The 56,992-nt window shown below is 65.2% G+C and carries 51 protein-coding genes, 1 tRNA gene and 1 pseudogene (2 of these 53 running past the window's edge); 24 read left to right on the top strand and 29 right to left on the bottom strand.

The annotated features are described in order from the left end of the window. From VIF40_RS15925 to VIF40_RS15895, 7 genes are all read right to left on the bottom strand, one after another. Nucleotides 1-1,169, bottom strand: partial view of a CtpF protein gene (locus VIF40_RS15925; protein ID WP_331938491.1) — the 5' portion only. The gene continues 67 nt to the left of window position 1, outside the view; the window shows 1,169 of its 1,236 coding nt (coding positions 1-1,169); the start codon lies at nt 1,167-1,169; its stop codon lies beyond the left edge, outside the window. A 17-nt stretch (nt 1,170-1,186) separates the two neighbouring features. Continuing rightward, nucleotides 1,187-1,912 carry a CpaD family pilus assembly protein gene (locus tag VIF40_RS15920; RefSeq protein ID WP_331938490.1) on the bottom strand — a complete coding sequence of 242 codons (726 nt, stop codon included), beginning with the start codon at nt 1,910-1,912 and terminating at the stop codon, nt 1,187-1,189. Nucleotides 1,913-1,935: 23 nt separating this feature from the next. Continuing rightward, complete coding sequence (locus VIF40_RS15915) at nt 1,936-3,387, bottom strand: type II and III secretion system protein family protein (protein WP_331938489.1); 1,452 nt, start codon at nt 3,385-3,387, stop codon at nt 1,936-1,938. 73 nt (nt 3,388-3,460) lie between these two features. Beyond that, nucleotides 3,461-4,246 carry a Flp pilus assembly protein CpaB gene (cpaB, locus tag VIF40_RS15910; protein ID WP_331938488.1) on the bottom strand — a complete coding sequence of 262 codons (786 nt, stop codon included), beginning with the start codon at nt 4,244-4,246 and terminating at the stop codon, nt 3,461-3,463. Between the two features lie 139 nt (nt 4,247-4,385). Beyond that, on the bottom strand, nt 4,386-4,892 hold the full coding sequence (locus tag VIF40_RS15905; protein WP_331938487.1) for an A24 family peptidase: 507 nt from the start codon (nt 4,890-4,892) through the stop codon (nt 4,386-4,388). Nucleotides 4,893-5,029: 137 nt separating this feature from the next. Further along, nucleotides 5,030-5,194: a Flp family type IVb pilin gene (locus tag VIF40_RS15900; protein ID WP_331938486.1), complete on the bottom strand. Its 165-nt coding sequence runs from the start codon at nt 5,192-5,194 to the stop codon at nt 5,030-5,032. A gap of 142 nt (nt 5,195-5,336) precedes the next feature. Then, nucleotides 5,337-5,501, bottom strand: coding sequence for a Flp family type IVb pilin (locus VIF40_RS15895; protein WP_024879776.1), 165 nt, complete (start codon nt 5,499-5,501; stop codon nt 5,337-5,339). A gap of 234 nt (nt 5,502-5,735) precedes the next feature. On the opposite strand from VIF40_RS15895, the gene VIF40_RS15890 reads away from it, so the two are divergent. The 3 genes from VIF40_RS15890 (at nt 5,736) to VIF40_RS15880 (ending at nt 7,680) form a co-directional block, all read left to right on the top strand. Continuing rightward, nucleotides 5,736-6,206: a pilus assembly protein N-terminal domain-containing protein gene (locus VIF40_RS15890; RefSeq protein WP_331938485.1), complete on the top strand. Its 471-nt coding sequence runs from the start codon at nt 5,736-5,738 to the stop codon at nt 6,204-6,206. A 92-nt stretch (nt 6,207-6,298) separates the two neighbouring features. Then, a complete protein-coding gene (locus VIF40_RS15885) occupies nt 6,299-6,928 on the top strand; it encodes a TadE/TadG family type IV pilus assembly protein (RefSeq protein WP_414684820.1) in 630 nt (209 codons plus the stop codon). After that, on the top strand, nt 6,925-7,680 hold the full coding sequence (locus VIF40_RS15880; RefSeq protein WP_331938483.1) for a TadE/TadG family type IV pilus assembly protein: 756 nt from the start codon (nt 6,925-6,927) through the stop codon (nt 7,678-7,680). The genes VIF40_RS15885 and VIF40_RS15880 overlap by 4 nt, the downstream gene beginning before the upstream one ends. A 4-nt stretch (nt 7,681-7,684) precedes the next feature. On the opposite strand, the gene VIF40_RS15875 is transcribed toward VIF40_RS15880, so the two are convergent. Next, entirely contained in the window at nt 7,685-9,184 is a 1,500-nt protein-coding gene (locus VIF40_RS15875) for a phosphomannomutase/phosphoglucomutase (protein ID WP_331938482.1), read from the bottom strand. Between the two features lie 564 nt (nt 9,185-9,748). On the opposite strand from VIF40_RS15875, the gene VIF40_RS15870 reads away from it, so the two are divergent. Further along, complete coding sequence (locus VIF40_RS15870; RefSeq protein WP_331938481.1) at nt 9,749-10,288, top strand: cytochrome b; 540 nt, start codon at nt 9,749-9,751, stop codon at nt 10,286-10,288. A 75-nt stretch (nt 10,289-10,363) separates the two neighbouring features. Here VIF40_RS15870 and VIF40_RS15865 read toward each other — a convergent pair whose 3' ends face one another. The 5 genes from VIF40_RS15865 to VIF40_RS15845 all read right to left on the bottom strand — a co-directional run bounded on the left by VIF40_RS15865 (nt 10,364) and on the right by VIF40_RS15845 (nt 14,573). After that, on the bottom strand, nt 10,364-11,137 hold the full coding sequence (locus tag VIF40_RS15865) for a DUF4261 domain-containing protein (RefSeq protein WP_331938480.1): 774 nt from the start codon (nt 11,135-11,137) through the stop codon (nt 10,364-10,366). Between the two features lie 174 nt (nt 11,138-11,311). Continuing rightward, nucleotides 11,312-12,148, bottom strand: a complete 837-nt coding sequence (locus VIF40_RS15860) for a class I SAM-dependent methyltransferase (RefSeq protein WP_331938479.1) — start codon at nt 12,146-12,148, stop codon at nt 11,312-11,314. After that, nucleotides 12,145-13,191, bottom strand: coding sequence for a glycosyltransferase family 4 protein (locus VIF40_RS15855; protein WP_331938478.1), 1,047 nt, complete (start codon nt 13,189-13,191; stop codon nt 12,145-12,147). The genes VIF40_RS15860 and VIF40_RS15855 overlap by 4 nt, the downstream gene beginning before the upstream one ends. Continuing rightward, nucleotides 13,188-13,586 (bottom strand): 6-carboxytetrahydropterin synthase, encoded by a 399-nt coding sequence (locus tag VIF40_RS15850; protein ID WP_331938477.1) that lies wholly within the window; start codon nt 13,584-13,586, stop codon nt 13,188-13,190. The genes VIF40_RS15855 and VIF40_RS15850 overlap by 4 nt, the downstream gene beginning before the upstream one ends. Nucleotides 13,587-13,601: 15 nt before the next feature. Beyond that, complete coding sequence (locus tag VIF40_RS15845; RefSeq protein WP_331938523.1) at nt 13,602-14,573, bottom strand: zinc-binding alcohol dehydrogenase; 972 nt, start codon at nt 14,571-14,573, stop codon at nt 13,602-13,604. 128 nt (nt 14,574-14,701) lie between these two features. Between VIF40_RS15845 and mdoH the strand changes: the two genes are divergently transcribed. Both mdoH and VIF40_RS15835 read left to right on the top strand, forming a co-directional pair. Then, entirely contained in the window at nt 14,702-16,486 is a 1,785-nt protein-coding gene (gene mdoH, locus VIF40_RS15840) for a glucans biosynthesis glucosyltransferase MdoH (RefSeq protein ID WP_331938476.1), read from the top strand. 43 nt (nt 16,487-16,529) lie between these two features. After that, nucleotides 16,530-16,910 carry a hypothetical protein gene (locus tag VIF40_RS15835; RefSeq protein WP_331938475.1) on the top strand — a complete coding sequence of 127 codons (381 nt, stop codon included), beginning with the start codon at nt 16,530-16,532 and terminating at the stop codon, nt 16,908-16,910. On the opposite strand, the gene VIF40_RS15830 is transcribed toward VIF40_RS15835, so the two are convergent. Beyond that, entirely contained in the window at nt 16,889-17,377 is a 489-nt protein-coding gene (locus VIF40_RS15830) for a cupin domain-containing protein (RefSeq protein WP_331938474.1), read from the bottom strand. The two genes, VIF40_RS15835 and VIF40_RS15830, sit on opposite strands and share 22 nt — an antisense overlap. Before the next feature lie 338 nt (nt 17,378-17,715). Here VIF40_RS15830 and VIF40_RS15825 point away from each other — a divergent pair, with 338 nt between their 5' ends. Together VIF40_RS15825 and aat are read left to right on the top strand one after the other, a co-directional pair. Further along, complete coding sequence (locus tag VIF40_RS15825; RefSeq protein ID WP_331938473.1) at nt 17,716-19,665, top strand: acyl CoA:acetate/3-ketoacid CoA transferase; 1,950 nt, start codon at nt 17,716-17,718, stop codon at nt 19,663-19,665. A 233-nt stretch (nt 19,666-19,898) separates the two neighbouring features. Then, nucleotides 19,899-20,606, top strand: coding sequence for a leucyl/phenylalanyl-tRNA--protein transferase (gene aat / locus VIF40_RS15820; RefSeq protein ID WP_331938472.1), 708 nt, complete (start codon nt 19,899-19,901; stop codon nt 20,604-20,606). Here aat and VIF40_RS15815 read toward each other — a convergent pair. Together VIF40_RS15815 and VIF40_RS15810 are read right to left on the bottom strand one after the other, a co-directional pair. Then, nucleotides 20,578-21,258 carry a DUF2155 domain-containing protein gene (locus tag VIF40_RS15815; protein ID WP_331938471.1) on the bottom strand — a complete coding sequence of 227 codons (681 nt, stop codon included), beginning with the start codon at nt 21,256-21,258 and terminating at the stop codon, nt 20,578-20,580. The two genes, aat and VIF40_RS15815, sit on opposite strands and share 29 nt — an antisense overlap. Nucleotides 21,259-21,375: 117 nt before the next feature. Next, nucleotides 21,376-21,783: an NADH:ubiquinone oxidoreductase subunit NDUFA12 gene (locus VIF40_RS15810; RefSeq protein WP_331938470.1), complete on the bottom strand. Its 408-nt coding sequence runs from the start codon at nt 21,781-21,783 to the stop codon at nt 21,376-21,378. A 253-nt stretch (nt 21,784-22,036) separates the two neighbouring features. Here VIF40_RS15810 and pstS point away from each other — a divergent pair, with 253 nt between their 5' ends. Further along, complete coding sequence (gene pstS, locus VIF40_RS15805) at nt 22,037-23,083, top strand: phosphate ABC transporter substrate-binding protein PstS (protein WP_331938469.1); 1,047 nt, start codon at nt 22,037-22,039, stop codon at nt 23,081-23,083. 51 nt (nt 23,084-23,134) lie between these two features. Continuing rightward, on the top strand, nt 23,135-24,352 hold the full coding sequence (locus tag VIF40_RS15800; RefSeq protein ID WP_331938468.1) for an FAD-dependent oxidoreductase: 1,218 nt from the start codon (nt 23,135-23,137) through the stop codon (nt 24,350-24,352). On the opposite strand, the gene VIF40_RS15795 is transcribed toward VIF40_RS15800, so the two are convergent. Further along, entirely contained in the window at nt 24,333-25,310 is a 978-nt protein-coding gene (locus VIF40_RS15795; RefSeq protein ID WP_331938467.1) for a YncE family protein, read from the bottom strand. The genes VIF40_RS15800 and VIF40_RS15795 overlap by 20 nt on opposite strands. Further along, nucleotides 25,307-25,852 carry an SRPBCC family protein gene (locus VIF40_RS15790; RefSeq protein ID WP_331938466.1) on the bottom strand — a complete coding sequence of 182 codons (546 nt, stop codon included), beginning with the start codon at nt 25,850-25,852 and terminating at the stop codon, nt 25,307-25,309. The genes VIF40_RS15795 and VIF40_RS15790 overlap by 4 nt, the downstream gene beginning before the upstream one ends. Nucleotides 25,853-26,377: 525 nt before the next feature. Between VIF40_RS15790 and VIF40_RS15785 the strand changes: the two genes are divergently transcribed. Further along, entirely contained in the window at nt 26,378-30,007 is a 3,630-nt protein-coding gene (locus tag VIF40_RS15785) for a vitamin B12-dependent ribonucleotide reductase (protein WP_331938465.1), read from the top strand. Between the two features lie 94 nt (nt 30,008-30,101). Here the strand turns inward: VIF40_RS15785 and VIF40_RS15780 are convergent, their stop codons facing one another. Continuing rightward, nucleotides 30,102-30,671, bottom strand: coding sequence for a hypothetical protein (locus VIF40_RS15780; RefSeq protein ID WP_331938464.1), 570 nt, complete (start codon nt 30,669-30,671; stop codon nt 30,102-30,104). Nucleotides 30,672-31,081: 410 nt separating this feature from the next. On the opposite strand from VIF40_RS15780, the gene VIF40_RS15775 reads away from it, so the two are divergent. Next, on the top strand, nt 31,082-31,354 hold the full coding sequence (locus VIF40_RS15775; RefSeq protein ID WP_331938463.1) for a hypothetical protein: 273 nt from the start codon (nt 31,082-31,084) through the stop codon (nt 31,352-31,354). A gap of 110 nt (nt 31,355-31,464) precedes the next feature. On the opposite strand, the pseudogene VIF40_RS15770 reads toward VIF40_RS15775, so the two are convergent. After that, nucleotides 31,465-32,664 (bottom strand): annotated as a pseudogene (locus VIF40_RS15770) (exopolysaccharide biosynthesis polyprenyl glycosylphosphotransferase). Between the two features lie 541 nt (nt 32,665-33,205). Continuing rightward, nucleotides 33,206-34,300, bottom strand: coding sequence for an NAD(P)/FAD-dependent oxidoreductase (locus VIF40_RS15765; protein WP_331938462.1), 1,095 nt, complete (start codon nt 34,298-34,300; stop codon nt 33,206-33,208). Nucleotides 34,301-34,463: 163 nt separating this feature from the next. Here VIF40_RS15765 and ilvD point away from each other — a divergent pair, with 163 nt between their 5' ends. After that, complete coding sequence (ilvD, locus tag VIF40_RS15760; protein WP_331938461.1) at nt 34,464-36,308, top strand: dihydroxy-acid dehydratase; 1,845 nt, start codon at nt 34,464-34,466, stop codon at nt 36,306-36,308. A 53-nt stretch (nt 36,309-36,361) separates the two neighbouring features. On the opposite strand, the gene pgi is transcribed toward ilvD, so the two are convergent. Continuing rightward, the gene (gene pgi, locus VIF40_RS15755) at nt 36,362-38,008 is read right to left on the bottom strand and encodes a glucose-6-phosphate isomerase (protein ID WP_331938460.1); all 1,647 of its coding nucleotides are present in this window, start codon (nt 38,006-38,008) and stop codon (nt 36,362-36,364) included. Nucleotides 38,009-38,302: 294 nt separating this feature from the next. Between pgi and VIF40_RS15750 the strand changes: the two genes are divergently transcribed. Both VIF40_RS15750 and VIF40_RS15745 read left to right on the top strand, forming a co-directional pair. Beyond that, the gene (locus VIF40_RS15750) at nt 38,303-39,127 is read left to right on the top strand and encodes a hypothetical protein (protein WP_331938459.1); all 825 of its coding nucleotides are present in this window, start codon (nt 38,303-38,305) and stop codon (nt 39,125-39,127) included. A gap of 277 nt (nt 39,128-39,404) precedes the next feature. Further along, a complete protein-coding gene (locus tag VIF40_RS15745) occupies nt 39,405-40,442 on the top strand; it encodes a hypothetical protein (RefSeq protein WP_331938458.1) in 1,038 nt (345 codons plus the stop codon). Here VIF40_RS15745 and VIF40_RS15740 read toward each other — a convergent pair whose 3' ends face one another. After that, nucleotides 40,443-41,432, bottom strand: a complete 990-nt coding sequence (locus VIF40_RS15740) for an L-threonylcarbamoyladenylate synthase (protein ID WP_331938457.1) — start codon at nt 41,430-41,432, stop codon at nt 40,443-40,445. It abuts the gene before it with no gap. Further along, nucleotides 41,429-42,175, bottom strand: coding sequence for a peptidase (locus VIF40_RS15735; protein ID WP_331938456.1), 747 nt, complete (start codon nt 42,173-42,175; stop codon nt 41,429-41,431). Before VIF40_RS15735 ends, VIF40_RS15740 begins: the two co-directional genes overlap by 4 nt. A 182-nt stretch (nt 42,176-42,357) precedes the next feature. Between VIF40_RS15735 and VIF40_RS15730 the strand changes: the two genes are divergently transcribed. Next, a tRNA-Ile gene (locus tag VIF40_RS15730) sits at nt 42,358-42,433 on the top strand. Between the two features lie 73 nt (nt 42,434-42,506). On the opposite strand, the gene VIF40_RS15725 is transcribed toward VIF40_RS15730, so the two are convergent. Together VIF40_RS15725 and VIF40_RS15720 are read right to left on the bottom strand one after the other, a co-directional pair. Further along, nucleotides 42,507-42,638: a hypothetical protein gene (locus VIF40_RS15725; RefSeq protein ID WP_331938455.1), complete on the bottom strand. Its 132-nt coding sequence runs from the start codon at nt 42,636-42,638 to the stop codon at nt 42,507-42,509. Nucleotides 42,639-43,336: 698 nt separating this feature from the next. Continuing rightward, nucleotides 43,337-44,245, bottom strand: a complete 909-nt coding sequence (locus VIF40_RS15720; protein WP_331938454.1) for a LysR family transcriptional regulator — start codon at nt 44,243-44,245, stop codon at nt 43,337-43,339. Nucleotides 44,246-44,355: 110 nt separating this feature from the next. Here VIF40_RS15720 and VIF40_RS15715 point away from each other — a divergent pair, with 110 nt between their 5' ends. The 5 genes from VIF40_RS15715 to VIF40_RS15695 all read left to right on the top strand — a co-directional run bounded on the left by VIF40_RS15715 (nt 44,356) and on the right by VIF40_RS15695 (nt 49,554). Then, nucleotides 44,356-45,156, top strand: a complete 801-nt coding sequence (locus VIF40_RS15715) for a type 1 glutamine amidotransferase domain-containing protein (RefSeq protein WP_331938453.1) — start codon at nt 44,356-44,358, stop codon at nt 45,154-45,156. 81 nt (nt 45,157-45,237) lie between these two features. Further along, nucleotides 45,238-45,528 carry a putative quinol monooxygenase gene (locus tag VIF40_RS15710; RefSeq protein ID WP_331938452.1) on the top strand — a complete coding sequence of 97 codons (291 nt, stop codon included), beginning with the start codon at nt 45,238-45,240 and terminating at the stop codon, nt 45,526-45,528. A 96-nt stretch (nt 45,529-45,624) separates the two neighbouring features. Beyond that, nucleotides 45,625-46,365 carry an SDR family oxidoreductase gene (locus VIF40_RS15705; RefSeq protein ID WP_331938451.1) on the top strand — a complete coding sequence of 247 codons (741 nt, stop codon included), beginning with the start codon at nt 45,625-45,627 and terminating at the stop codon, nt 46,363-46,365. Nucleotides 46,366-46,428: 63 nt separating this feature from the next. Continuing rightward, complete coding sequence (locus VIF40_RS15700) at nt 46,429-47,442, top strand: aldo/keto reductase (RefSeq protein WP_331938450.1); 1,014 nt, start codon at nt 46,429-46,431, stop codon at nt 47,440-47,442. Between the two features lie 1,041 nt (nt 47,443-48,483). Beyond that, nucleotides 48,484-49,554, top strand: coding sequence for an iron ABC transporter permease (locus VIF40_RS15695; protein ID WP_331938449.1), 1,071 nt, complete (start codon nt 48,484-48,486; stop codon nt 49,552-49,554). Nucleotides 49,555-49,576: 22 nt separating this feature from the next. Here VIF40_RS15695 and VIF40_RS15690 read toward each other — a convergent pair whose 3' ends face one another. The 3 genes from VIF40_RS15690 to VIF40_RS15680 form a co-directional block, all read right to left on the bottom strand. Further along, complete coding sequence (locus VIF40_RS15690; protein WP_331938448.1) at nt 49,577-50,557, bottom strand: LLM class flavin-dependent oxidoreductase; 981 nt, start codon at nt 50,555-50,557, stop codon at nt 49,577-49,579. Nucleotides 50,558-50,578: 21 nt separating this feature from the next. Beyond that, nucleotides 50,579-51,502, bottom strand: a complete 924-nt coding sequence (locus VIF40_RS15685; RefSeq protein WP_331938447.1) for an ABC transporter substrate-binding protein — start codon at nt 51,500-51,502, stop codon at nt 50,579-50,581. A gap of 166 nt (nt 51,503-51,668) precedes the next feature. Beyond that, entirely contained in the window at nt 51,669-53,927 is a 2,259-nt protein-coding gene (locus tag VIF40_RS15680) for a TonB-dependent receptor (protein WP_331938446.1), read from the bottom strand. A 410-nt stretch (nt 53,928-54,337) separates the two neighbouring features. Here VIF40_RS15680 and VIF40_RS15675 point away from each other — a divergent pair, with 410 nt between their 5' ends. The 3 genes from VIF40_RS15675 to phnD all read left to right on the top strand — a co-directional run. Further along, nucleotides 54,338-55,138, top strand: a complete 801-nt coding sequence (locus VIF40_RS15675; RefSeq protein ID WP_331938522.1) for an ABC transporter ATP-binding protein — start codon at nt 54,338-54,340, stop codon at nt 55,136-55,138. 544 nt (nt 55,139-55,682) lie between these two features. After that, nucleotides 55,683-56,441: a phosphonate ABC transporter ATP-binding protein gene (gene phnC / locus VIF40_RS15670; protein WP_331938445.1), complete on the top strand. Its 759-nt coding sequence runs from the start codon at nt 55,683-55,685 to the stop codon at nt 56,439-56,441. Between the two features lie 28 nt (nt 56,442-56,469). Further along, nucleotides 56,470-56,992: the 5' portion of a phosphate/phosphite/phosphonate ABC transporter substrate-binding protein gene (gene phnD, locus VIF40_RS15665; protein ID WP_331938444.1), read on the top strand. 347 nt of this gene lie beyond the right edge of the window; only the first 523 of its 870 coding nucleotides appear in the window; the start codon lies at nt 56,470-56,472; its stop codon lies off the right edge, out of view.

Below are 56,992 nucleotides of genomic sequence, written 5' to 3'. Positions count from 1 at the left end.
CTCACGGCGCGCCCGGTCAATTCACGGCCGAGCGCGTCGAATTGCTCGATCAGCTTCGCGCCGGGATCGACCTCGGCGATCATCTGCCCATTGTTGGACGCCGCTCCGAACAGCTTCGGCTCGAAGGGAAAGATCGCCGACGGCTCCATCTCGATCGCCTTGGCGAAATCCGCCACCGCGATTTCCGGCCGCCGCGGAACGCCGACGAAATTCAAGACGAGCTTGGGCGGCGAGTCGTTCTGGCGGGCGACGCGCAGCGCATCGATGAGCGTCTTGGCGTTGCGCAGATTGGCGAGATCGGGCGACGCGACGATCGCCACCTCGTCGGCGCCGATCAGCACACGCTTCGTCCAGGCGGACCATTGATGCGGAACGTCGAGCACGGTGCAGGGCGCGGTCGCGCGCAGCGTGTCGATGATCGCGTCGAAAGCGGTCTCCGGCAGATCATAGAGACGATCGACGGTCGCGGGCGCGGCGAGCAGGCTGAGCTGATCGCTGCATTTCGATAGCAGTCGGTCGATCAGATTGGCGTCGACGCGATCGGGCGCGAACACCGCCTCGGCGACGCCCTGCGGCGGGTCCTGATTGAAATCGAGCCCGGCGGTGCCGAACGGAAGATCGAGATCGGCGACGACGGTCTGCATCTGCAGCGCGCGCGCGATCGACCAGGCGAGATTATGCGCGATGCAGGAGGCGCCGACGCCGCCTTTCGCGCCGGCGATCGCGATGATGCGTCCGAGCGACTCGGCGCTATTGTTGTAGAGATCGGAGATGCGGGCGATGAAGCCGAGCACGTCGATCGGCGCGACGATATAGTCGCTGACGCCGCGCGCCATCAGCGCGCGATAGAGCGCGATGTCGTTGACATGGCCGAGCACGACGACCTTGGTGCCGGGATCGCAGGACTCCGACAGCGCCTCGAGCTGCGAGACGAGAGTCTGGCGCTCGCCGATCGCCTCGAGCACGATCAGATTGGGCGTCGGCGCGGAGCGAAACGCCTCGATCGCCGCAGCGACGCCGCCCATATGGACTTTGACATGCGCCTTGTCCATGCGGCGATCCACGGCGGCCGAATTCACCACCGCCACGGCGTCCGGCGTCTCGCAGAACGCCTGCACGGAAATGCGCGGCAAGGGAGCGATCTGCGTCGCCGCATCGCTCTCCGTCATTGCCGATTGCTCTTTCATCAACCGCCTCCAACCGAGCTGATATTCGTTCCCTTGACGTTCCATTGCGTCGCCGGATCGGAGCCTTTGCGCACATTGCCGATCGCGCGCATGCGGGATTCGATATCGGCCGGCGATTCGCCGCGCGGCGCGACGAGGTCGCGAGGATCGTCGATCTGCGCCGCCAATGTCGTCTGGCTCGCGCAGCCGTAATTCCAATAAGTGGTGTTGTCCCAGCCCTCGAGCGAGCTCGCCGAGGCGAGATCGGTCGGCCATTCGCCGCAGCGCCCCGCGACTTTCGCGCGCACGCCCTGGAAGGACAGCCGCACCGGAGCGGCGAGATTGGGATCGCTCACCGGATACGTGCCGACATAGACCGCGCCGGACACGCCGCTTTCGGCGAGAAGACGCTTCACCGCATCGACGCCGCCGCGCACGCCGAGCTGGTCTTTCGCGCCGGTCGGCGCGAGAAGCGTGATCTGGCCATGGCCGAAGCGCTGATATCGCACCACGAAATCGCGAATGCGTCCGCTCGTCGTATTGTCGAGACGATGCGACGGAAACAGATCGATCGAGGTCGTCGCGTCGGCGAGCACGACCGGATGACGGTCGCGGTAATCCTGCGCGACGACGCGCGGCGGCAGCGTCCTGTTCACGCCGCAGCCGGCGAGCGGCGCCATTGCGGCGAGGCAGGCGAGCCGCGCGGCGAGGCCTTTGAATTTCTCGCTGTTCAGTCGGATAGACATGGTTGACCGCTCCTCGCCCGCGCTCAGTCCTGAATGAAGCCGATGCGGCCCTTCAGGCGCGGAACCGCTTGCGGATGTTGGGGATTGGCATAGAGCCGATTGACGCGCCCGAGCAGCCAGGCCTGCGGATCGGTAGCGTCCGCGAAGCCGTCGTCTGGGCGCGCGATATCGCGCGCCTGAACCGATCGCGCGATATAGGGCGTGACGATGATGAGCAGCTCGGTCTCGTTGCGCAGATAATCGCGCGAGCGAAACAGCGCCCCGAGCACCGGAAGATTGATCAGGCCCGGCAGCCCGTTGATGGCTTGATCGGACTTCTGCTGCAAGAGACCCGCGGTGGCGATAGAGCCGCCGGAGGGGAGCTCGACGCTGGTTTCGTTCTTGCGCGTCTTGAAGCCCGGAACGGTGACGCTATTGTAGGTCTGCGCGCCTTGGTAATCGACCTCCGTCACCTCTGTGGCGAGATGCAGCAGGATGCGCCCCTCGGCGAGAACCACAGGCGTGAAGTTCAGCGACACGCCATATTGCTTGAACACGATGCCGACGTTGCAGAGAACCGCGCCATTGATGCAATTGCCATTGCCGGGCACCGCGACCTCGCCGCCGACGATGAACTTGGCCGACTCTCCGGAGACCGCCGTGACGGTGGGCTCGGCGAGGATGCGCGAGACGCCGTAGCGTTCATAGGCCTGCAGCGTCGCGGTGGTGCTGTTGGGTCCATTCAGGCTCAGCGCGCTCGAGGTGAGCGCCGAATTGATCGCGAAGGGATTTTGCTGAACGAGCTTGCCCCAGCCGCCGCTGAGGATCGCCTCGCCGCCGCTCTGCGCCGAAACGCCCAGCTGCTTGATCACACGCCGCTGCACTTCGGCGACGGTGACCTTCAGCATCACCTGATCCCGCGTGCTGATCGTGAGCGCATTGACGACGAGCCCATCGCCGCCCGCGCCATTGCCCTGGGCCGAGGCCGATCGCGCCGCGAAGCCTTTGGCGATATCGACGGCGCGTTGACCCTCGGCCGCGGATTCGACGGAGCCGGTCAGGATGATCGTGTCATTGACCGTCCGCGCCGTTATGCTCGACTTGGGAAGCGCGGCGCGCAGCAGCGGACCGAGCTCGCCGACGTCGCGGCCGATGCTGATCTCGAGATTGGCGATTTGCCGGCCGGCGCGATCGAGCGCGAAAATCGTCGTTTGCCCCGTCTCGGCGCCCATTATGTAGAGCTTGCGCGCCGAGCGAGCGATGGCGTTGGCGACTTTCGGATTGCCGACCACGATCTCCGATGCTTCCCCCGGCAGATCGACGATGATCGATTTGCCGACGCCCATCGCGATGCGCCGCGACAAGAGCGCGTCGGAGCCCGATTCGATTCCCCATTTCTCCTGGGCCGACGCCGGAGCGGCTCCGAGGCCAGCTCCCGCGACCGCGAGGATCGCGAGCGCCGCAGCGCAGGATAGACGCAGCGCAGATCTGTTCATGCCGATCGCTCCGCTTTCGATGTTCGCCACGTTTTTCGTCACAGGGCGCCGTCCTTCGATGAGCCGCATCGCCTCAACGCGTGCGCATGGTTGTCGGGACGCCGAAGCGCACGACCGTCAGGGAATCGTCCGCGGCCGACGCATGCTTGTCGTCTTCATGCGCATCCGCCATGGAGCGCAGCAGCAGCGCCAATTGTCCCGTGCGCTGCGCGAGGATGATGAGCTCGGCCTGCCGCGGCTCGAGATCGAGCGTCGCGGTCGCTCCGGTGACGACGGACTCGCCGTTCTTGGTCTCGACCATCGGGCCGATCGCCATGACGCGCACATTGGTGAGAATGACTTCCGAGGAGAGATCGACAGCCCCTTCACGGCCGCGGTCGGCGTCTCGATAGGTGCGCATCACATCCACATGGTCGTTGGGGAGGATGAAGCCGCCCGCGGTGGTGTTGGGCGAAATATCGATCGCGACCGCGCGATGGCCCGCCGGCAGCAGCGTCGACATCAGCCCCGCGGTCGGGCCCTTGACGAGGCGCTCGCGACGCACCGGCTCTCCGTTGGAGATCGGATTGCGGACATAGGAGCCGTGCAGATCCTCCTTGGCGTTCGGCGCTTCGCTCTTGCGCAGAACGCCCTGCGGCACGGCGCCGATCGGCCAATCGATCCAATTGGTGTCCGGCTCGCCGAGCGCGGTTCCATAGGAGAGATCGCGCGTCGCCACGAGCACCTTGTCGGTGGTCGGCTGCGCGGGGATCATCTGAACGAGCTTCGGCGCCTCGGGCGGCGAACCGTTCATCATCAGGAAGGCTCCGCCGCCCGCCACGACGGCGACGCCGAGAACCACGATCTGCGCCTTGTTCATTTGCTTCCAATCCGATCGCCCCGGCTAGAGCGGAGCAATCCGAATGAAAGCGGAAAAACGTCAAATTATGGTTAATCGTCGGTAAGAGATCGGCGCTTTTGCGCTCCGCGGCGAGGATTTTTTCCCGCGCCGCCCCGGATCACGCCGCGGTGAGCAGCGCCCAGAGCTGCGAATTGGGGTAAATCGCGATCCCGGCGATCGCCAGCGCAATGCCATAGGGCACGCCCTCGGTCCCGTCGCACAGATGCGCGAGGCGCGGCGAATCGGCGATGACGCGCGGCTCGTAGCGACGCAGAGCCAGTATGGCGATCGTCAGCGCGCCGCCGACCAACGAGGTGACGAGGGCGTAGTCGGCGAGTTGATCGAAGCCGAGCCACAACGCCGTGGCGGAGGCGAGCTTGGCGTCGCCGCCGCCCATCCAGCCGCGATTGAACATCAGGAAGGTGGCCGCGAGCACGCAGGCCCCACAGGCGACATGCGGTAGGACGCTGTCGAGCGGCATGCCGAGCCATGCGGCGAAAAGGGCGAAAAAGCCGATGAGCGCCAATGACACGCGGTTGGGAATGGTCATGGTCAGCAGATCGGCGAATGCCGAAAACGCCATCAGGGCCGGGAAGAGGATCAGCGCGGCGGCGGCAGCGATCATGTGGGTCGTTCCTGTCGCCGCGCCTCTCTTGTCTCCGACAATGGCGCCTCTCGTATTCACGTTGCGCGCTCGTTTGGAGCGCGCGATCCGCGCGTCGCGCGGCGAGGAGCCGACGCGCGCGCCCGTTCCGGAATCGCTCAGCTGAGGTTCTGAGCGATCTTGTTGAAGGTCTCGGACAGATTGCTGCCGACGAGCTTCACTGCGGTGATGATGATCACCGAAATCAGAGCGCCGATCAGACCATATTCGATTGCGGTGGCGCCCGAGTCATTGTCGAGAAATTTCATAATCGACGATTTCATCGTCCTCTCCTGATTTATGATGCGTCATGTCCGATGCTGGCGAACCGAGCCGGCCGGCTGTGTACGAGCCGGCCATCGGCGAGATTTCATGCAGCGGCCCTCGTCTCGACGCGGCGGCGACGAGACGGGCGCCGGTCCGCCCTCAGCTCAGATTCTGAGCGATCTTGTTGAAGGTCTGGGACAGGTTGCTGCCGACGAGCTTCACTGCGGTGATGATGATGACGGAGATCAGCGCGCCGATCAGGCCGTATTCGATGGCGGTCGCGCCGGACTCGTCCTTTACGAACCGCGAAATCAAGCTCTTCATACTCGTGCTCCTCGCTCTATTGACTGCGCCCCGGCGGGTTCGCTCGAACAGCTCGTTCGCGGGACAGGTCGAGACCCTACGTAGAACTTCTTGCAAACGCGTTAATCGCATCATCGACATACGAAATTCGGCTCGCGAGCGGCGCCTCCATCGCATTTTCAGCAATGATTCACTATTACGTGGTTTTCTTCGATCCGAAGTCTCGCAAAGGCGAGGATTGTTTAGAGGTGCGTGATGCGCTCGACGCGTTTCCATGGATTTCTCGCATTGTTTATCGGCGCGACCATCACCGCCGGCGGCGCGACGGCGCGTGACGTCGAGAGGCGCGGCGTCTTCGTGGATATCGACCGCGCCCGCGTCGTCCGCATGCCGGAAGGCGCGCAGACGCTGATCGTCGGCAATCCCCTCATCGCCGATGTGACGATGCTGAAGGCCAATCGCCTCATGGTGGTCACCGGAAAGAGCTTCGGATCGACCAATCTCATTCTGCTCGATCCGACCGGCAATCAGGTCGGCGAGGAAATCATCACCGTGACCCAGCCGATGGACAAGCTGGTCGTGCTGCGCGGCCCGCGACGCGAGTCCTATGCTTGCTCGCCCGATTGCGCGCCGGCCATCGACCTCGCCGACGACAAGGACTACACCGCGCGCGTTCTCGAGTCCGTCAAGCAGCACGAGGGGGCCTCCGCGCCGACGAAGCGCTGACCGGCGCGGCGTCTCGCGAGGTGACGATCGCGTCGCGCATGGGAGACCGCAGAGCGACGACAATACGCCCTTTCGGGCCACGGGTTCGAGACATGAGCCGAGAAGACATTTCGTCGCGACAGCCCCTTCGCCGCCTCGACGCGAACGTCCTTCGCTTTGGGCGCGATCGCAGCGCGGCGCTCGCGGTCGAATTCGCGATGGTGCTGGTTCCGATGCTCGGACTGCTCGGAGCGATTTTCGAGACCGGCATCGTCTATTTCAAGAGCCAGCAGCTGCAGGTCGTCACGCAGCGCGCGAGCCGCGCCGTGCTGACGCATAGCCTCGGCAATATGACCTATCAGAACTTCATCGACAGATATGTCTGCACATGGCAGGCATCGGGCGTCGTCGCCGCGGGCACGCTGAGCAAATCCTTCGATTGCTCGAAGATTCTCGTCGACATCGCCGACATCGGCAGCAATGCGGGCTGGTCGAGCGCCTCGACGTCCAACGCCTTCTATCTCAATCCCGCCGCGACGAGCTCGACGATCACAATGCCGGCCTCCGGCCATGTCGCGGTGGTGCGCATCGTCTATCCGCTGCCCGCCGTGACGGCCATTCTCACCGGCGGAGTCTTGAAGGGCATAACGCTCGGCAAGACCACCGGCGGAGAGGTCACCTACAATAATCTCTGGACGCATCTTCTGTTCGGCGTCGCCGCTTTTCGCGTGGAGCCGACATGAGCCGCAGCGCCGCTCCACGCCGCGGCCTGCGCGCGATGCTCGCGGAGGAGAGAGCTTTCGCGGCGGTCGAATTCGCGCTGACGCTGCCACTCGTCCTCGTCATCTACCTCGGCCTGGCGGAGCTGGCGCTCGGGCAGCGCGCGAGCCAGAAGCTCGATCTCGTCGCGCATACGCTCTCCGATCTCGCCGCGCAGCAATTGACCGGCGGCTCCAATTCCGGCCAGGCCGGAATGGACGAGACGACGATCCAGGCGATTTTCTCCGCCGCGACGACACTGCTGTCGCCGCTGCCGACGACCAATCTCAAAATGACGATCTCGGAAGTCGTGATCTCCGCCGATGCGACGCAGGCCAGCGGCTACAAGGCGAGCGTGAGCTGGACCATCGCCAAGAATTCCGGCACGCTGCGGCCCTGCAAGATCAATAATGTCGCCAAGCTCAACGCGGCGGACGTCGCGCCCGTCGATCCCAATTCCATGCCGACGAGCTATACGAGCGCGAAATCGGTGACGCTGGCCAACGCCGGCGGCGGCTCGACGACGACGAGCGTGACGCCCACCATCGGAGCGATCATCGTCGCCGATGTGATCTATTCCTATCAACCCTCCTTCAGCCGGTCGATCACCTGGCTGAAGACGGCGGCGCCGACGATGTCGCGCACCAGCTACTCGCCGGTGCGCAACACCTACAGCCCCAACCATGTTCAATATTACATGACGAGCGGAACCAATTGCACGCCCGGGACGCCGTGAGCCCTCAGATCGTCTGATTATAGGCGCCGACTTCCGGATTCTCGCGCAGCACCGCATCGACCGCGTGGAACATCTCGCGCATGCGGGCCTCCGAGACCGGGCTCTCGACGACGACGACGAGCTCCGGCTTGTTGGACGAGGCGCGCACCAGGCCCCAAGTGCCGTCGGCGGTCGTCACGCGCACGCCGTTCACCGTGACGAGATCGCGAATCGCCTGCCCGGTGAAGGGAAGGCCGTCGGCCTCCATCTTCTGGAAACGGGCGATGACCTTGTCGACGACGCCATATTTCGTCTCGTCGGCGCAATGCGGCGACATGGTCGGCGAGCCCCAGGTCTTGGGCAGCGCCGCATACAGGTCGGACATGGTCTTGCCCGGATTGCGGTCGAGCATCTGCAGCACATGCACAGCCGTCAGCAGGCCGTCGTCATAGCCGCGGCCGATCGGCGCGTTGAAGAAGAAATGTCCGGACTTCTCGAAGCCGGCGAGCGCCTTCAGCTCGGTCACGCGGCGCTTGATATAGGAGTGGCCGGTCTTCCAATAATCGGCCTTCACGTCGCGCGAGAGCAGCTCCGGATCGGTCGCGAACAATCCCGTCGATTTCACATCGACGACGAAGGTCGCGCCAGGATGGAGCTTGGAGAGATCGCGCGCCAGCATCACGCCGATCTTATCGGCGAAAATCTCCTCGCCGGTGTTGTCGACGACGCCGCAGCGATCGCCGTCGCCGTCGAAGCCGAGGCCGACATCGGCGCCGCTCTCGCGCACCTTGTCGGCCATGGCGTGCAGCATATGGAGGTCTTCGGGGTTCGGATTGTAATGCGGGAAATTATAGTCGAGCTCGGTGTCGAGCGGCACGACCTCGCAGCCGATGCGCTCCAGCAGCCGGGGCGCGAAGGCGCCGGCCGTGCCATTGCCGCAGGCGGCGACGACCTTCAGCTTGCGGGAGAGCGTCACGCCCGAGGCGAGATCGTCGAGATAACGGGCGCCGAAATTCTCGACATAGCGATAGGAGCCGCCGTCCGCCGAGCGGAAGGCGCCGGCGAGCACGATCTCCTTGAGGCGCGTCATCTCGACGGGACCGAAAGTGACAGGACGCTGCGCGCCCATCTTCACGCCGGTCCAGCCATTGTCATTATGCGACGCGGTGACCATGGCGACAGCGGGCACATCCAGCGCGAATTGCGCGAAATAGGCCATGGGCGAGAGCGCGAGGCCGATATCGTGCACGCGCACGCCCGCCGCCATCAGGCCGGAGATCAGCGCCAGCTTGATGGAGGCCGAATAGGCGCGATAGTCATGGCCCGTGGCGAGCTCCAGCGGCACGCCCATCTCATGAAGCAGCGTGCCGAGACCGAGGCCCAGCGCCTGCACCCCCATGAGGTTGAGCTCCTTCTCGAACAGCCAGCGCGCGTCATATTCGCGAAAGCCCGTCGGCTTCACGAGCGGCGTCGTCTCATAGGCGTAGGTGTTCGGGGCGAGATCGGAAACGGGGGTCGGAAACATCGCATCTCCTAAAGGGCGAACCTCGGTTGCCACGGACATAAGGGAAAAACGCCGCCGCGCCAAACCATGGGACGCGCCCTCCCCACGATCCTCCGCCGGCCGCCGCCGCGACGACGGGCGAGCGCAACGGCGTCGCGGCGCTTCTCGAGCATATATACGATGGATTTGATTTGAATCGCATATTCCGCTCGAATTCGACTCCGCGCGCATCGACGCCAATGACGTCAGATTATGCAGAGCAAGCAGCGGCCGATGGCCCGACGCGATAAAATATATAGATATTTTACAACGTTTTTATCGCGATAAAAAAGTGGCAGAGCCTGCATGTGACAGTTTTACGTCAACACCTTGGAAAATATCAAAAATATTTATGGTCCAATGTATCGCTCGCTCGCCGACAGCATCTCCCGGGACGCCGCCGCCGCGGAGGGGCCGCGGGGCGCCGAGACGCATGAATCCCGACGATGAATCGACCGCTCGGCGCTCGGCGCAGCGCCGCCGTCGATTGCGCATTCGCGACCTGTGGGCGATCATTGCGCCGCCGCGGCCAGCCGGAGGAATCGCATGACCGAGCGACAGACCTATTCGCCCCTCGCCAAGGCGCTGCATTGGATCATTGGCGCGCTGGTGCTGATTTCATTGCCGATCGGCATTGTGATGGCCGATCTCCACGAGGGGCCGTTGCAGGACAATCTCTTCGTGCTGCACGAATCCGCCGGCCTCATCGTGCTGGCGCTGATGCTTCCGCGCCTCGCCGTGCGGCTGCGTCGGCGGCCGGGGATGAGCGAGGGTCTCACGCCGATCCAGCGTCTCGTCGCGAAAGCGACGCATCGGACGCTCTATCTGCTACTGCTCGCGACGCCGATCGTCGGCTGGCTGGCTTTGTCGGCCTATGGGCTCGGGCCGAGCTTCTTCTGGCTCGGCCATCTTCCGACGCTCGCGCCGAAGGACGAGCCGCTGTCGAAACAGCTCTTCGAGGTCCATGAGCTGCTGGGCTGGGCGGTGCTGGCGCTGATCGCGCTGCATATCGCCGGCGTCATCCGCCACCGCATCGCCGGCGACGAGGCGGCTTGGCGCATGTTTCCCGAGTCGTGGCGAAAATAGCGAAACCGGCGGGCGGGGGACGGCCATGCGCCCCCGCCGCGCGCGTCAAGCATGGCCGGATCAAGCGTGGCCGGATCAAGCGTGGCCTTGCGTCGGAAAATACAGCCGATACACATTCTGCCCCGGCGCGACGACCGAGGTCTCTCGCCGCACGATGATCTTCGTGTCGGCGTCGGGGCCGATGGTGTCGCCGTCGCTCAGCACATCGCCGGATTCGATCAGAAAGCCCGCGAGATCGAGCAGAAAGCCGTTCAGCTCGCGCGGGTCCTCGCGGTAGCCACGCGTCTCGATCTCCATCAGGCCGAATGCGTTGAGCCCTTTGGTGATCGCCGAAACGCCGCCCTCCGGGTCGCGGCCGAGCGCGACGGCGACGCAGAAGGGAACCGGCGGCTCGTCGCCGCCTTTCGACACCACATCGGTGACGACCGCGGCGGGCCACAGCGCATCGGAGCCGGCGAAATGCACGGCGCAGGCGGCGGGCGTCGCCTCGATGACGGCGGCGACGGCGCGGCCGAGCAGGTGCGCGCGGCTCTTGGCGTCGGCGCCGCCGGTCGCGGCCACCACCACATGCGCCGCATGACCTTCGATCGCCGGCCACGCCTCCGGCCAATGCCAGGCGTAGGCGACGCAGGGATCGTCCTTGGCGATCGGCGCCGGCTCGCTGACGCCGCCGATCGCCGCAATCGCGCCATCGACCAGGAACACGGCCGCGCCGCCGGCGACGCTCGTCTCGGGCGACTGCGCCTGCGGCAAATGCCGCCGGATCGCGCCGCTGAGCGCCTCCCCCTCGGGAAGCAGCCCGTCCTTCGAGAGAACGAGCGCGAGCATTGTTTCATTGGGGGCGGCCATTCTGGGCTCCTGGTGAAAGGTGAGAGTGACCCGCCATTTGCTCGGCGAGAAACGCCATTGGGAACTGGCGATTTTCTAGCACAGACGGCGCCACGGCCGTAAATCGGAACGCGAATCGGCTCGAACGCCGGGAACTTTTCGTCCCGATGTCCGTAATTTTTTGCTCGAGCGCGACTAAATCGGCCGCGCGAGCAGATCCCAATGACCGATCTCGCATTCCGCCGCCGCCCGGCGGGCGCGGCGCCAATCCTCGATCGTTTGCGCGGAAACCGCCCCCGTCTCGGCGACGGCCGCCGCCGAGCCCTCGGCCAGCGCCGCGATCAGCGCCCGATCCCCTGCCCCGAGCCGCCAAGGACTCGGCGCCGTCTCCACGCGATAGCCCCGACCGTCGAGCGCGGCGCGCAGCAGCCCCGCGGCGCGCGGGCCGGCGGCGGGTCCAAAGCCCTTGTCACGCTCCTGATGGCGATGAAAGGCCGCCAGCATTTCGACGTCCGCGGGGTGCGGCGGCGTCCAGCGCTCCTCGCCCGAATAGCTCAAAATCGCATAGAGCGGCAGGCGGCGCGCCGCGATCTGCTCCGCGAAGCCCTCCAGCCACGGCGCCGAGACGAGATCGAAAAAAGCCGACGAGGTCACGAAGTCGATCTCGCCTTCGAGCGCCGCCGCCGCGCCCGAGGAGAGATCGGCCGTCCGGAACTCCACCTCGATGCGCCGCGCGCCCTTGGCGAGGAGGAGCGTCCCGCCCTCCTTCGCGGCGTCCGCCCAGGCGGCGAGGCGCACGCTCGCGGCGGCGAGCAGCGCGGGATCATGATCGACGAGGAGCCATTTCTGGCGCGCCGGCAAATATTCCGCGAGGCCGCGCAGATTGGAGCCGGAGCCGCAGGCGAGATCGACGATCGTCAGAGAGTCGCGATCCGCGCAGGCGCTGGCCGCCTGGTCACGCAGGGCGGCGTTGCGCGCGGCGTGATCGGCGCCTTCGCGCAGATCGAGCCATTCGGCGGAAAAACCACTCATGTGTGCGCTTTCGAGACATTGGCGATGATGCGAGCGGTCTCGTCCCAGCGCGGCAACGCCTGCCCCGCAAGCCAGGAGGCCTCCGCCAGCCGCGTCCGCAGAGCCGAATCCACGATGATCTCGCGCAAGGCGTTGCGCAGCGCTTCGATTTTGCCCGGCGGGACTTTCAGCGCCGTGGAATCGGGGATCGTCTCGCCCGCCGCGCCGCCTGTCGTAGCGACGATCGGCAAGCCGTGGGCGAGCGCTTCGGCGAGCGCCATTCCATAGCCCTCGTGGAGCGAGGACGAAACGAAGACATCGGCGCTTCGATAGGCCGCCTCGAGCGCCTCGCCCGAAAGCTCGCCGAGCAGCGCGATCCGCCCGCCGAGACCTTTCGCCTCGATGAGCCGGACGAGATCGGCGACGGTCTGCGGCGCATGGCCGGTCCCGCCCACTATGGCGAGGCGCCAGTCGAGATCGGCGAGGCCGGCGAGCGCCTCGACCAGCAGATCGAAGGCCTTGCGCGGAATGATCGAGCCGACCGCGAGAAGCGCCGGCGCGCCGCCGGCGCCCGAGGCCCGCGGCGCCGGATCGGTCCCCGGCGGGGCGATGGTCAGCTTACGCCGCGGCAGGCCGAAGTCGCGGACGAGCGTCTCGCCCGTATGCGCGCTGGTGGCGATCACATGGGCGGCGAGCGCCAGCGCCCGACGCTCGCTCTCGCGCAGCCCGCCCGCGCGGGCGGGAGAAAGACCCGCCTCGAGGCAGAGCGGATGGTGGCAGAGCGCGACGATGGGCGCGCGGATCGCTGCGATCGTCGTTTCGGCGAGCGCGCCATAGGCTAGGCCGTCGACGAGCGCGACGTCATCCGCCGTCACTGTGCGGTCGAAAATATCGCCGACGGCGGCGTCATCGGCCGCTGTCGGATGGGGAAAGCCCCGCGGCAGCGCCAGATGGACCGCCGCGACGCCCTGCCCGGCGAATTCCGCCAGAACGCGGCGGTCATAGCCATAGCCGCCGGTTCTCGCTTCTATGTCTCCGGGAATGGCGAAGACGATTCGCCTCACACCGGGCCCTCGAACCAGGCGCGGGCGACATGGGATTCGTGCAGCGTCACGCGAATGCGCGAAATCCCCTCGCCGCCCGGCCCCAGCGCGCCCGAGCGGGCGGCGCCGGCCATCGCGTCGAAAATATGCCGCGAGAGGAATTCGGTCGTCGTCTGCCGGCCTTTGAATGCTTCGATCTCATCGAGGTTTTGATAGTTCAGCGGCGCCAGCGTCGCCTTCAACGCGTCATGGGCGCGGCCGATGTCGACGACGACTTCGTCGACGGTCAGCGTCTCGCGGAAAAAGGCGACGTCGACGACGAAAGTCGCGCCGTGCAGGCGCTGCGCCGGGCCGAACAGCTCGCCCTTGAAACTATGGGCGATCATGATGTGGTCGCGGACTTCTACGGCGTACATTTTCTTGCTCTCCGTTCAATAGCGAAACAGTGTCGCGAGGCCTTTCGCCCCGGGCGCGAGGATGCGGGCGATCTCGCCCGGCGCGTCGGCGAAGGGAATTTCCTCGGTGATGAGGGCGTCGAGGCGCGGATCGGCGAGCAGCTCGAGCGCCTTGTCGAGCCGGCGCGCATAGCTCCAGCGCGGTCGCCGCGAGGGCGCCACCTGCCCGACCTGCGACGAGATCAGCCGCAGGCGATCGGCATGAAACGCGCCGCCAAGCGGCGCCGCCACCGGCCCCTCGCCATACCAGCTCAATTCGACGATCGCCGCCTCCGGCCCCGCGGCGGCGAGCGACAGCGCCAGCCCTTCCGAGGAGGCGCTGGCGTGAAACACGACATCGGCGCCGAACCCTTCCAGCGCCTCCGCGCCGACGAAGCGCGCGCCCAGCGTCTCCGCTATATCCGCGCGGGACGCCTCGCGATCGTGGATCAGCACTTCGGCGCCCGGCAGGCTCGCGGCCAGCGCGGCGACGAGCAGGCCGACGACGCCGGCGCCGATGATCGCGATGCGGTCACCGGGCCCCGCGCCCCCATCCCAGAGGCCGTTCAGCGCCGTCTCCATATTGGCGGCGAGCGCGGCGCGGCGCGCCGGCGTCGATGCTGGCACGGGCCGCACCATGCCGACGGGCGCGATGAAACGATCCTGATGCGGATAGAGGCAGAACACCGTGCGACCAATGAGATCGGCCGGCCCCTCCTCGACGCAGCCGACGGCGCAATAGCCATATTTCACCGGAAAGGCGAAAGACCCCTCCTGAAACGGCGCGCGCATGCGCTCCCATTGCGAGCGCGGCGCCCGGCCCTCGAAGACGAGCCGCTCGGTGCCGCGGCTGACGGCGCTCCAGAGCGTCCGGACCAGCGCCTCCTCCGGCCCCGGCGGCGCGAGCGGGGACGGGCGCAGCGCCGCCGCCCGCGGCGCCTCGATCCATAAAGCGCTCGCCTCTTTCATACCAAGAAAATAGGATTTGTGTGGCTCGCCCAATTTACAAACCTCGTGCTTCGCGCATATTGCTAGAGCACGGCGGCGATGCGCGCCAGCCGATTTTCCTGCGCCTCGCATAGGAAACAACGACGCGAATGTCCGCCGCCGCCCCCGCCGGTCTCCAGAGCCGCGCCGACCTCTTCCGGCGACGCCTGCTGGTCGCCGCGATCAACGCCGCCGTCTATGTCGCTCTGCTGATCTGGCTCGCCGATATTCTGGGGCAAGACGGGTGGAGCGTCATCGACGCCGCGATTCTCGCAGCCTTCGCCATCGCCGCGCCCTGGAGCGTGCTCGGCGTCTGCAATGCGGCGCTCGGCTTCTGGCTGCTGCATTGTCATCGCCGCCCGCTCGACAGCGTCGCGCCTTTCGCCCGCGCCGGGGAGACGCGGCGGCGGCTCGGCGCGCAAACGGCGATCGCGCTGACCATCCGCGACGAGGACCCCGCCCGCGCGCTGACGCGGCTCGCCGTCATGAAGGCCGATCTCGACGCCACCGGCGACGGCGCCCGCTTCGACTGGTTCGTGCTGAGCGATACGACCGATGCGCGCATCGCCGCGCAGGAGGAGCGCGAATTCGCCCGCTGGCGCGCGGAGGAAGGCGCGGACGCCCCGCGCCTCCATTATCGCCGACGCTCCGACAATATCGGCTACAAGGCCGGCAATATTCGCGACTTCTGCGAGCGCTTCGGCGGCGCTTTCGAATTCATGATTCCGCTCGACGCCGACAGTCTGATGGATGGCGAGACGATTTTACGGCTCGTGCGCATCGGCGAGGCCTATCCGCGCATCGGCATGATACAGAGCCTCGTGGTGGGCGCGCCGTCACGCTCGGCCTTCGCGCGCGTCTTCCAATTCGGCATGCGCGCGGGGATGCGCAGCTACACGATGGGCGCGGCCTGGTGGGGCGCCGATTGCGGCCCCTTCTGGGGCCATAATGCGCTGGTGCGAATCGCGCCTTTCGCGCAGCATTGCGATCTGCCGCGCCTCTCCGGCGGGCGCCATATTCTCTCGCATGACCAGATCGAGGCGGCGCTGATGCGACGCGCGGGCTATGAGGTGCGCGTGCTGCCGGTCGAAAGCGGCAGCTATGAGGAAAATCCGCCGACGCTGCTCGAATTCATGCGCCGCGATCTGCGCTGGTGCCGCGGCAACATGCAATATGTCGAGCTGCTCTTTCTGCCGGGGCTTTTGCCGATGAGCCGCTTTCAGCTCGTCTGGGCGATCAGCATGTTCATCGGCGCGCCGGCCTGGACAGCGATCATTCTGCTCGGCGCGCTGCTGCCGCTCGTGCAGGACGTCTCGACATTTCCGTCCGCCTCGGCGGCGACGCTCTATCTTCTCTTTCTCGGCTTCTATCTCGCGCCCAAGCTCGCCGGCTACGCCGATGTCGCGCTGACGCCGGGCGGCCTCGCGCGTTATGGCGGCGCGGCGCGCTACCTGATCGGCGCTGGACTCGAGATCGCGGCCTCCTTCGTCATCGGCCCGGTCACGACTTTCGCCGTCACCGTGTTCCTGCTGCGCCTGCCTTTCGACAATGGCGCCGCCTGGAACGCGCAGACGCGTGACGCGCATCGTCTCGACGCCTGGGAGACGGCGCGCGCGCTGTGGCCGCAATTCGTCTTCGGCGCCGCCGCGCTCGCTCTCGCCACAATCGCGTCGCCGCGGCTCGCGCTATGGTCGGCGCCCTTGACCTTCGGCTATCTGGCGGCCTTTCCTTTCGCGCTCGCGAGCGCCTCCCCGCGCCTCGGCGCCTGGCTCGCGCGGGTCCGCCTCTGCGCGGTCCCGGAGGAGCGCGACCCGCCGGCGATCATCGACGCTCTGCGCCAGCGCGAGCAGGACTCGCTGGTCGAAGTGCGCGAAAGAGTTGCGGAGCCGGCGTGACTCTGTCCCGCCCAGTGGCGTAAGAAGCTATCGCTCGAGGAGCATGATCGCGACATGGCCCGTTTCCGATCCGATCGTCGCAGGCACGCGGAGAGAGCGCGCCGCCATGCATGACCGCCGGCGTGACGCGCTCAGAGCCAGGCTTTTTGTGCTGCGGTCCGACATCCGCCATGAGAGCGGACAGACACTGCGCGAGCGCCGCGGTCTCGCTCCGCATCTCATCGTCGTCTCGCGCCGGTCGGACGAAGAAGAAGCGCTCTCCGCCCCGCAACGCGTCGCAATCTCGATCGCCCTCGCCCTGGCGCTGCTGACCGGCGTCTCGGCGCTCTCCGACGCGGCGGCCAATGCGATGGCGGCGATGGAGCCGCGCACCGTCGCCGCCCTATCGGAGCGAACGCGCGCTCACTTCGGCTTCGGCCAATAGCCCTGCGGCGCGCCCGGCGCCCCGACCTGCACCGTCTCCACCGGCCCTTCGCCAGTGATCTGGATGACGACCTCCTCATCGCCGGCGCCGTCCCAGTGCACGCCGCCGGCCGGATGCAGCACATAGGAGCCGGCCGTCACCGGCCGCGCCTTTTTGAAATCCAGCACGTCGCCGACGCCGTTCCACCAGACGCCCTCGACCACCACCGCATGGCGATCGCGCGAATGAAAATGCGGATTGGAATGGTGACCGGGCGGGAAGCGCACGCGCACGACATAGACGCCGGGCTTCGACGGATCGCCGGACAGCACCGCCTGCGCCGGGCCGATCCCGAGCGGGCTCTTGAATTGGACCTCGTCCGCAGCCGTATAGACGAAACTCTTCTCGGTCTCGGCGCCGATGCCGGAGGTCTGGCCGATGACGAGCGCCGCTGCGGCGCCCAAGAGGAGAAATCTGAGCTTGTTCATGGTTTGCTCTATCGACGCCGTCGAGAAATCTCATAGTGCGGCCGCGCCCCGCCGACCATGGCCACAGCATAATCGCTAAAGTCTATAAGATAAATATTCATTTATGGGTCTTCGGGCGCCGCAGCGCGCGCGTCGCTGCGACGCCGAGCCGCAGCCCGCTGAGGCCATTCGCACGCTCGCTCGACTGCGGCGATTTCCTGGCGCTATTGCGAAACCCTGCCGCAAACTCTAGTGTCGCCGGCGGTTCGAAACCCGGCGCCCATGCATGGCGGGACGCGGGAAGGACAAGCGCCCGAGGCCTTCGCTTTGCCGGGCGGCGGGGAGGACACCAGAGGGAAATGAACAACAAGAACAACAAGGTCATTACAGCCGACGAAGCGATTGCCCTCATCAGCGAAAATGACGTTCTGACCACCACCGGCTTCGTTCAGAGCTGCATTCCCGAGGCGCTGCACGCTGCGCTGGAGAAGCGCTTCGTCGAGACCAGCGGTCCGCGCGGCCTCACCCTCATCATGACCGCCGGCGCCGGCGACAGCAAAGGGCTCGGCACCGGCCGTCTGCATCATGAAGGCCTGCTGCGCCGGGTCATCGCCGGCAATTTCGGCCGCATGCCCAAGGTCGCCCAGGCCGCCGCCGAGAATAAGATTCTCGGCTACAATCTTCCGCAGGGCGTGATTTCCCAGCTCTATCGCGCCTGCGCCGCCGGCCAGCCCGGCCTCTTCTCCAAGGTCGGCCTCTATACTTATGTCGATCCGCGCTTCGGCGGCGGCCGCGTCAATGACGTGACGACCGAAGAGATCGTCAAGCATGTCGTCATCGACGAGGAAGAGTGGCTGTTCTACACGGCGACGAAGATCGACGTGGCCTTCATCCGCGGCACCAGCGCCGACCCTTCCGGCAATATCAGCATGGAGAAGGAGGCGCTGACGCTGGACGTGCTCGCCCAGGCGATGGCCGCGCACAACAATGGCGGCATCGTCATCGCGCAAGTCGAGCGCATCGTCGAGGCCGGCTCGATCCGCCCGAAGGATGTGAAGGTTCCCGGCATTCTGGTCGATTGCGTCGTCGTCGCCGACCAGCCCGAGATGCACCGCATGAATTACGGCGTCATCTATAATCCGGCGCTGGCGGGCGAGATTCGCGTGCCGGTCGAGAGCATGGCGAAAATGACGCTCGACGCGCGCAAGATCATCGCGCGCCGCGCCGCCTTCGAGCTGCCGCCCAATGGCGTCGTCAATCTCGGCGTCGGCGCGCCGGAGGGCATCGCCGCCGTCGCCAATGAAGAGAAGCTCACGCCCTTCATCACGCTGACGACAGAAGCCGGCGCCATCGGCGGCGTGCTCGCCTCCGGCTCCTCCTTCGGCTCCGCCACCAACGCCGATTCGATCATCGATCAAAACACGCAATTCGACTTCTACGACGGCGGCGGCCTCGACATGACCTGCCTCGGCATGGCCGAATGCGACGAGCAGGGCAATGTGAACACCAGCCGCTTCGGCGGACGCCTCAACGGCTGCGGCGGCTTCATCAACATCAGCCAGAACGCCCGCAGCGTCGTCTTCGCGGGCACATTCACGGCCGGCGGCCTCGACGTCGCGATCGAGAACGGCGAGGTGAAAATTCTCAAAGAGGGCCGCGCGCGGAAGTTTCTGAAGTTCGTCGAGCAAGTGACCTTCAGCGGCAAATATGCGCAAAAGCGCGAGCAGCCGGTGATCTATGTCACCGAGCGTTGCGTTTTCCAGCTGACGAAGGACGGTCTCGAGCTGATCGAGGTCGCGCCGGGCATAGACATAGAGCGGGATATTCTTCCGCATATGGACTTCAAGCCCATCGTCAAGCATCCGATCCTGATGGACAAGCGCATCTTCGTCGACGAGCCGATGGGATTGATCTCCGATCTGCTCAACCTCGATCTGCAGGATCGCGTGAGCTATGACGCCGACCGCAATATCCAATTCCTCAATCTCGAGGGCTGGAGCGCTCGCTCGAAGCGCGACATCGACGATCTGCGCAAGATGCTGATCGACGCCTGCCAGACGATCGGCAAGCGCGTCAATCAGGTCGTCAATCTCGACAATTTCCGCATCAGCGAGCATCTCTATGATTATTATGCGGAGATGATCCAATACATGCTCGAGAATTATTATGTGACGACGACGCGCTACACGACCAGCGCCTTTCTGCGGCTGAAGCTGAAGGAAGCGCTGAACAAGCGGGGCATCGCGCCACATGTGTTCGAGCGCAAGGAGGACGCGCACAGCTTCCTCGAGGTGATCGGCGAAGGCTGAACGAAACAGCGAGGGGGCCGGACGCCCCCTCCCCGACTCCCGCGAGGCGGGAGAGGGAGCGGACTCCGCGCTGCATCGGAGGCTCGCGTAACGTCGCCCCCCTCTCTCCCGCAGAGCGCGGGGAGGGTGAGGGAGAGGGCCGGCCCGGCGTCGCCGCTTCCGATGCGCTTCGACATTCGGCCTAGGCGTCGAACGCACTCGATTCTGGCGCGCATTGCGCTACAATCTGCGAAATGTCACGCCCCTCCTCCGCAGATTACGCCATCACGCCGCAGATCCTGCTGCGCGCCTATTCGATCGGCCTTTTTCCGATGGCCGAGAGCGCCGAAGAGGAGCAGCTCTTCTGGGTCGACCCACAAGAGCGCGCGATTTTCCCGCTCGACGCCTTCAAGGTCTCGCGATCGCTCGCCAAAACCATTCGCTCGGATCATTTCGAGGTCAGGGTCGATACGGATTTCGACGCTGTCATCGAGGCGTGCGCCGCCTCGGCGCCCAAGCGCGAGAACACCTGGATCAACATAGAGATCAAGCGCTTATATCGCGAGCTGTTCGACATGGGCTTCGCCCATACGGTCGAGTGCTGGCGGGAGGGCCGGCTCGTCGGCGGCCTCTATGGCGTCTCGATGCGGGCGGCTTTTTTCGGCGAGAGCATGTTCCATCGCGAGACCGACGCCTCCAAAGTGGCGCTGGCGCATCTCGTCGCGCGGCTCGTCAAAGGCGGCTTCCGCCTGCTCGACACGCAATTCATGACGACGCATCTCGCCTCGCTGGGCGCGGTCGAGATCGGCCGCGACGCCTATCACGGCCTGCTGGAGGAGGCGCTCACCGTCCCGGCGCGATTTGCGGCCTGGCCGGATAATGCGCCCGTCCCCGGCCGCGAGATCGTCGCGATCCTGCGTCCCGAGCCGGAGCTCAAAACGGAAATGGCGAGGAAGGCGTAGCGGCGGCCGGAGCCGGCTGAGACGGCTGCTTCTTTTTCTTTTTCTTGGGTTTTTCGACAGGGGGCGCAGCGGCGGGCTCGGCCGCGTCCGGCGCCTTGGCGGCCTCGGGAGGGACCGAATCGCGCGGGCCGATCGGCGCGGCCTCCACCGGCACGGGCGCGACCGGCTCTACCTTGCGGGAGCGCGAGCGCTTCTTCTCGGGCGGAGCAGCGGGAGCGCCTGCCGCCGCAGCGGCAGGATCGGCCGGCGCCTGAACGATCTCCTTGCCGCCGTGGCAATCGACCAGCCAGACGTCATAGACCGGATGCTCGACGCCATGCAGGCCGGGACTCGCCGCGAACATCCAGCCGGAGAAAATGCGCTTGGCGTCGTTCTTCCCGGTGTCCTGCTCGTCGACCTCGACGAAGCTCGTCGTCTGCGGGGCCTCGGTCTGCGGCCGGGTGTTGCAGACGCGCGGCGTCACCTGCAGCGAGCCGAATTGCACGGTCTCGTCGATCGCGACGTCGAAATTGATGATTCGGCCGGTCGTCTTGTCGAGACCGGCGAAAACGGCCGTCGGATTGCGAATGGGATCGGCCGAGGCCACGCCGAGACCGGCGAGGACCGCGGCTCCGGACAAAGCGAGACGGAGGCGGAAAGGGCGGGAGATCATATCGGGTCGGTTTCCGATCTCTGGGCTCGGGCCAGCCGCCCGCGCCTCATGCGCCGTCGTTGAACACAAAGAGCGTGGCGGATCGATGGTCGCGGGCGAGGCCGCGACCTGCGCTTCTCAGGCCTCGGGGGTCCAGGCCTGATAGTCCCCGCCCGCCTGGGCGCGGCGACCCTCGGCCAGGATCGAGCCCGGCGGATGATAGGCGGCGGAGGTGCCGGTCAGATTGGGGAGATAGGGAAGCTCCCATTCCTTCGGCTGGTAGCTCTCCTGCGTGGGCGGCGTGTCGACGATGTGATGCAGCCAGCCATACCAGCCGGGCGGCGTCGCCGAGCCCTCGGCATAGCCCTTGTAGATGACCCAGCGGCGCTCGAAGCCCAGCGCCTTGTCCTTCTTGCCGCCGCGACGGCGGTAATAGACGTTGCCGAACTCATCCGCCCCGACGCGCTCGCCATAGAGCAGCGTCCACAGGCCCGTGCTGAGCGTCGCCCGGTTCCACCAAGTGAAGAAGCGAATGATGTAGGACATGTCGGAGCGTCCATCCCATGTTTGCGTGGCTCCTTATTGCGTCAAGACGGCGCAATGTCCAGTCGGGCGCGCCGCTCGCCCCCTGCGTCGATGCACGAGCTTTGCTTTTGGCGACGAGTCGTGGAAAAGGTAGTGTGTGACAGATCGACGACAGCCGCCGCGCCCTCGAAGGCGCGCCGTAGAGACCTGAAACGATTTGGTTTCAGGTCACGCGGGAGAAGAGCGTCGCGTCGAACTCCAAAGGGACGGCCGCATGATTTCCAAAGGTTCGAGACTTATTCTTCACGCCGCGCTGGCGGCGATCCTTTCCGCGGGGAGCGCGCGCGCGCTCGACATTTCCGGCGCCGGAGCGACTTTTCCCCTGCCCATCTATGCCAAATGGGCGCAGAGCTATTCGAAGGAGACCGGCAACCGCGTCAATTATCAGTCGATCGGCTCGGGCGGCGGCATCCGCCAGATCAAGGCGCGGACCGTCACTTTCGGCGCCTCCGATCAGCCGCTGTCCACCAAGGAGCTCGACGCCGCCGGGCTCATCCAATGGCCGCAGGTCGTCGGCGGCGTGACGCCGGTCGTCAATATAGAAGGCGTCGCGTCGGCCGGACTCGTTCTCGACGGGACGACTCTGGCGCGCATCTTCCTCGGCGAGATCACGCTGTGGGACGATCCGGCGATCCGCGCGCTCAATCCGCAAATCGCGCTGCCGTCGACGCCGATCGTCGTCGTGCATCGGTCGGACGGCTCGGGCACCACTTTCTGCTTCACCGATTATCTGTCCCGCGTCTCGGCGGATTGGAAGGCCAAGGTCGGCGAGAACGTCGCCGTGGAATGGCCGCTCGGCCTCGGCGCCAAGGGCAATGAGGGCGTCGCCAATAATGTCGCCAACTCCAAAGGCGCGATCGGCTATGTCGAATACGCCTACGCCAAGCAGAACAAGCTCGCCGTCGTCAGCCTGGTGAACCACGACGGCAACATTGTCGCGCCCGGCAAGGAAAGCTTCGAGGCCGCCGCCGCCGCCGCCGATTGGGAGAGCGCGCCGGGCTTTTTCCGCCTGCTCACCGAGCAACCGGGCGCGCGCTCCTGGCCGATCGCCGCCGCCACTTTCATCCTGCTGCCCAAGCAGCCGCGGGACGCCACCGCGGCGCTCGAAGCGCTGAAATTCTTCGATTGGGCCTTCTCCAAAGGCGCCGCGGCGGCCGAGGAGCTCGATTTCGAGCCGATGCCGACCTCGGTCGTGGCGCTCATCCGCAAGAGCTGGGCGGCCAATGTGAAGGATGCGAATGGAAAACCGCTGCTGAATTGACCATAAAGACGGGAGGGTCGACTCTCGGCCCTTTCATCGAGGGAGAGGACGATGGCGCAGACGATCTCCGCGAGATGCTGCGTCGTCGGCGGCGGCCCGGCGGGGCTGATGGCGGGCTTTCTGCTCGCCCGCGCCGGCGTCGAGACCATCGTCCTCGAGAAGCACGCGGATTTCCTGCGCGATTTCCGCGGCGACACGATCCATCCGTCGACGCTTCAGCTGATGTTCGAGCTCGGCCTGCTCGACGCTTTTTTGAAGCTGCCGCACCGCAAGGCGTTTCAGCTCTCCGCCTGGCTGGGAAACCGCAAATTCGTCGTCGCGGATTTCCGCCGCCTGCCGACCTTGTGCAAATTCGTCGCCTTCATGCCGCAATGGGATTTTCTGGACTTCATCGCCGGCGAGGCGAAGAAGCTGCCGAATTTCCGCCTGCTGATGAAGACTGCGGCCGAAGGACTCCTGGAGGAGGACGGCCGCGTCGCCGGCCTGCGCGCTCGCGGACCGGAAGGAGAGATCGAGATTCGCGCCGATCTCACGATCGCCGCCGATGGGCGGACGTCGCTCATGCGCGAATCGGCCGGCCTCGCGGTCGAGAATCTCGGCGCGCCGATGGATGTGCTGTGGCTCGAGCTGCGGCGCGAGGCGGACGACCCAGAGGAGAGCTTCGGCCGTGTCGCGCCCGGCCGCATGGTCGCGATGATCGAGCGCGGAGCCTATTGGCAGATCGGCTATGTGATCGCCAAGGGCGGCGCGCAGGCGCTGCGCAGCCGGAGCATCGACGAATTTCGCGACGCCATCGCCGATTGCGTTCCCTTCCTCGCCGATCGTGTCGAGGATTTGCGCGATTGGGAGGACGTCAATCTGCTCAGCGTGCAGGTGAATCGGCTGAAAGATTGGAGCCGGCCCGGCCTGCTCTGCATCGGCGACGCGGCCCATGCGATGTCGCCGATCGGCGGCGTCGGAATCAATCTCGCGATCCAGGATGCGGTGGCGACCGCCAATCTGCTCGCCGAGCCGCTCGCGGCCGGGACGTTGCGCGACGCGGATGTCGGCGCCGTGCAGAAGCGTCGCGAATTTCCGGCGCGGGTGACGCAGCGGATGCAGCTGTTCATTCAGAATCGGATGATTCGCAGCGTGCTCGCGGCGGACGCGCCGTTCGAGCCGCCGCTGGCGCTGCGTCTTCTGGACGTCTTTCCGGCGCTACGGCAGCTGCCGGCGCGGCTGATCGGCCTCGGCGTGCGGCCGGAGCATATCAATTCATCGCGCGGATGAAAGCCCCGAAGGCGCGCGGGCCGTCGCCGGTCTTGGCCTTGGCGATCACCTTCAAACTGTCGGCGGCGATCGACCAGAATTCATTGGTGAACCAATTGGCGACATAGATCGTCTTGCCGTCGCGGCTCGCCCCTATGCCTTCCGGATATTCGCCGACCTTCACCTGCGCCACCGGCGCGAAGCTCGACAGGTCGAAGACGCTCACCGCCTCGGCATATTGATCGGTGACGAAGCCCCTGCCCTGCGCCAGCGCCACGCAATAGGGCCGCTTGCCGACCTTCACCGTCGCGATCACGCGCCGCGTCGAAAGGTCGATGACGCTGACGTCGTCCGATTCGACATTGGCGGCGTAGGCGCGCTCGCCCTTGGCGTCGATGGTGACGCCGAAGGGATGGCGGCCGACGTCCAGCTCGCCGCGCTTCTCGAAGGACGCCGCATCGACGAAGGCGATCTTATTGGCGTCGCGGATCGCGACGAGGATCGTCTTGCCGTCCGGCGTCACCGCGACGCCCGAGGGGGTGACGCCGACCTTCGCCGTCGCGACGACGCCCGATTCGGGATCGACCGCGAAAAGGCGCTGCTCATACATGTCGGCGACATAGACGCGGCCGCCATCCGGCGCGACGGCGAGGCCGAGCGGGCCGCCCTCCAGCGGGATTTTGCGCAGCACGCGGCGCGCGCGCGTGTCGATGACGGAAAGATATTTGCCTTCGGGACTCGTCACATAGGCCCTGGCGCCGTCAGTGGAGACGGCGACTCCGGCCGGCTTTCCGCCGATCGGCAGAGTGGCCGCCGGCGCCATTGTCGCAAGATCGACGATGGTGAGATCGCCGCTGCCCTGATTGGTGACGAAAGCCTCGTCCGCCGCCGCCGGAGAGGCGACCGCCAGCCCGAGAAGGGCGGCGCGCGCCGCCCTCCGGCAGGAGATGGTGATAGAGATCGCCGATCGGCAGATCATTTGCCCTCGACCTTGGCCTTCAGCGAGGAGAGGCCGGCCTTGTAGAGATCGGACACCGCCTTTATCCCGGCCTCGTCCGAGAGCTCCGGCGGCGGATCATTGTTCGGATAGCCGCGATAGAAGGCGCCCTTCCATTCGACGACGCTCTTGTCGCCCTGCGGCTTCACCGTGATCGTCGAGGAATAATTGTTCACCGGCAGGATCTTCACATCGACCTTCTCGATGCGATAGGCGAGCGTGAAGTCCTTGGCGTCATATTTGGTGAGCAGCTCGTCGATCTCGCCGCCATTCTTCAGCGTGATATGGCGCGTGGCCTTGTCGGGCGTGTTGTCGCCCGTCGCTTCCGTCTTCGCGACGGGAGGCAGCCAGCTCAAATCCTGAAAATTGCCGACGATGGCCCAGATCTTCTCGGCGGGAGCCGCGATCTCGATCGTCTCCGTCACCTTCTGGCGAGAGGGTCCGTGGGCCAACGCGGCCGACGAGGCCAGAGCGGCGAGCGACAAGCCGGCCAGGAACCCCCGGCGCGCGACGACGAATGACATGACTAACCTCCTGCAGGCCTTTTTAGCGCCTATTGCCCCGGCGCCGCCGGCGCGCAACTAACTCCCCGGCGCCCCGCCACGTCAAGACGAGGAAAATCGACCGGGAGAATCATCCCGACCGCCCCATGCCGAAAATGGCGCGCTCTGTCGAGCCTCACGGTGGAGGCCGAGGCGGCTTCTCCCCATAATCCACGACTTTCGGCAACATATTGTCGCGAAATTAATTTCTCACACTATATATTGATAGCAGCTTGACGACGTTCTCGGAGTGACGCACTCTCGGAGTGTCACCTATGACGCAGCGGCGGAAGATCGAAGAGGCCCGACAGCGCGCCCCGAGCGGGCGGCGCTCGCCTCATCGTTCGCCCGCGCTGCGCGCCTTGTCGCGGCGACGGCCCTTTCATCGCGACCAGGTTGGTATCTGCGTTTCCCACGTAGAGTCCCGGACATTCAGCGGTTTCCACACGGCCGACGCCATCGGCCGCGCGCGATTTCGCGCGCATATTTTTCGAGGAATAGGACGAGATGAAGATCGACCGACGCCACACGACAGCCGGCCAGTCCCCCTATGCGGATATCGAGTTTCGTGCGGCGCGTAGCGAAATCCGCAATCCTGACGGCTCGGTGGTGTTCTCGCTCGAGAATATCGACGCGCCGGCCTCTTGGAGCCAGGTCGCGATCGACGTGCTGGCGCAGAAATATTTCCGCAAGGCCGGCGTTCCGGCGCGGCTGAAGCGCTTCGAAGAACATGAGGTTCCGAGCTTCCTGTGGCGCTCGGTTCCCGATTCGGAGGCGCTCGCTCTCCTGCCCAAGGCCGAGCGCTATGTCTCCGAGGCCTCGGCGCGCGAGGTGTTCGACCGCCTCGCCGGCGCCTGGACCTATTGGGGCTGGAAGGGCGGCGCTTTCGACACGGAGGAGGACGCCTCCGCCTTTCAGGACGAGCTGCGCTTCATGCTGGCGCGGCAAATGGCCGCGCCGAACTCGCCGCAATGGTTCAACACCGGCCTGCATTGGGCCTATGGCGTCGACGGCCCGAGCCAGGGGCATTTCTATGTCGACCACCAGACCGGCAAGCTGACCAAGTCGAAGACCGCCTACGAGCATCCGCAGCCGCACGCCTGCTTCATCCAGTCGGTGGAGGACGATCTCGTCAATGACGGCGGCATCATGGACCTGTGGGTGCGCGAGGCGCGCCTGTTCAAATACGGCTCCGGCACCGGCTCCAATTTCTCCAAGCTGCGCGGCGAGAAGGAGAAGCTCTCGGGCGGCGGCTCCTCCTCCGGCCTCATGTCCTTCCTGAAGATCGGCGACCGCGCGGCGGGCGCGATCAAATCCGGCGGCACGACGCGCAGGGCCGCGAAGATGGTCGTCGTCGACGTCGACCATCCCGACATCGAGGCCTTCATCGATTGGAAGGTGAAGGAGGAGGAGAAGGTCGCCGCGCTCGTCACCGGCTCCAAGATCGTCAAGAAGCATTTGAAAGCCGTGATGCGCGCCTGCGTCAATTGCGAGGGGCCGGGCTTCGACTGTTTCGATCCGGAAAAGAACCCGGCGCTGAAGCGCGAGATCCGCGCCGCGCGCCGCGCCGAGGTGCCGGACAATTACATCAAGCGCGTCATTCAATTCGCGCGTCAGGGCTATAAGGAAATCTCCTTCGACACCTATGACACGGATTGGGACAGCGAGGCCTATCTCACTGTCTCCGGCCAGAACTCCAACAACACGGTGCGCGTCACCGACGAGTTTCTGAGAGCCGTGGAGACCGGCGGCGACTGGACGCTGACGCGCCGCCTCGACGGCAAGCCGTCGAAGACGATGAAGGCCAGCGAGCTGTGGGAGAAGATCGGCTACGCCGCCTGGGCCTCGGCCGATCCCGGCATTCAGTTCCACACGACCATCAATGATTGGCACACCTGCCCGGCCGGCGGCGCCATACGCGCGTCGAACCCGTGCTCGGAATATATGTTCCTCGACGACACCGCCTGCAATCTCGCCTCGCTGAACCTGCTGCAGTTCCGCGACGACGAGACCAAGCGCATCGACGTCGACTCCTATGAGCACGCCGTGCGGCTGTGGACCATCGTGCTGGAGATTTCCGTGCTGATGGCGCAATTCCCCTCGCGGGAGATCGCGCAGCTGTCTTACGAATATCGCACGCTCGGCCTCGGCTACGCCAATGTCGGCGGCCTCTTGATGTCGTCCGGCATCGCCTATGACAGCGACGCCGGCCGCGCGCTGTGCGGCGCGCTCTCGGCGATCATGACCGGCGTCGCCTATCGCACCTCGGCGGAAATGGCCAAGGAGCGCGGCCCCTTCGCCGGCTTCGGCGACAATCGCGAGGCGATGCTGCGCGTCATTCGCAATCATCGCCGCGCCGCTCATGGCCAGCGCGCCGGCTACGAAGGCCTCGCCATCGCCCCCGTGCCGCTCGACCACGCCGCCTGCCCCGATTCCACGCTCGTCGCCCGCGCGGCTCGCGCCTGGGACGAGGCGCTGGCGCTCGGCGAGGAGCATGGCTTTCGCAATGCGCAGGTCTCCGTCGTCGCGCCGACCGGCACGATCGGCCTGGTGATGGATTGCGACACCACCGGCATAGAGCCGGATTTCGCTCTGGTGAAATTCAAGAAGCTCGCCGGCGGCGGCTATCTGAAGATCGTCAATCGCGCCGCGCCGGAAGCGCTGCGCGCTCTGGGCTATCGGGAAGCGGAGATCGCCGAGATCGAGGCCTACGCCGTCGGCCACGCGTCGCTCTCCAACGCCCCGGCGATCAACACGACGTCGCTGCGCGCCCGCGGCTTCACCGACGAGAAGATCGCGACGGTCGAGAAGGCGCTCGCTTCCGCCTTCGACATCAAATTCGTCTTCAACAAATGGACGCTCGGCGCGGATTTCCTCACCGGCGCGCTGAAGGTTCCGGCGGCGGCGATGGACGATGCGAGCTTCGATCTGCTCACCCATCTCGGCTTCACCCGGCAGGACATAGAGGCGGCCAATATCCATATCTGCGGCGCCATGACTCTCGAAGGCGCGCCGCATCTGAAGCCCGAGCATTATCCCGTGTTCGACTGCGCCAATCCGTGCGGGCGCACCGGCAAGCGCTATCTCTCGGTGGAGAGCCACATTCGCATGATGGCGGCGGCGCAGCCCTTCATCTCGGGCGCGATCTCCAAGACCATCAACATGCCGAATGACGCGACGGTCGAGGATTGCGAGGCCGCCTATCTCCTCTCCTGGAAGCTGGCGCTGAAGGCCAATGCGCTCTATCGCGACGGCTCCAAGCTGTCGCAGCCGCTCTCCTCCCAGCTCGTCTCCGACGCCGACGACGAGGCGGAGGACGTCGCCGACGAGATCCTCTCCGCCAATGCGCCGGCGCGCGCGGCGGCGATCGCCGAGCGCATCGTCGAGCGCGTGGTGCATCAAGTGGTGCGCGAGCGCGAGAAGCTGCCCAACCGGCGCAAGAGCTATATTCAGAAGGCGACGGTCGGCGGCCACAAGGTCTATCTGCACACGGGCGAATATGCCGACGGGCGCCTCGGCGAGATTTTCATCGACATGCACAAGGAGGGCGCGGCCTTCCGGAGCCTGATGAATAATTTCGCCATCGCCATCTCGCTCGGCCTGCAATATGGCGTGCCGCTCGAGGAATATGTCGACGCCTTCACCTTCACGCGCTTCGAGCCGGCGGGCCCGGTGCAGGGCAATGACGCGATCAAATATGCGACCTCGATCATCGACTATGTGTTTCGCGAGCTCGCCGTCTCCTATCTCGGCCGCAACGATCTCGCCCATGTGTCGCCCGAGGATCTCGGCCATGACGCGCTGGGCAAGGGCGAGCAAGAGGGCAAGGCCTCCGAGAGCGCCTCGTCGGTCGTGTCGAAGGGCCTGCTGCGCTCGAAGACGGATCGGCTGATGCTGGTGCGCGGCGGCGCGACGGCGCTACGCGAGAACGTCGCCGAAGAGGCGGAGCCGCCTTTGTCGGAGCTCGGCTGGACGACGCCGACGCGCCCGGTGGAGAACGTCGCCGAAAAGCGCGCCGAGGCCCGGATGAAAGGCTATGTCGGCGAGGCCTGCCCCGAATGCGCGAACTTCACCCTGGTGCGCAACGGGACATGCCTGAAATGCGAGACCTGTGGAAGCACGACTGGGTGTAGCTGAACATATCGGCGCTGCGCGTCGTCGCGCAGATTTTTCGATGCGGCTCGGCGGCGAATATTGCTTTCGCCGCCGAGGACACGAAGACGCTCGCTCCTCACATAGGCGCGTCGGGCACGCCATGCACATGCACGTCGCGACCCGAATGCTTTGTGAGAATATCGACAGCGCTCTTTTCATGCGCTTCGTCGCGCGTGCGCACCCACAGCAAAATCCCGCCGTGATCCAGCTGCTCTTGAAGATGTTGCGCGTGACGCTCGCCGATCAGCTTCGCGAATAGAGCTCCGACGAGCCCGCCGCCGCCGCCCGCGATCGCAGCCGCAGCGAGCGCCGCCGCCATCGTCCCTCCGCTCGCGAATATGAGCCCGGCGGCGCCGATGGCGCCGATATAGCCGAGGCCGCCGACCAGAGCGCCTTGCGCCTCGCCGATCGATTCCGGCGATATATAGGCGCCTCGGGGAACACCGGCGGCGTCCGCGACATCCGCGGCCTTCTCATAGGCGTGGCCGAGCTTTTGCTCCACCGTCTGCTCGCCGGCCATGAGGCTGATGTCCGCCCGGTCGAAGCCCGAAGTCTGCAATTCGTCGATCGCCTCCTGCAGCGTCTCGGACCTGTCGAACACGCCGACAGCTTCGCGCGCTTCACTGATCTCGTCGCCGGACGCCATGCGATCGCCTCCTCGTGGATATCGGACGCACGCTGCGACACGCCCGACGTCTCAGATATCGTCGCGCGCCGACGCTTCAATATGCGGCGTCGCAACACGCTTTTCGAGGACGCCGTCGGCGCGTAACGGCGAAGGTTCCGGCTCGCTGCGCTATCCGCGAAAAATGCCGCGGCGCGAGCCACCGCCGCGGCGGCAAACCGTCGGAACCGCGCCCCGTCCCGACAGGAGGCCCGAAGCGCCTCGACTTCTCCCGTATTTCCTGCAACGAATGCGGTCTCGATAAAATGCGGCGTGTTTCGCGGCCTCGGAACTCGGCGTCCATTTGCGTCGGAGCAGCGCGCGCGCCGTTTCTTGCATGAGCCGCCGAGAGGCGTAGGCTACGGCCGAAGACGCGCCAGAGGAGATCGACCTTGGCCGAGGAAAAGACATTCACCCGAGAGCGCCCCAAGACAGTCGGCGAGCTGATCGAAGACTTGCAGAAGCTGCCGTCGGCGGCGCGCGTCATGCTGCATGGCGGCGAAGACAGCCTTTATGATTGCAGCGCGCCGATGATCGAGCTGGTGATGATGAATCGATATCCCGACAGCAAGGAGCATCTCGGCCCGCACCGCCTGTCGAGCGGCATGGACGCCGATAAGGCCGTCGGCGTCGTGATCATAAAGGATCCGATCAGGGAATTTTGATACGGCGCGACGCGGGTCGCGGCGTCGGCGCGGCCGATTTCGCCTCGGTCCGCGCCGCCGCATGGCCGGCAAAACGCGGGCCGACGATCCCCGCGCGGCTTCGCTTCGGCTCAATAGGCGCGAGAGTCGTGAAGCACCATCATCATCGTCCGAAAGATGATGCCGATATCCAACAATAACGTCCAATTATCGATATAATAGAGATCGCAGTCCACCCGGTTCCGCAGCTTGTCCAGAGTGTCGAGCTCGCCGCGAAAGCCCTGGACCTGCGCCCAGCCGGTCATGCCCGGCTTCACTCTGTGGCGCACGGCGTAATAGTCGACGAGCTCGTCGAGGCTTCGCCCGTCGGTCTTGGTGGACAGCGCATGCGGGCGCGGCCCGACGATCGACATATCGCCCAGGATCACATTGAGCAGCTGGGGCAATTCGTCGATGCTCGAGCGGCGGATCAGACGCCCGATGCACGTGACCCTCGGATCGGCGCGGCTCGTTTGAACCGAGGCGTGCGGATCGGTCTTCTCGACGAACATCGAGCGGAATTTCTACAATGCGAATATGCGTCCATTGAAACCGACGCGTCGCTGACGAAAGAAGATCGGGCCGGGCGAGTCGATCTTGATCGCCATGGCGGTCAACGCCATCAAAGGCGCGAGAAGAACCAGGGCGCAACTCGCGAGCACAATATCTTCGAGCCGTTTGAACCAGAGGCTCCAACCATGGATCGGCTCCTCTATGCCGCAAAAGGAAATGCGGTCGCCGAATTTCGCGACATCGACCACATCCGCCAGAACGCGCCGATCCGCGGGCAGAACGAACACTCGTGTCGACAAATGCCGCAGCAGATCGAGATTGCGGAGCACGGTCGGGATTTTGTCCCATGGCGCTGCGAGATAGACGTGATCGATCTCGTCCTGGACGATGCGTTCCGACAAATCCGCGAGCTCGGCGAGATCGTCGAATTTCGCATGTCCGACGACGAACTCCTCATTATGGGTTTGGCTCTCGATCTCCCTCGGATGCAGCGGATCGCAGAACACGCCGATCGACAAGGCGCGGTGAACGAAGGCGCTCTCCGCGAGCGACTGCCGGATGCGCTTCAAGACGATCGCGCGCGCCGCGATCGCGAGCATCGTGCTGGTCCCCGCCCAAGAAAAGAACCAGAGGCGGGAATAGCTCTCCGCCGATTTCGTCGCGGCGGCGATGCAGATCATCAAGGCGAAAGTGCACAAAATGGACAGAGACGCGCGCCGCAGCACATGTCGGCGATCCAATATCGTGGGCGTTCGATAGACCTCGAAGATATGCGCCAACCCGTAATGCAGGGCGGCGGCGAAAAAGATCGCCCAGATTTGCCATTCCTGCGGCGACCACGCGGAGGCGCCGCCTGTCGCGCCCGCCAGACCGACGCATAGGAAGCCGGCCGCGACCAGAGCGAATATATCGAATGCGGCAAAGCCGGCGGCGAAATTATACAATGAAAAACGCGTCGACTTCCGCGTCGATCTGCGCGACCAGGCGACCTCGCGCGAGTCGCAAAAATCTAACCACATACTCGTCAACCCCAAAAATATCCGCAAGTAATCTACCTTAATTTTTTATGAACGCAAGCGGCGCGCTTTTAAAGGCGACAAGTCCAAACGGCGAATTCATCCGGGAAACTCGGGACAGCGTCGTCGCTCGCGGGCTTGCAGCCGGGATTGCTCGAATCAATGCCGCGCTCCGAGATCGCGCAGGATCGGTCTATTCATCCCGCCGCTCTTTCCGGAGATGACCGCCGCCGAGCAGGACCGCGTCCAGCCGGCGTTGGCGCAGGCCTGTCTCCTCCAGGAGCCGGCGCCGAGCGCTGAGCGCTCATTCCAGCAGAGATGCGGCCAGATCGCCGAGCGACAATGAGGCGGTGAGGCCCGGGCTCTCTATGCCGAACAGGCAGACCAGCCCGGACAGGCCGTGATCCGCCGGACCGCTAACGCGAAAATCGGCCGCGGGCGCGCCCGGCCCGGTCAGCTTGGGCCTTATTCCGGCATAATCCGGGCCGAGCCTTTCGGCGGGCAGCTCGGGCCAATAGCGGCGGATGCGCTCCGCGAAGGCGGCGCGGCGCTCCTCCGCGACCAGATAATTCTCTTCGTCGATCCATTCCACATCCGGGCCGAAGCGCATGCGCCCGGCAAGGTCCAGCGTGACATGCACGCCCAGCCCGCCGTCGACCGGGGCGGGATAGATCAGACGCCCGAACGGCGCTCCTCCCGAATAGACGAAATAGCTCCCCTTGGCGAGAATGAGCGGCGGGATCGAGCCGGGCTCGAGCCCTTCTATGGCGGCGACGAAGGCCTGGGCGCGCAGGCCCGCCGCCACGACGAGAAAATCGACGTCGACCGCACCCGGCTCGGCGCCGCCGAAGCGAACGCGCCAGCCCTCGCCGGCCCGCTCCGCTCCCAGCGCCGGAGTCGTTAGGGCGACCGCGCCGCCGCGATCCTCGATCTCGCCGCGCAGCGCCAGCATGAGGCCATGCGCGTCGATGATTCCGGTCTGCGGGCTGAGCACAGCGGCGGCGCAGGAGAGCGCCGGCTCGAGGCGTCGCGCCTCGGCGCCGGCCAAAGCGACGAGGCCGTCGACGCCATTGGCGATCCCATTCGCCAGCAGAGCTTCGAGCTTCGCCTCCTCGCCCGGCTCGGTGGCGACGATCAGCTTGCCGAGGCGCCGATGTGCGACGCCATGGCTCTCCGCGAAAGCATAGAGCGCGCGCCGTCCGTCGACGCAGAGCCGGTGACGCAGGCTGCCGGTGGGATAATAGAGCCCCGCATGGATCACCCCGCTATTGCGGGAGGAAACGCCGCCGCCGACGACATTGGCCGCCTCGACGACGATGACCTCATGGCCTTTCGATGCGAGGGCGCGGGCGATCGCCAATCCGACCACGCCGGCGCCGACGATCAATGCATGCGCCATCGGCCTCCTCCGCGCGTCGGCAGGATCAGCCTAGTCCTCCATGACCGAAGTTCAAGTTGCAAAGGCCATGGCCGCCATGGCCGGCCTGCTCGGCGGGTTGCCGGGGCCTGCTCCTTGGGATAGTTCATCTGCGATACGCCCCTAGAAGAGAAGAGAGCCGCCCATGCCGCCGTTCCGCTCACGCACCACCACCCATGGACGCAATATGGCGGGCGCGCGCGGCCTGTGGCGCGCCACCGGCATGAAGGACGGCGACTTCGGCAAGCCGATCATCGCCGTCGCCAATTCCTTCACGCAATTCGTGCCCGGCCATGTGCATCTGAAAGATCTGGGCCAGCTGGTCGCGCGCGAGATCGAGAAGGCAGGCGGCGTCGCCAAGGAGTTCGACACGATCGCCGTCGATGACGGCATCGCCATGGGCCATGACGGAATGCTCTATTCCCTGCCCTCGCGCGAGATCATCGCCGACAGCGTGGAGTATATGGTCAACGCCCATTGCGCCGACGCTCTCGTCTGCATCTCCAATTGCGACAAGATCACGCCCGGCATGCTGATGGCCGCGCTGCGGCTGAACATCCCCACCATCTTCGTCTCCGGCGGCCCGATGGAGGCCGGCAAGGCTACGCTGCATGGCGAAAGCCATGCGCTCGATCTCGTCGACGCCATGGTCGCCGCCGGCGACGACAAGATCAGCGACGCCGATGTCGACGTCATCGAGCGCTCGGCCTGCCCGACCTGCGGCTCCTGCTCGGGCATGTTCACCGCCAATTCCATGAACTGCCTCGCCGAGGCGCTCGGCCTCGCCCTGCCCGGCAATGGCACTGTGCTGGCGACGCACGCCGATCGCGAGCGCCTCTTCGTCGAGGCCGGTCATCTCATCGTCGATCTCGCCCGCCGCTGGTACGAGCAGGACGACGCGAGCGCGCTGCCGCGCTCCATCGCGAAATTCGAAGCCTTCGAGAATGCGATGACGCTCGACATCGCCATGGGCGGCTCAACCAACACGGTGCTGCATATTCTCGCGGCGGCCTATGAGGCGGAGGTCCCCTTCACCATGGCCGACATCGACCGCCTGTCGCGGCGCGTGCCGGTGCTCTGCAAGGTCGCGCCCAGCGTGCCGGATATTCATCTCGAGGATGTGCATCGCGCCGGCGGCATCTACGCCATTCTCGGCGAGCTCGCGCGCGCCGGCCTGCTGCATACGGAATTGCCCACCGTCCATGCGACGACGCTCGGCGAAGCGCTGGCGCGCTGGGACGTGCGCGTCTCCAATAGCGAGAGCGTTGCGACTTTCTATCGCGCCGCGCCCGGCGGCGTGCCGACGCAGGTGGCTTTCAGCCAGAGCCGGCGTTTCGACGCGCTCGATCTCGACCGCGAGAAGGGCGCCGTGCGCGACGCGGACCACGCTTTCTCCAAGGACGGCGGCCTCGCCGTGCTGACCGGCAATCTGGCGCTCGACGGCTGCATCGTGAAGACGGCGGGCGTCGACGCCTCCATTCTGAAATTCGCCGGTCCGGCGCGCCTGTTCGAGAGCCAGGACGCCGCCGTCGACGCGATCCTCACCGGCAAGATCGTCGCCGGCGACGTGGTGGTGATCCGCTATGAGGGGCCGCGCGGCGGTCCGGGCATGCAGGAAATGCTCTATCCGACGAGCTATCTGAAATCGAAGGGCCTCGGCAAGGCCTGCGCGCTCATCACCGACGGCCGCTTTTCCGGCGGCACATCGGGCCTCTCCATCGGCCATGTCTCGCCGGAGGCGGCCGAGGGCGGCCTCATCGGCCTGGTGAAGGAAGGCGATCGAATAGAGATCGACATTCCCGCGCGCTCCATCCGCCTCGCCGTTTCCGACGAGGAGCTGGCGAAGCGCCGCGCGGCGGAGGAAGCGCGCGGCAAGGACGCCTGGAAGCCTGCGGCTCGCGCGCGCAAGGTCTCGAAGGCGCTGCGCGCCTATGCGGCGATGACGACGAGCGCCGCCCGCGGCGCCGTGCGCGAAGTGCCGGAGGCGTAGAGCGCGGCATTGCGCGGCGCGGGGAAGACGCGAGCCAGCAGCCGACTCACGGCTCAGGCCCCGTCCTTCTCCCGCCGCCAGGCGATGAGTCCCGCGGTCGAGGCGTCGAGCCCATCGAGCGGCGCATTCGCATTCTCGACGATGGGCGCGAGGCGATTGGCGAGCTCCTTGCCGAGCTCCACGCCCCATTGATCGAAGGGGTTGATGTCCCAGATCACCGATTGCACGAAGACCTTGTGCTCATAGAGCGCGACGAGCCGACCGAGCGTGCGCGGATCGAGCCGCGAATAGAGCAGCACGCTGCTCGGCCGATCTCCCGAGAAGACCTTATGCGGCGCGAGCTCCTCGACGCGCGCGGCGTCGAGGCCTTGCGCCGCGAGCTGCGCCTTCGCTTCCTGTAGCGTGCGCCCGCGCATGAATGCTTCGCTCTGCGCGAGGCAATTGGCGAAGAGCAGCGCATGGTGATGCGCGTCGGCGTCGGTCGGCTCGGCCGCGATCAGGAAATCGATCGGCGTGACGTCGGTTCCCTGATGCAGCAATTGAAAGAAAGCGTGCTGGCCATTGGTTCCCGGCTCGCCGAAGACGATCGGCCCCGTCGCGAATTCGGCGACGCCGCCGTCGCGCGTCACCGATTTGCCGTTCGACTCCATGTCGAGCTGCTGCAAATAGGCGGGAAAGCGCGCGAGGCGCTGGTCATAGGGAATGACGGCCTGCGCCGCCCTGCCCTCGACGTCGCGATGGAACACGCCGATGAGGCCCATCAGAACCGGAATATTGCGCTCGAGCGGCGCGCTGCGGAAATGCTCGTCCATATCGAAGCCGCCGCGCAGAAATTCGGTGAAATTCTCCGGGCCGATGGCGATGACGAGAGCGAGTCCGATGGCCGACCAGATCGAATAGCGTCCGCCGACCCAATCCCAGAAGCCGAAGACGCGCGATGAATCGACGCCGAATTCGGCGACCTTGTCGAGCCGCGTCGATACGGCGGCGAAATGCGCGGGCACCGCCGCCTCGCCCAGCGCCGCGACGATGAAGGCGCGCGCGCGCGCGGCGTTGACCATCGTCTCCTGCGTTGTGAAAGTCTTCGACGACACGATGAACAAGGTGCGCGCCGGATCGAGGCCGGCGAGCGTGTCGCCAATGTCGGCGCCGTCGAGATTGGCGACGAAATGCGCGCGCGGCCCCGCTTTCGCGAAAGGCGCGAGCGCGCGCGCGGCCATGGCGGGACCGAGGTCGGAGCCGCCGATGCCGATATTGACGATATCGGTGAATGGCTCGCCGCGCGCCCCGCGCAGCGCGCCCGAGCGCACCGCGCGCGCGAAGGCGTAGACCTTCTCCCGCTCCGCCTCGACGGCGCCGCGCACATCCTCGCCGCCGACGATCAGCGGCCGCTCCGAGAGATCGCGCAGCGCCCAATGGGCGGCGGGGCGGCGCTCGGTGAGATTGACCGACGCGCCGGCGAACAGCGCCGCGCGCGCGCCTTCGAGATCGGCGGCGCGGGCCAGCGCGATCGAGAGCGCGATCGTCTCGTCGGTGATTCTGTGCTTGGAGAAATCGAAGAGGAAATCGTCCAGAGGGACGGAGAAACGCGCAAATCGATCGGGATCGGCGGCGAAGAGATCGACCGCGCGCAAGAAGCGCAACTGCTCGGCATGCGCTCGCAGCGCCTCGATCGCCTCGACGACTTTCGAACGGGACATTCTGGACCGCCTCAGAAAAATGACGACGTCACAGGGCCGACGACGGCCCCGCCCCCGTCCTCGGGACGAGCAAAACGCTCGATCTCCGATCCGAGGGGCGAAACATAGAGCACAAACACGCGATCCGAGCGAGTCGGCGTCGCTCACGAGAGCTTGTCGCCGACGCCCGAGCCGTATAGCCTTTGCTCGATCCTTGCAGTTTTCGTATGGCGTCGGTGAATCGTCGATGAATAGACGACGCGCACTCGCCCCTTTTTCATGCTCGTTCCGGCGACCGTCGGAGGAGACGAGACGATGTCTGATATTCGAGACAAAGCGCGTGAGATTTTAGACCGGGCCTTGCCCGCAGGGCAAATCATCACCTCGAACGGGGCCACCGCCTCGAAATACACGCAAATGACCGGACTGACGCAAAAGGCGCTCGCCGACAATTGGGCGCATGGCGGCATCATGACCGGCTGCAACGGATTCACCGGCTGGTACGGCGCCCAATTGGGGTCGAAGACCTATCTCGGCGGTTTCGATCTGCAAGGGATAGCGACAGGCGCCGGACGGCCCGAGGCCTGGATTCCCTCGACCGCCGACAATCGTCCGCAATATGGCGACATATTGCGGCACGCCTCGTTTCACGTCGATGTCTGCTGCGGCTATGACGGCGCGAAGCTGCTGCGCGCGGCGGGCGGCCAGGGCGGCCCGAAAATGGGTTGCGACGTCATCAAGCGCCTGACCGGAGCCGGACCCTACAGCCCCGCCAATCTGCTGGGCTGGATCGATATCGACGTCTATTTTTCGGAATCGGCCTGCCCTGTCGATCCCGCCCTGTCCTGGCTCTATGGGTGGTGGCAGGTCTGGGACGGCAAATACTATTATTACTGGTTCGGCCCGAGAGGCGACGTCCGTTACGTCAAGTCACGACCGGCTGCTGGCGCGGCGGGCCCATCGCGCCCGAATAATCGCGGCCGTTATCGCGTGGAGCCGCCCTGTCGGCTGATCATCGACTGGAGCCCAGTGGACGGCCAGTCGACCCGCGAGACCTTCTGGAACGCATCCGCCGGCGCGCGGTCGATGAATGCGAATTCGAGCCGCTATTCGCCGCTGGTGGCGACCAGGCTCGGCTGATAGGCGCCAGCCTTCGCCTCAGCGCGAGGCGCGCCGCCTGCGCTTTTCCAAAATCCGAACTTTTCTCGGGGCTTCGCGATTTTCCCGATCTCGCGATCGCGATTCTCCCGTCCTCACGTCACGCGCTCGCCCCCGACGGCTGCGCTCCTCGCACGCCTCACGCCCTCCACGCGAAGCGCCGCGCCGCATCGCAACGGCGAAATGCGTAGGACGCCCTATATTATGACAGTCGCATGTGAGAATTGTTTCGATTGGATGACATCGGAGGACATTCGGAATGCGGCAGATTCCCCTGCTCGATGTGCGCGAAGGCGGGCCTATCGCCCATGCGGCGGCGCGCGTCGCGGCCGCCTTGGCGCTGCGCGACGCCTGCCTCGCGCCCATGCCACGCTGGGGCCATGTCTGCCTCGCGCCGGTCGACCGTCTGGCGCGAGCCTGGCTGCGGAAATCGGCGTCCCGCTATTTCGAGGATCTGGAGCGCATCGCCGAGATTTTGGGGTTTCACGGCGCGGCGACGCTCAACATGTCCTATCTCTTCGCCTGCACCACACAGGCCTTCGTCGATCCGTTCGGCGCGCCGACGATCCGTCGCTCGCTCGACTGGCCCTTTCGCGGCCTCGGCCGTGGCGTCGAGATCGCCTGGGCCGCGGGACCGGCTGGCGGCTTCTACAATGTGACCTGGCCCGGCGCGGTCGGCGTGCTGACGGCCATGGCTCCGGGCCGCTTCTCGGCGGTCATCAATCAGGCGCCGATGCGCCGCCGCGTCGACGGCGCCGCCGGCTTTCCTTATGATTTCGCGCTCAATCTGACCAATGCGCTGAAAAACGAGACCGGCTGGCCGCCCGATCATCTGCTGCGCTACGCTTTCGAGACTTGCGCGACCTTCGAGGAGGCGGTCACGCTGCTCTCGCGCGAGCCGCTGGCGCGGCCGGCGCTGTTCACCCTCACCGGGACGAGGCCGCATGAGATCGCGCTGATCGAAAGGACGGAGCGCGACGCCGAAGTTTTGCGCGGACCGGTCATCGTCGCCAATGATTGGCAGGACCCGCGCTCCGGCTGGCGCGGACGCATGGGCCCGGAGAACAACGAAGCCCGCCGCGCGCTGATGCGGCAGACCCCGGCCGGCGCCGAATCTTTCGCCTGGGCGATTCCGCCCGTGCTCAATCACACCACGCGTCTCGTCGTCGAGATGACCTCGGCCCGCGACGACGGCTTGGCCGCTCGCGGCTATGAATGCGCGCCCTGGCGTCACCTGCCGGAGCCGGCGACCGCGGATTTCCGCCTCTGCGACGGCGCCGCGGCAATCGCCGCCTGACTATTTCGGCGCGGCGGCGCGGCGGAGCCGATCATTGATCGCTTCGCCGAGCCCGCGCGCCGGAATCGGCGCGACTGCGACCAAAGCCGCGCCGCGCGCGTCCAGCTCGCGCAGATAGAGGAAGAGATTGGCCGCCGCCTCCTCGAGATCGGCCGCCGGCGACAAATCCAGGATCGGCCCACGCCCTTCGCGGGCGCCGAAACAGCCGCCGAAGTCCAGTCCCGCCTCCCCCTGGCGCAGCTCGTCCGCCTCCAGCCGCAGCCGCGCCCGCGGCGCATAATGCGAGGCGGTCATGCCCGGCGCGACGATCGCCGCCGCGCCGCCCTCCCCCGCGCCGCCCTCGCCCGCCTCGAGCGGCGCGCGCAAAATCTCCTCGAGCGCCTCCCTCGTCAGCGCGCCGGGCCGCAGCAGCCGCGGCCGCTCGCCGAGCACGGAGACGATCGTCGATTCGACGCCCTTATCGGCGCGCCCGCCGTCGATGACGAGATCGACGCGCTCGCCGAGATCCTCCAGCACATGGCGCGCCGTCACCGGGCTGACATGGCCGGAGCGATTGGCCGAAGGCGCGGCGATCGGCCGCCCGGCGGCCAGAATCAGCGCGCGCGCCACCGGCGCGGACGGAACCCGCAAGGCGACGCTGGCGAGGCCTGCCCTCGCCGCCTCGCAGACCGAGCCGCCCGCCGCCCGCGGCGCCACCAGCGTCAGCGGCCCCGGCCAGAAGGCCTCGGCGAGCCGCAGCGCCGCCGCCGGCAGCTCCGCCTCCCGCCGCGCGGCGTCGACGTCGGCGACATGGGCGATGAGAGGATTGAAGCTCGGCCTGCCCTTGGCGGCATAGATTTTCGCGACCGCCGCCGCCGAAGCCGCATCGGCCCCGAGCCCATAGACGGTCTCTGTGGGAAAGGCGACGAGGCCGCCCTCGCGCAAGAGGCGCGCGCCCTTTTCGATCGCCTCCTCGCCGGCCGGCGCGAGCCGAGCCGCGCCGCGCGTCATCGCGCCGCGCCGTAGGGCGGCGTCGGAATAGCGATATGCGCGGCCCGGAGCGCCCGCGACCAGCTCTCGCGCAAATCACGAAAGTAAGGATCGGACCCGTCGATGCGGGTCGAGACCTCGGTGCGCAGCGCGTCGCGGCGCAACAATGCGACATCGATGGGCAGACCGACGGAGAGATTGGAGCGGATCGTCGAATCCATGGAGATGAGCCCGATCTTCAGCGCATCGAGCACATCGGTGTCGAAGCTCACCGCGCGGTCGAGAATCGGCTTGCCGTATTTGTGCTCGCCGATCTGCAGATAGGGCGTGTCCTGCGTGCATTCGATGAAATTGCCGGCGGTATAGATCATGAAGAGGCGCAGCTGGCCGGAGCCGATCTGGCCGCCGAACAGCAGCGACACGTCGAAGCTGACGCCGGAATCCTCGGCCCCCTCGCCGGCGATGGCGTGAGAGCGCCGCACGGCGCGGCCGACCAGCTGCGCGGCCTGCAGCATGCCACGCGCGTCGACGAGCCGCTCGAGCTCGTGGGTCTCGGGATTTTCGAGGCCTTCCGCGAGCAGAGTGACGGCGCCCTGAGTGACCGAGAGATTGCCCGCGGTGGCGAGCATCATAACGCGCTCGCCCGGCTGCTCGAAGACATGGAGCTTGCGAAAGGTGGAGATATTGTCGAGCCCGGCATTGGTGCGCGTGTCGCCGATCATGACGAGGCCGCCGCGAACGAGAATGCCACAACAATAGGTCATCGCCGCTCCGATGCGCTGGCCCGGCTCCGGCGCTGGGCGCATCCGGCGGGCGGGCGCGGCAACTTATCCCATCGCAAGGGATTTCGTCGCGCGAAAATCCGCCGGCGCCCAATTTTCGATCGGACGTTGCGGCGCGGCGCGAATCCGCTATAGGAACGGTGATCCCGGCCGAAACGGCGGCTGGGCCGGTAGCTCAATGGTTAGAGCCGGCCGCTCATAACGGTCTGGTTGTAGGTTCGAGTCCTACCCGGCCCACCAATGAAATCAAATGGATAAGATCGAAATTGAATTTGGTGGCCTTGATGGTCCACCGAATAGACCACCGAAACGCTCAATGGCGCCCGATCGCTAACGCCGCCTCGCCTTGATAGTCGAGCGCGAGATGACCGTAATGATTGATGATCATTTGCTCGCCCGTCCCGACGAAATCCGCGACTATGCGAGTCGGCAGTCCCTTCGCCACGAGCCAAGACGCCGCGGAGTGCCACAGCGTATAAGCCGTGACTCCCGAATCGAGCCCGGCAAGTTTCACGGCACGACCCAGAGCAACCTTGACGCTCCCGATAGGCGCGCCGTTGAAAGTAACGACACGACGGGTGGTTAGTCCTAGGACGTCAGACACAGAACCTCGACCCACACTACTTTTATCACCTGCTGGGCTCAGAAACGCTCTATGGGGAGTTCGAAAGGCTCGCGGCCGGAGCAACGGTAAAAACCTCAATATTGATCTCGTGAGAAGTGTCGAGGTCCTATACCCGCCCCTCGATGAGCAGCGGCGGATCGCGGCGATCCTCGATCAGGCGGACGACCTGCGGCGCAAGCGGCGGGAGGCGTTGGGGCGGCTCGACCTGTTGTCAGTCGCCGTTTTTCGCTCGGCATTGGGAAGCTGTGCGACCTCGTGCGCGGTAGTTCCCCGCGCCCGCAAGGGGACCCCCGATATTTTGGCGGCCCTGTACCTCGTCTCATGATCGCCGACATCACAAGAGATGGAATGCATGCGACGCCTTCGATCGATAGCCTAACGATTGAAGGGGCACGTAAAAGTCGGCCTATGGAAGCCGGTTCGGTCAATCAGACGGGTCGAAATTGAAACAGCGCGCCGAAAATGTGATCTCGATCACCAAAAGCGGCGGCGTCCTACGACATCGACGCGCGGCGCGCTCAAACCTCGCCTGCGATATCGCTCGCAACCTCGGCGATCAGAGACCGCAGCCAGCGATGGGCGGGGTCGTGGCGGTAGCGCATGTGCCACGCCATCTCGACCGGGAAGGTTCCGAGATCGACGGGCGCCGGCAGCACCTTGAGCCGTCGGTCGTCGGCGAGGCGGCGGCAGATCAGGCGCGGCAAGGTCGCGCAATAATCGGTGACCGCCACCATCTCCGCGACGGCGAAGAAATTCGTCACCGAAATGGCGACGTCGCGCCGCAGCTCCTGTCGCGCCAGCGCCTGAAACAGCCCCACGCGCAGGCGGCCGGGTGGAACCACATTGACGTGGCGCAGCGCCTCGAACTGCTTCCTCGTGATCTTGTCGCCGATTTCAGGGTGGTCCGCCCGCACCACGCAGGCCAGGCTCTCCTCCATCAGATGCTGCACGACGAGATTGTCCGGCGGGTCGACGATACGGCCGAGAACCATCGCCGTGGCGCCGGAAACGACCCCGGTCTCCGCGAGGTCCGCGCCATAAGGCGTGAGACGCAAGGTGACGCCCGGCGCGATCCGCCCGAGCCGCGCGACGATCGCCGGGGCCAGCACATATTCGACATAGCTGTTGGGCGCGATGGTGAAGAGACGCTCGGCCTTCGCCGGATCGAAATCCTGTTGGCCCAGCACGGCGTCGTCGAGCTTCGTCAGCGCATCGGCGATCACCGGAGCGAGCTCCAGCGCGATCGGAGTCGGCTGCACGCCGTAACGCCCACGGATGAAGAGCTGATCTTGCAGCATCGCCCGCAGCCGCGCCAATGCATTGGACATGGCCGGCTGGGTCATGCCGAGCCGCTCCGCCGCGCGAGTGACGCTGCGCTCCTCCATCAGGGCGACGAAGATGGGCAGCAGGTTCAGATCATAGCGCATCAGTTATAATCTCATACCTATATCTAGAATAAAAGAAATAAAGATGCAGAATGATAGGCGCAGGCGCATGTTGGCGGCGTCCAAAGGGACGCGAGCCAACGGAGGCTGCAATGACCAAAGGGAAAGTGCTGGTGATCGGCTCCAACGCCGCGTGGATCGAGATCCAGGGCGGCGGCTGGGGCGCGACCGGTCAATATCTCAACGAAACCGTCGTCCCCGCCATGGCGCTGATCGACGCCGGCTATGAGATCGTCCTCGCCACGCCCGACGGAACCAAGCCGCATATCGACGCAGCATCGGACTCGGCCGCGCATTTCGATGGCGACGAGGCCTCCCATCGGCGCGCGAAAAGCTTCTACGCCGAGCATCCCGCGATGAACGCGCCGCGCAAGCTGCGCGAGGTCATCGCGGAAGGTCTCGACCATTATGTCGGCGTCTTCGTTCCCGGCGGACACGCGCCGATCGCAGACCTCATGCAGGACCGCGATATGGGCGAGGTCCTTCGCCATTTCCATGAAAGCGCCAAGCCCACCGCCCTACTCTGCCACGGCCCGATCGCTGTGGTCGCGGCGATGCCGCACGCTCGCGAATTCCGCGCGGCTCTGATCGCCGGCGCCAACGAGACCGCCAGGAAATGGGCAGAGGGCTGGCAATATGCCGGCTATAAGATGACCGTCTTCTCGGCGAGCGAGGAGACGGTCGCCGAGAACCAAATCCTCCATGCGAAGCTCTATTTCGACATGCCCTTCGCGCTGACGACGGCGGGCGGCGAGGTTTCCGTCGGCTTGGCCGACTTCGCGCCGCATGTCGTCATCGACCGCGAGCTCATCACCGGACAGAACCCGCGTTCCGATCATCCGATCGCCGTAGCCCTCATCGCGGCCTTGGATCGCTCGCTCGCGCCGACTTGAGCAAATGCAATGAGAACGCGCATGACCGGCGGGGCGCTGCGCATGCGCGTCGCGCTCCTCGCGACAGAAGGACAGACGGCAATGACAGTGAAAATCATCGCTCTGCTCACCGCTAGACCCGACAAGAAAGAGGCGCTCGAAACGCTGCTCACCGGCATGATCGCGCCGAGCCGCGCCGAGGCGGGCAATCTGCGCTACGATCTCTGGCGCGACCAGACCGACCCCGCGCGCTTCGTGCTCGATGAGCTCTACACGAACAGCGAAGCGGTTGCGGCGCATCGCGAGACGCACCATTTCCGCGCCTATCTCGCGGCGATCAATGATCTCGCCGAACGGACGGCCTTGCTGCTCGACCCTGTCCAAGTGGGCTGACCGCCCAATCATCATCTCCGACGGCGCGAAAAGGCGGAACCGTCGGCCTCGTCTCCGGCGCAAGCCGAACACGCGCGACACATGAGGATTTGCATCATGAGCGAAGGCATCGAAGGCAAGATCGTGCTCATCACCGGCGGCGGCGTCGGACTCGGAGCCGAGACCGCGCGCCATCTCGCGGCGCGCGGCGCCCGCATCGCCGTCGCGGCGCGACGCAAGGACAAGCTCGACGCGGTGGTCGCCGAGATCACGAAAGCAGGCGGGGAGGCGCGCGCCTATCCGCTGGACGTGACCGACAAGCATCAGGTCAAGGCGGTCGTCGATGCAGTGGTCGCCGATTTCGGCCGCCTCGACGTCATCGTCAACAATGCCGGGCTGATGCCGATTCGTCCCATGATCGAGGTGAACACCGACGAATGGGACGCGATGATCGACGTCAATCTGAAGGGCGTGCTCTATGGAATCGCCGCCGCTCTGCCGATCTTCGTCGCGCAGGACAGCGGCCATATCATCAACATCAGCTCCGTCGCGGGCACGAAGGTGTTCGCGCCCGGCGGCACGGTCTACTCCGGCACCAAATTCGCCGTACGCGCGATCTCCGAAGGGCTCCGGCAGGAGATAGGCGAAAAGATCCGCGTGACATCGATCGAGCCGGGCGCCGTCGACAGCGACCTCAAATATTCGACGACGAGCGGCGCCCGCGAGAGAGTGATCGACTTCTACAAGATCGCCATTCCGGCCGCTTCCGTCGCGCGCGCCATCGCTTTCGCGATCGAGCAGCCCGCCGAGGTGGACATCAATGAAATCGTGCTGCGCCCGACCGCGCAGGAGTTCTGATCGACCTGGATCCGGCGGCAGGCGGCAAGAGCCGCCGCCAGACGAGCACAAAGGATGGAAACGATGAGCATAAAGAAGATTCTACCGAGCAAGCTCGGCTTCGGCGCCGCCCCGCTCGGCAATATGTTCCGCGACATTCCCGAGGAGGAAGCGCTCGCGACGGTAGAAGCCGCCTGGAACGACGGCGTCCGCTATTTCGACACCGCGCCCTTCTATGGCGCCGGGCTCGCGGAGCTTCGCTTGGGCGAAGCCTTGGCGGGGAAGCCGCGCGAGGATTATGTCATCAGCACCAAGGTGGGCCGAGTCATTCTCGACGAAGTCGAGGACGTCGGCGCCCGCGATCTCGGCGAGAAAAGCGGCGTCTTCGCGCATGGCCGTCCGAACCGCATCGTCAATGATTATTCGGAGAGCGCGACGCTGCGCTCGCTGGAAGACAGTCTGAAGCGCCTGAGGACCGATCATGTCGAATTCGTCTTCGTCCATGATGTGGCGCAGGACTTCTATGGCGACGAATGGCTGGCGATGTTCGAGAGCGCGCGCCGCGGAGCGTTTCGCGCGCTCGACCGTCTGCGCGAGGAGGGCGTGATCGCGGGATGGGGCCTCGGCGTCAACCGCGTCGAGCCGATCGAGATCGTGATGGAGCTCGACGAGCCGCGTCCCGACATATTTCTGCTGGCCGGCCGCTATACGCTGCTCGACCATGAAAAAGCGCTTCAGCGCGTGATGCCAATGGCGGCGGAACGCGGTCTGCGCATCGTCGTCGGCGGCCCCTATAGCTCGGGCGCGCTGGTGGGCGGACCCAATTTCGAATATGCGCCGGCGACGCCTGCCATTCTCGACAAGGTCGCGCGTTTCAAGGCGATCGCCGACGAGCACGGAGTCGGCATGAAGGCGGCCGGGCTGCAATTCTCGCTCGCCCATCCGGCGGTCGCAGCGGCAATTCCCGGCGCGAGCCGTCCGAGCCGAATTGCCGAGGATCGCGCCGCCTTGGATGAAGTCATTCCGGCGGAGTTCTGGCGCCGGCTGCGCGACGCCGGCCTCATCGATCCCGCCGCGCCCACTCCTGTTGCACGGTGACGAGGCTCGCCGGCTCGATCCGCATCGAGCCGGTCTTTCGCTCACGACCGCCACCTCTTCGACCGATCAATCGCATGGCGGCCGAGCCGACCGACCACGCACCGTCTCAAAGACAGCCGCGGCGGATCATGGATTGCGTCGCGGCGCCAGAGTGCTACAAAATCGCATGACACCACTCGGCCACTGCCGCCGGACGTGATGCGAAACCAGTGACTTGCGCCTTCTGGCGCCCGGGAGCAGTATCCTCCCGCCCCGGGCCAGAAATCGACACGTTATTGAAGTCGCGTTCTAATTTCCTTAGCTGGGGTGTAAATTTGCGCCGAAGTGGCTCCGAACGACCTCAGCGGACTGACTCAGAGAAAAAGGTCGCCCACGGAATCCGGACCGATCTGCACTTGAGCAGGCTCCTCGCCGCCATCAGTTACTGACGCCGTTTCAGGAGCTTCCGATTAGTTTCGCCGAGGGGCCGACAATGGCCAAGTTCACAGCTCGCGCGAGCGCGAGCGGCGTTGCGCGGCCGGTTACGAGGGCGATGGAGTTGTCAGAGCGCGGCGACGATCCGCGTGGGCGCTCGATCGGCGTGATGCACCTCGCCAAGGGCCTCGAGTTCAGTCCGGTGACCAAATCTTTCCCCTTCAGTCCCGAATCGCCGACGTGGTCGAGCTCGAGGACATCTATGAGCGGAACGGCAACTGCTCTACGTCGCGCGCTCCGAGCTGCGGGATCTGGTGTTCGAGCGTGGTACGGCGTCGTAGAAGCCGCACAACACGTAGGCCCGGTTGAACGCCGATTCGACGCTCGCGACCCCCAAGCCCGATTTGGACCCCTCGCGGTCGACGAAGGTCTGCGCTTCAAAGATGGCGCCGAGCAAAACAATATGTATACAAATTACATATCAACGATACTATGAGGCATGCTGCGGGCCTGATCGGCTCGAGTTCCGGAGGATGATGTGCGTTCAGTTTCGTGGTCGGTTCTCGGAGCGCCAGACGCGCGTGAAGCTCGGAAGCGCTCGGCCGACATCCGGCCTCTGAAACTCCGATGACGATTCGAGAGCTCTCCCACTCGGCGCGGGACCCTCTCGCAAGCCCCGCCCGACCGCGCGCTTCGGCCTGTATTTTGGGCCTTACGGTCGTTCTCGCGCTATTTGCGCTCTTCGCCATCTGTGTCGGCCGCTTTTCTATTTCGGTCTCGACCGTGTGCGGCATTCTCGCCAGCGACCTGCTGCCGATCTCCGAGACATGGACCCACACCGAGGCGACAGTCGTCAATGTCGTCCGCTTGCCGCGCGTGGCGATGGCGATCATCGCCGGGGCCGGGCTCGCGATCTGCGGCGCCGCATTTCAGGGATTGTTTCGCAATCCTCTCGTTGGTCCGCAGATCCTTGGAATATCCTCGGCGGCGTCCTTCGGCGGCGCGCTCGCGATCACGCTCTCGGCGTCGGTCGTAGGGATCATCGGCTCGGCCTTCGGATTCGGGCTGGTCGCCCTCATCGTCATCTTCGTCCTGTGTCGCGCAACGCCGAGAGCGAACCTTTCGATCATTCTCGCGGGCGTCGTCGTCGGCTCCTTCTTCACGGCGCTGGTCGGCGTGCTCGAATACACGTCCGATCCGCTGACGAAGCTGCCGAGCATCGTCTACTGGCTGCTCGGCAGCTTCGCGACGGCCAATCCTCAAAAGCTGATGGCGCTCGCCATTCCGACCGTCCTCGCCAGCGCAACGCTCTTGGCGATGCGTTGGCGGCTCAATATTCTCTCGCTCAATGAGACGGACGCGTCCGCCTTGGGGGGCGACGTGAAGAAATGCCGATGGCTGGTGCTGATGATGGGCGCGCTGATCGTCGCCGCTCAGGTCGCGGTCAGCGGCGGCATCGGCTGGGTCGGCCTCATCATCCCGCATTTCGGACGCATGTTGGTCGGCCCCGACCATCGCCTGCTGCTGCCGGCATCGGCGCTGCTCGGCGGGCTCTACCTCTTGGCCGTCGACACGATCGCCCGAACGGCGACAACCCAAGAAATCCCGCTCGGTCTGCTGACGGCGCTGATCGGCGCGCCGATCTTCGGCTATCTCTTGTGGCGAACACATCTGCGAGGATGGGGCGACGGCGAATGAATTGGTTTCTCCGCCTCGATGCTCAAAGAGCCGGCATCACGTCGCGCGAGAGCAGCCGAAGCGATTTCATCGTCGTCTCCAGCGGCATGAAGCCGAAGAAGGACGACTGCATGTTGATGCGGCGGATGCCATATCTTTCCCGCAGCCTCTCGAGCTTGCGGATGCAGGTGTCGACGCCGCCGATGACGGCCAGCTGCTCGTAGAGCGCTTCCGGCTCGATATCCGCCTCGCGCACGGTTCTGGCGCGCTGCGCTATGCCGATCGCCGTCAGCCGCTCCGACAAATCTCGCACCGCGCGCTCGGCTTCGTATCTCGCTTGCTCATCGGTCTCAGCCACGTGGAAAAAGCGGCCGAGGGGCACGTCTTCCACGCGTCCTCCGGCCGCGCGATAGGCGTCGAGCATGAGCTCGAGATGCCAATCGGCCTGAATGCCGCTCTGGATGATGCGATGTCCGTCGCGCGCCACTGCGGCCCCAGTCTCTGGCGTGTAGGTCGCGACATAGATCGGCGGATGGGGCGATTGCGCGGGCTTCGGCAGCACATTGTATCGGCCGCCGCCGAGCGTCGATTCCTCCTCCTGCCAATAGGACAGGATCTTGCCGAGATTGTCGTCGAAGCGCGCTCTGGTTTCGTCGACCGAAACCTCATAGGCGTCGCAGTAGCGCGGATTGGCGCCTCTGGCGACGCCGAAGTCGATGCGTCCGTGCGAGATCACATCGAGCGTCGCGATTTCTTCCGCCAGTCGCAATGGATGATGCAGAGGCAGCAGCAGCGCCGAGAAGCCGATACGGATCGTCGTCGTCGCTTGCGCGACCGCCGCCGCCATGATGACTGGGGACGGACAGATACGGCCTCCCGATGTGTGAAGGAGCCGCTGAAAATGCTCCTCGTTGAACCAGACGCTCTTTATTCCGAGCGCTTCGGCCTCGGCGATCAGCGCCGGCAATGCCGCGGCGTCGGGAGCCGCAAGTCCGGCATCGCAGCCGGCCAATCCGAATTCCATGGCGTAAGCTTCTCTTGCTTGTCAACGATCCGGAGCGCCCGCCAATATGTCGGCCGCCTCCTCGTCGTCGAGCGTGTAGGAAAAGAACCCCGAGTAGAAGCGCTTCAGCTCGCCCGCGAGATCGATGTCGCGAAAGCGATCCGGGTGCAGCAGCTTCGCGGCCCATAACAGGGTCAGCGGATGTTCGACCGTGTGATAGCCCCAACCACAGACGCCCCAGGGAATGGCATGGATGCGATTGGCGCGCACGGCGGTGAGGTCGGCGAGCCGGCGGTCCTTGCGGACCTCGTCGATCTCGCGACGTGAATTGACGATGATGATGTCCGGGTCCCAGGCGATCACCTGCTCGACGGAGAGCGCCATCAACTCCGTATGCCGATCGCGCGCGGTGACGCTCACCCCTCCCGCATGAGCGATCCACCAATCCGGCACGTAATGCTGCTGACGCATCAGGCCGTATTCGAAATAGAGAACCTTGGGCCGTTCGGCGTCGGAGAGGCCGGTCAGCCCCCTGCGCAGACGGGCGTGCGTCTCGTCGAATAATCGATCATAGGCGTCGGCCGCGCGCTCTCGGCCATACAGCTTGCCGACCGCCGCGATGATGCGGCGATCGACCGCGTCGCGATCTCCATCCGCGCCGAAGCGCGTCAGGCGGAAGGGCGTCAAGCCCAATCGCTCCAATTGCTCCGCCGACTCCTCGGCGGCGGCGCCCGAGACGAGAACGACATCCGGCCGGGCGCCGAGCAGAGCTTCGATATTGGCTCTGCCGGCAGGGTCCTGCATGGTCGGCAGCTTCGCGAGGCGTGGCGCGAGACGCGTCTGAAAGCGCCATCGCGGCGTCGTCGCGAAAGCCGGCAGGCCGGTGATGATGGTGTCGCGATCGCCTGCGAGGAATACGTAGGAATTGACGACCGGAACGCCGCCGAGGATCGCGGTCTTCGTCACTATTTGTGGAACATGGCGTTCGATTCCGCTCGCATCCACGACCGATCGCTCAGCGGCGTGAACGATCGACCCGAAGAGTGCCGATGCGATCCAGTGAGCCGCTGCGAAGCTGCGCGCCACGCAGCGGTTCCTAGGCGTCGAAGACATCATCGTCCCGCTCGCTTCGTCACATTTTGGCGGAGAGAGTGAGAGCGACGCTGAACGGCGCGCCCTGATAGAAGGTCGCCGCGCTGCTGCCGTCGATCGTGGTGTCGCTATAGCTGATCACGCCGATATATTTCGTGTTGAACAAATTCTGGATGTTGAGCGACAAGGACGCGTCCTTCACATAGGGGAGATCCTTCAGCGGATAGGCGATCGTCAGATCGACGACGCTGTAGCCGGGAATGGACTGCGTATGCAGGACGTCGGCATAGCGCTGGCCGAGAATATGCATCACCGGCGTGATATTGAAGCCGAACAGCCGTGCATTCGCTCCGAGATTGCCCTGGAACATGGGCGCATCCTGGACCTGCTTGCCTTTCGATCGCAGCGTGACATTGGTCGCGGTCTGGATGTCGTCGTCGAAGACGAAACGGTTGTACGACGCCGATGCGAAGACGTCGATCTCCGGCGTGATCCGCCAATCGCCCGAGACCTCGGCTCCATAGCTCGTCGCCTGCGCGGCGTTCATATTATAGGCGAGCCCGACGGTGGGATCGACGGCCTGCACCTGACGGTTCTGGAAATGCGCGTAATACAGCGTCCCGTCGAGCGTGAGCGCGTCGTCCTTGTAGCGCAGGCCGACGTCGATATTGTCGGAGGTCTCGATGTTCAGCCTCTGCGCGAGACGATCCATCGTCACGCCCGCCGCGACGAATTTCGCTTCGTTGTTGAGAAAGGTCTGCGAACCGAATTCCGGCCGCGCGTAATTGCGTCCATAGGACAGGCTCGCGGACACTTCTTTCGACAAGGGAAGCAACACGCCGAAATTGGGGAGCCATCCGGTGAACGTTCGCGACGACGTCGACGCGTATGGGTCGGGCGTCGCGGAGCCGAAGATGCTGACATAGTCCGTGTCCGGCAGGCCGGCCGTATTATAGAAAAGCGCGCTGCCGTAATAATAATTCAAGTAGCGCAGGCCGGCAGTGATCGTCGCGTCGCCGACATGCGTCTCGACCGTCGCATAGGGCGAGTTGAAGACGGTGTTGACGCCATCGGCGAATTTGCCGAGCGCGGTCCATCCGGCGAATTGCATTTGACCCGCCGCGTTCAGGCTATAGCCCTTCGCCGCGCTGATCGGCATGGCCTTGGCGTCGCGCTCATAGAACCAATAGCCGAGCTTCCAGGCGATATCGCCGAATTTGTCGTCATATTCCGCGACGGTCCCGAAGATCGTGGAGTCGCGATATTGCCTGACGATGCCGGCGTTTCCGCCGAGCTTCGACAAGGCGCTCGCCGAACCGCTGAGTCCATAGCCGCTCTCCACCGAATAGAATGGTTTCAGCGTGAAATGCGCCTTATTGCCGACATCGAAGACGAAGTTGCCGAAGAGGCGATTGTCGATCAATCGCTGGGTGTTGTAATTGTAATATTGATAATCCGCGCGCGCGTTTCCGCTGAGGCGCCCATTATAGTCGAGCCTGTAATTGTTGCGCAGGTCCATCGCCTGCGCGTAATTGAGCGGCCGATATCGATCCTGATCGAGATCCTTGTGGATGTAGAAGATCTCGGCCTTGCCGATGTCGCCGAGCGGCACGGTCGCTCCGAGCTCGAAATTGCCGCGCTCGGTTTCGCCGCTGCCCCGCCATTTGTTCACGGTCGTCCAGGAGCCGGAAGCGAACGCCTTGGCGCCGCCGGGAAGAAGACCCGTGTCGGCGCGCGCATAGGTGCGCAGCAGGCTGTAGTTTCCGACGGTCTGATTGACCTGAAATTCCGGCAGGTCCGAAGGTCGGCGGATGACGATATCCATGCTGCCGGAGGTGTTGAAGAAGCCGACCGCTTTGTCGGTCGGCACGGCGCCGCGATAGACGTCGATGTGGTCGACATCCTCGAGATCGAGAATATCATTGGCGGCGTCGCGGCTGGTGATCGCCAATCCTTCCACCGTGCGGCCGAAATGGCGGCTGAACTTGCCGCGGGAATTGATGTTGGTCTCGCTCTCGCCGATTCCGAAAGCCGCTGCGGATTCCACATGGATCGACGGTTGCTGGTCGATCGAGCGATAGAGATTGGTCTGGCCGGCGCCGCCGATGGCGGTGATCGCGGGGGAATCGAAACGCGTCGTCGTGGCGGGCGTGTCGATCGGTTGCACGCCCTTGGCCTCGGCGCGAGGCGCAGATCGCGTCCCACTGGCGTTCTGGGCCGTCACATCGATATCGGGCAGGCGCGTGGGCGTCTCCGCGATCGCGAGCCCCGTCGACAAGACGAGAGCGGAAAAAGACACTCCCGTGAGACTCTTCTTCGAGTCCCGAGAGGAAGCGGGGCTGCGCATAAGGCGATAAGACATGATCCCTGATTTCCTTGTCTGGTCGGCGCGCCGATGGGGAAACCCATTGCCGATCTGGAAAAACTTATCAATATGGTGTTGTATTACATAGCGTATATTTGTTGCACGCACGGCGTCACGAATGCGCAATTGAAGGCAGAGCCCCTCCGGCGCCGTTCCAATTTGCCTAGAAGTTGAGCGGGATCTGAAAAATATGCACGCTATAACAACAATATAACCAGAGGTTGCCGGCAGGCGCCGCCACCCTCGGCGAGAGCCTGCCATTCTCGCGAGAAAGAGGCTGTCCTTTGACGTGCAATCAATATAACCATATTACTTCTCGTATCGGAGGGAGCCGCATGGCCAAAATTTCAGAAGCGGCGGTCTCGATGTTCGATGCCGGCTACTTCTATCGGCCGAACCTCTGGGTGCTGCGCCACTGCGAGGTGAGGATCGCGCGCGGGAGCGTCTTCGCGCTGCTCGGCCCCAACGGGCGCGGCAAGACGACCTTGCTGCATCTGCTCGTCGGAGCTCTGAAGCCCTGCGAAGGCGGCCTGGTGGTGAGCGGGCGGGTCGCCTTTGTCCCGCAGCTGTTCGAGATGGGCTTCGATTATACTGCGCTCGACATGGCGCTGATGGGCCGCGCGCGAAAGATCGGACTGTTCTCGCAACCCTCGCGCGCCGACGAAGAGGCCGCCCTGGCCGCGCTCGATCGCTTCGGAATGGCCAATCACGCCGCACGGCCGTTTCACGAGTTGTCGGGAGGCCAGCGCCAGCTCGTGATCTTCGCGCGGGCGCTCGTGGCGGAAGCCGACATTCTCATTTTGGACGAACCGACTTCGGCGCTCGACCTCGAGAACCAGGCTCTCGTTCTCGAGCGCATCTCTTCGCTCGCGCGCGACGACGGATTGACGATTGTGATGACCACGCATCACCCCCATCACGCGCTGGCGGTGGCCGACGAGGCGCTGCTGATGCGCGGCGCCGGAGACTATCTCTGCGGCTTGGCGCGCGATATTCTATCCGAGCAAAATCTGAGATCGCTCTATCGCGCGCCGCTGAAGCGTCTCGCCTTCGAGCATGAGGGCCATGAGCTCGAGACGATCGCCCCTGTCCTGACGCCGCGTCGCGCCGCCGAAGCCGATCGGGCGTGCAATGCCGCGGTCTGAAACCCGGCCGCCGAGCGAAGGGCCACCGCAACCGCCTCCGGCAGCGCTCGACGGACGATGAATGGCCGTCTGCCCATATCCCGTCGCCATGATCCAAAAATTCGGATCGATGCGCGCACTCTCGACTGCCGTATCGCCGAGAAGCGAACAGCCGGAACGCGCCGGTCGAGCATATTGCGCTTCCAACTCGAATTGCTGGCGTTGCGCGTAACATGTGTTCGGTTTCATTCTCAGCAGCGTAAAACGATCTCTTGCAGGCGCCGCGCAAACTGCATCCGCGATGGCAGCCGATCATAGCGACCTCGTCGCGCGAAGGGTCAGGCGCGAGGTAGTCGTAGCGCCGCTCGACCGTGGCCTCGCCGTTCGTCCAGCGCTGGCGCACAAATGACGGCGCCCCTCCGCCTATATCGGAGACCTTCGCGAAAGGCGCGGGAAGCGATCGTCACGAATCCGTCAAGTCTATTCGCTATCTCCAAACATGAAGCCAGTTTGTTCGAAAATACCGAACAACCGAGGTTTCGAGACATTGATTGGAGTGGCGCACTTGCTCGGCCTTCGGCAGGCTTCGGTCACCTACCCCGGCGGACGAATGGCGCTGCGCCCGACCGACCTCCAGTTCGCCGAAGGACAAATCACGGTCCTGCTCGGCCCGTCCGGCGCTGGAAAATCATCCATCCTGCGCCTGCTCAACGGCCTCGTTCCGCCATCGGAGGGAGAAGTCGTCCGCAAAGGGATCGGCTCCTTGGACCAGCCGATCGCCATGCGCGCGCATCGCCTTTCGACGGCGACGATTTTCCAGCAGCATCATCTGATCGGACGTTTGACGGTTCTCGACAATGTGCTGCTCGGCCGGCTGGGCGCATGGAGTTGGCTGCAAACCATCTTGCCGCCGAGCCGCAGAGACCGCCTTCTGGCTCTCGCCGCGCTGGACCAGGTCGGCTTGGCGCCGCGCGCGCTCGACCGCGCCGACGGGCTCTCCGGCGGCGAGCAGCAGCGTGTCGGGATCGCCCGAGCCATGGCGCAACGGCCCTCGATCATTCTCGCCGACGAGCCCATAGCAAGCCTCGATCCCGCCTCGGCGGAGCGAATGCTGAGCGATCTGCGCCGCATTTGCCGCGACGATGGACTGACCGCCGTCGTCAGCCTGCATCAGGTCGAGTTCGCGCGCCGCTTCGCCGATCGGATCGTCGGCGTCCAGCATGGCCGCATCGTTTTCGACGGCCCCCCCGCAGCGCTCGACGATCACGCGGTCGATGAAATTTACGGAGTCGCGAGTCCGGCCGGCGCGCTCGCCGCGGAATAGATTCGCCAGAATGCAAGGGAGTTGGATAATGGATCGCAGACGCTTTCTCTCCGCCGCCGCCGGCTTCGCCCTCGTCGGCGCGGCCGCGACGCCCGCCCATGCCGTCAAGGCGAAATCTCTGCGCGTCGCGCTTCTTCCGGACGAGAACGCCGCGGCCATCATCCAGAACGCTCAACCCTTCAAGGCCTATCTCGAGCAGGCGTTGGGCAAGCCGGTCGAAATCATCGTCACGACCGATTATTCGTCCATGATCGAGGCGATGCGGTTCAATCGCATCGAAGTGGCCTATTTCGGCCCCCTCTCCTATGTGCTCGCCAAGTCGAAGGCGCCGGCGATCGAGCCTTTTGCGGTGGGTCTCAGCAAGGGTTCGCCGACCTATCGCAGCGTGATCGTCGCGCTCGCCGACGGTCCGGTGAAAACGATCGACGACGTCAAGGGCAAGACCTTCGGTTTCGGCGACGACGCCTCGACCTCGAGCCATCTCATTCCGCGCGCCTATCTCGCGCGTCACGGGCTGGCCGCCGGCGCAGACTATAAATTCGTGCATCTCG

The sequence above is a fragment of the Methylosinus sp. genome (assembly GCF_036560965.1).
Lineage (GTDB): Bacteria > Pseudomonadota > Alphaproteobacteria > Rhizobiales > Beijerinckiaceae > Methylosinus.
The sequence above is the reverse complement of the archived record's forward strand: the minus strand, read 5'-3'. Positions and strand labels throughout refer to the sequence as shown.

Coding starts and splice junctions, on each gene's coding strand:
- VIF40_RS15920 (WP_331938490.1), bottom strand. CDS start 1,912: ATGTCTATCCGACTGAACAGCGAGAAATTCAAAGGCCTCGCCGCGCGG.
- VIF40_RS15915 (WP_331938489.1), bottom strand. CDS start 3,387: ATGAACAGATCTGCGCTGCGTCTATCCTGCGCTGCGGCGCTCGCGATC.
- cpaB (WP_331938488.1), bottom strand. CDS start 4,246: ATGAACAAGGCGCAGATCGTGGTTCTCGGCGTCGCCGTCGTGGCGGGC.
- VIF40_RS15905 (WP_331938487.1), bottom strand. CDS start 4,892: ATGATCGCTGCCGCCGCCGCGCTGATCCTCTTCCCGGCCCTGATGGCG.
- VIF40_RS15900 (WP_331938486.1), bottom strand. CDS start 5,194: ATGAAATCGTCGATTATGAAATTTCTCGACAATGACTCGGGCGCCACC.
- VIF40_RS15895 (WP_024879776.1), bottom strand. CDS start 5,501: ATGAAGAGCTTGATTTCGCGGTTCGTAAAGGACGAGTCCGGCGCGACC.
- VIF40_RS15890 (WP_331938485.1), top strand. CDS start 5,736: ATGCGCTCGACGCGTTTCCATGGATTTCTCGCATTGTTTATCGGCGCG.
- VIF40_RS15885 (WP_414684820.1), top strand. CDS start 6,299: ATGAGCCGAGAAGACATTTCGTCGCGACAGCCCCTTCGCCGCCTCGAC.
- VIF40_RS15880 (WP_331938483.1), top strand. CDS start 6,925: ATGAGCCGCAGCGCCGCTCCACGCCGCGGCCTGCGCGCGATGCTCGCG.
- VIF40_RS15875 (WP_331938482.1), bottom strand. CDS start 9,184: ATGTTTCCGACCCCCGTTTCCGATCTCGCCCCGAACACCTACGCCTAT.
- VIF40_RS15870 (WP_331938481.1), top strand. CDS start 9,749: ATGACCGAGCGACAGACCTATTCGCCCCTCGCCAAGGCGCTGCATTGG.
- VIF40_RS15865 (WP_331938480.1), bottom strand. CDS start 11,137: ATGGCCGCCCCCAATGAAACAATGCTCGCGCTCGTTCTCTCGAAGGAC.
- VIF40_RS15860 (WP_331938479.1), bottom strand. CDS start 12,148: ATGAGTGGTTTTTCCGCCGAATGGCTCGATCTGCGCGAAGGCGCCGAT.
- VIF40_RS15850 (WP_331938477.1), bottom strand. CDS start 13,586: ATGTACGCCGTAGAAGTCCGCGACCACATCATGATCGCCCATAGTTTC.
- VIF40_RS15845 (WP_331938523.1), bottom strand. CDS start 14,573: ATGAAAGAGGCGAGCGCTTTATGGATCGAGGCGCCGCGGGCGGCGGCG.
- mdoH (WP_331938476.1), top strand. CDS start 14,702: ATGTCCGCCGCCGCCCCCGCCGGTCTCCAGAGCCGCGCCGACCTCTTC.
- VIF40_RS15835 (WP_331938475.1), top strand. CDS start 16,530: ATGATCGCGACATGGCCCGTTTCCGATCCGATCGTCGCAGGCACGCGG.
- VIF40_RS15830 (WP_331938474.1), bottom strand. CDS start 17,377: ATGAACAAGCTCAGATTTCTCCTCTTGGGCGCCGCAGCGGCGCTCGTC.
- VIF40_RS15825 (WP_331938473.1), top strand. CDS start 17,716: ATGAACAACAAGAACAACAAGGTCATTACAGCCGACGAAGCGATTGCC.
- aat (WP_331938472.1), top strand. CDS start 19,899: ATGTCACGCCCCTCCTCCGCAGATTACGCCATCACGCCGCAGATCCTG.
- VIF40_RS15815 (WP_331938471.1), bottom strand. CDS start 21,258: ATGATCTCCCGCCCTTTCCGCCTCCGTCTCGCTTTGTCCGGAGCCGCG.
- VIF40_RS15810 (WP_331938470.1), bottom strand. CDS start 21,783: ATGTCCTACATCATTCGCTTCTTCACTTGGTGGAACCGGGCGACGCTC.
- pstS (WP_331938469.1), top strand. CDS start 22,037: ATGATTTCCAAAGGTTCGAGACTTATTCTTCACGCCGCGCTGGCGGCG.
- VIF40_RS15800 (WP_331938468.1), top strand. CDS start 23,135: ATGGCGCAGACGATCTCCGCGAGATGCTGCGTCGTCGGCGGCGGCCCG.
- VIF40_RS15795 (WP_331938467.1), bottom strand. CDS start 25,310: ATGATCTGCCGATCGGCGATCTCTATCACCATCTCCTGCCGGAGGGCG.
- VIF40_RS15790 (WP_331938466.1), bottom strand. CDS start 25,852: ATGTCATTCGTCGTCGCGCGCCGGGGGTTCCTGGCCGGCTTGTCGCTC.
- VIF40_RS15785 (WP_331938465.1), top strand. CDS start 26,378: ATGAAGATCGACCGACGCCACACGACAGCCGGCCAGTCCCCCTATGCG.
- VIF40_RS15780 (WP_331938464.1), bottom strand. CDS start 30,671: ATGGCGTCCGGCGACGAGATCAGTGAAGCGCGCGAAGCTGTCGGCGTG.
- VIF40_RS15765 (WP_331938462.1), bottom strand. CDS start 34,300: ATGGCGCATGCATTGATCGTCGGCGCCGGCGTGGTCGGATTGGCGATC.
- ilvD (WP_331938461.1), top strand. CDS start 34,464: ATGCCGCCGTTCCGCTCACGCACCACCACCCATGGACGCAATATGGCG.
- pgi (WP_331938460.1), bottom strand. CDS start 38,008: ATGTCCCGTTCGAAAGTCGTCGAGGCGATCGAGGCGCTGCGAGCGCAT.
- VIF40_RS15750 (WP_331938459.1), top strand. CDS start 38,303: ATGTCTGATATTCGAGACAAAGCGCGTGAGATTTTAGACCGGGCCTTG.
- VIF40_RS15745 (WP_331938458.1), top strand. CDS start 39,405: ATGCGGCAGATTCCCCTGCTCGATGTGCGCGAAGGCGGGCCTATCGCC.
- VIF40_RS15740 (WP_331938457.1), bottom strand. CDS start 41,432: ATGACGCGCGGCGCGGCTCGGCTCGCGCCGGCCGGCGAGGAGGCGATC.
- VIF40_RS15735 (WP_331938456.1), bottom strand. CDS start 42,175: ATGACCTATTGTTGTGGCATTCTCGTTCGCGGCGGCCTCGTCATGATC.
- VIF40_RS15720 (WP_331938454.1), bottom strand. CDS start 44,245: ATGCGCTATGATCTGAACCTGCTGCCCATCTTCGTCGCCCTGATGGAG.
- VIF40_RS15715 (WP_331938453.1), top strand. CDS start 44,356: ATGACCAAAGGGAAAGTGCTGGTGATCGGCTCCAACGCCGCGTGGATC.
- VIF40_RS15710 (WP_331938452.1), top strand. CDS start 45,238: ATGACAGTGAAAATCATCGCTCTGCTCACCGCTAGACCCGACAAGAAA.
- VIF40_RS15705 (WP_331938451.1), top strand. CDS start 45,625: ATGAGCGAAGGCATCGAAGGCAAGATCGTGCTCATCACCGGCGGCGGC.
- VIF40_RS15700 (WP_331938450.1), top strand. CDS start 46,429: ATGAGCATAAAGAAGATTCTACCGAGCAAGCTCGGCTTCGGCGCCGCC.
- VIF40_RS15695 (WP_331938449.1), top strand. CDS start 48,484: ATGACGATTCGAGAGCTCTCCCACTCGGCGCGGGACCCTCTCGCAAGC.
- VIF40_RS15690 (WP_331938448.1), bottom strand. CDS start 50,557: ATGGAATTCGGATTGGCCGGCTGCGATGCCGGACTTGCGGCTCCCGAC.